Below are 57671 nucleotides of genomic sequence, written 5' to 3'. Positions count from 1 at the left end.
CAACTCTAATACAAGAGGTTGTTGAAGAGATAGAACAAGCTCCAACCCATGTGTTTTTACAAGCCGGAGTAGGGTCTTTTGCAGCAGCAGTCGTTGCCTTTTTAAGACAATACTATGAGCATGAAATTACTATTGTTTTAGTAGAGCCACATGTAGCTAATTGTTATTATGAAAGCTTTAAAGCAGGAACCAATGAATTTATAACTGTTGGTGGCGACATGCAAACGATAATGGCAGGGCTTGCGTGCGGCGAACCGAATCCTCAGGCATGGCAACTGTTAAATGCCTATACGAAAGTAAGCATTAGTTGCGGGGAAGAAGTAGCAGCAACAGGAATGCGTATCCTTGGTAATCCATTGAACACAGATACACGCATTGTAGCAGGAGAATCGGGAGCAGCTCCATTTGGTTGTTTTTATGAAATCATGACAAATAATCGTTATAGACAATTAAAAGATACGTTACAGTTAAATAGCGCTTCGAGAGTATTATTAATTAATACAGAGGGTGACACGGATAAAGAAAATTATCGACAAATAGTGTGGCATGGAAAATATCAATAGTAATTTAGACGAAAGCCATCGAGAAGTTCACTCTCGATGGCTTTCATTGTAAAAAAAGATGATATTAGTGAATTTTAATAGTGGCAATTTTATAAGCACCGTATTCATCTGTGATCACAGTATACGTCTTATACCGATCGTAAAATTGATAATTACCTTGGGCATCATAGAAATCAAAGGTTTCATTCATATCCACATAGTATTGGCCGTTCGAATATTGTACATCAAGTACTTCATTGTTTGTAAAATAGAAGTAGTTGCCTTGATACGCAATCTCATTAATATATTTTTCTAGTTCTTTATAAGCAGAACTACTAGGCGCAAGCATATCGGCAATCCAATAAAAATCCCCCTCATTAAGAGCCATTTCATAGTATAGGCGGAATGCTTGTACGAATTGACCTGCTAACAAATTGTCCGTTTCATTAGTAATATCTGATTTACTAACAGGTTGTTGATTATTTTCGTATAGATTAGCAACAGAAAGAACCTCATTTGCAGAAAGAGGCTGAGCAATCCAACCATCAAATTGATCTACCATACTGTAAAGAGGGATAGAGAAGGCGAAGTGTGTACTTGTTTCGGTTGTGTAAAGTAGTGAGTTAATGCCAATTACATTTCCTGTATTAACATCCACCAATGGCCCCCCACTACTACCTTTATCAATTTGAGCATCGACCTGATATATTTGTTTGTATATAAAATTTTCAAGTTTCATATCACGTTTATTACCTGTTATATAGCCAATGGAAGCTGAATTTTCAAAGCCTTGTGGACTTCCGAAAGCAATGACCTCTAAGCCAATAGGTGATTCTGTTGTTTCAATTCCTAATGGGGGTTTGTCTTGATAGTTAGGAACATGTATTAAAGCTATATCATAACGATTAGATATACCGACTACAGTACCAGGTGATTCTTGACCCACAGAGTTACGAACCATTACTTCGACTGCACCTTGCACAACATGCGCATTAGTAATAACATACCCTCCTTTTTTATAGAGGAAGCCTGAACCTTGCGCATTGTTCGTTAGGATGGTGAATACCTTTTGCTGAATTTCCTTTATAAGAGTAACGCGATCAACCTGCTGTGCATGAGCCTCTTGCTTTTTCGTCAGTTCCTCAGAGGAAACTTGTTGTATCTGTGTCTCTAAATTCTGATTGCCGTTTATTTCTGAGTAAGTGGCTGAATTTTTATTTGAGAAAAAGTCCCAGTACGCATAGCCTAGCCCACCAATTGCAATGAAACAGACGGACAATACAATAATGGCCCATGCTGGGACACCTTGTTTTGATGATGAATTAGTCAATTTAGTACCACAACCTGAGCAAAATTTACTGTCATTTAGATTTTCATGCTGACAATTCGGACATTTCATCCTATTACCCTCCTGTGAAATATTTACTATTTGTATCGGTTAAAAATTATAGATTTATAGGTAGTTATGGAATTGTATGAATGGAGAGGATGATTTTAGGGGGGGGAAATAATTTTAATTTGCCTATTGACCTTAACGTTGCGTCAAAGTTTACAGTAGCATTAATGGAGGTGAAAACATGGAATATACAATTCAAGAGCTTGCCCAATTGTCTGGGGTAAGTACGAGAACTCTGCGCTATTACGATGAAATTGGACTACTGAAGCCAGCAAGAACCAATGAGGCAGGTTATCGATTTTACGGTCAAGTGGAAGTTGATCTGCTACAGCAGATTTTATTTTACCGAGCGTTGGATATGAAGCTAGCAACTATTCAGGATATTATTCAAGCTCCTCATTTTCAACATTTCAAGGCGCTAAAGTCACATAGAGCTGCTCTGCTTAAACGAAAAGAACAGCTTGAGACGATCTTACAGACGGTAGAAAAAACGATACTATCAATTGAGGGGGAAAAACCTATGTCAAATGAAGAAAAATTTAATGGATTTAAAGAAAAGTTAGTTGAGGATAACGAAAATAAGTATGGTCAAGAAATCCGTGCCAAATATGGAGACAAAACAGTAGATGCTTCGAATGCTAAGCTTATGAATATGACAGAGGAACAGTTTCAGGCAATGCAGCAATTGGAGCAGCAAATGTTTGAGCGTTTAACAGAAGCAATAGGGGGGGGAGGCGCAACAAATGAAATTGCGATGGAAGTTGCGGAGCTCCATAAACGATGGCTGAGCTTTACATGGAAAGAATATTCTAAAGAGGCACATGTAGGACTCGCTCAAATGTATATTGCGGATGAACGGTTCACCGCTTATTACGACGAGCGTAGTGTAGTGGGAGCTGCGCAGTATTTACATGATGCAATCGTAGCGTATACGAATAAATAAAAATATAAATAAATAAACCTTCCTTATGCTGATGTTTTAGAAATAATAAATTAGGAAAAAATGAAAGCATAAGGAGGAGATTTTTTTGGATCAACAAGTTATGAAAAAATTAAAAAGGCAATTAGAGCAAGAATTACAAGAAATCGAAAAGCGAATAGATGAATCAGAGCGTCCCCAAGCGACAGAGCTATCTAATTATGATAATCATCCTGCTGATAATGCCAGTGATTTAACGGATCAGCTCACAGAAATGGCTATTGACGAGCATCGTGGTGACAATGCAGAGGAAATAAAAGAAGCTCTTCAAGCAATGGTAGACGGAACATATGGCAAATGTGCTGTCTGTGGTAAAGAGATTCCAATTGGACGTTTAGAGGCTATGCCGCAGGCTTTGACATGTGTCGAACATGCGGAAAAGAAAGAGGATAATTTACGACCAGTGGAAGAGGATGTGCTCTCTTCAACACCAAGATCGGATGATTTTATTGAGCTTGAAGAATTTGGCTCTTCTGATACACCACAGGACAAAAGTCAGTAAGTATTTTGCTTACCAAAGCAGTATAATAGCTGTAGAGGTGAGAAGATGAACATTATTGATTTACATTGTGATGCACTGTTGAAATTAACAACGCTTGAAGCGGCAAGTTTTGCAGAGGATGTACGTATGCATGTCAATCATAAAAGACTGCAATTAGGGCAAATAAAAGCACAGGTATTCGCCATCTTTATTGACCCTGAAATCCCACAAAATCAGCAATTTCTTGAAGTCATACGTCAAATGGAAGCATTTCATACTCATGTTTTACAAACAGAGGGCATGGTGCATATTACAGATTGGGCACAGTTAGAGCTATTAGCTCCCCATGAAATAGGAGCTATCTTAAGCTTAGAAGGCTGTGGTGCTATTGGCGAAGATTTAACAAAGCTAACTGCTGTACTTGATGCAGGCGTCAAATTAGTAGGTTTAACGTGGAATGAAGAAAATGCTGTTGCCCATGGAGCTGAGCAAGAGGCAAGTCTTGGATTGAAGCCATTTGGTAAAGAAGTCATTCAAATATTAAATGACCGTGATATAATAATTGACGTCTCCCATCTAAACGAACAAAGTTTTTGGGATGTGTTGCCATTAGCGAAGCATATTATTGCTAGTCATAGTAATGCACGAGCATTATGTGATCATCCTCGTAATTTAACAGATGCACAAGCGAAGGCTCTTGTAAAACATGGAGGGCATATCCATGTTGTTTATTTTCCACTCTTTATTAGTGAACAAGATGCAACGCTGGAACAATTGGTTGATCATGTGGAGCATTTAGCCCACTTAGTAGGTGTGGAGCATATAGGGTTAGGATCAGATTTTGATGGCATAGGTGTGACCGTAAAAGGATTAGCTCATGCGGGAGAGGCTCAAAATTTATTAGAGGCATTACGAACTCGCTTTTCAGCAGAAGAAGTACAAGGAATCGCTAGTCAGAATTTCAAACGCTATGTAAAAAAAGCAGCAACCCGTTAAGGCTGCCGCACTTTTTAAAAGAAATAATCAATTAATAAACCAATTCCTAATAGGAAGCCGAAGATTGTATTCGTTTGCGCTGTATATTTCATCGCAGGCATCACTTCTTTGGCTTCTTTTTTATCTCTGAATATTTGAATGGCACGTAATGGTTTAGGAATACTTAAGAAAATAATCAAAGCCCAAAAAGTAATGCCATCAATTGCAACAAGGGCGATTACCCATAGGTAGGATACAATAAAAAATCCTGATAGCACGGAGATTGCATTATCACGTCCTACTAAAATAGCCAGTGTTTTGCGTCCACCTTCTGTATCGCCAACAATATCACGAATATTATTGGATAGCATAATAGCACCAACTAAAATCATACTTGGAACGGAAAGTAAAACGGCATCAAGTGTTACTGTAAGCGTTTGAATATAGAAAGCAATCAAAACGATTCCCATTCCCATTACTGCCCCAGAAACTATTTCGCCAAAAGGTGAATAGGCTATTGGGTATGGACCACCTGTATATAAGAAACCAATTAGCATACAAACTAGTCCAACAGCAGCTAACCACCAAGATGTTGAGGCACATATGTAAATGCCAAGTAGCATGGCAATAGCATAGAAGCTTAGCGCAATCATCATGATCGTTTTTGGTTGTACACCATGACGGACAATCGTACCGCCAATTCCGACAGAATGCTCGTTATCTAATCCTAATTTGTAATCATAATATTCATTGAACATATTCGTTGCTGCTTGAATAAGCATACTTGCAATGAGCATAGCAAAAAATAGTCCAAAATCAATTGTTTCTTTTTCAATTGCTAGTGCAATTGCTGTTCCTAGGAATACTGGAACAAATGAAGCGGTTAAAGTATGTGGACGTGTTAAATGCCACCAAACTTTAATACCCCTATCAGCTTCAATGACTTTGGTCATAAGGTCTTTCTCTCCTTCAAATGTTGTCGACTCTTCTTATTTTAAACGAAGATTGAGAAAATGGGTAGGTTCACAGCTTATTACATACTGTAAAATGAAAAAAAGTGATACAATAGAACATGCATTTATGAACTGAAAATAAAAATAGGGTGAATAGCAACAGTACGAATGACACGGTTGCCAGCCCCAAAAATGATGTAATTTTCGCCATCATTGATTATGTACATTGCAACAACGGAGGTAATTTTCATGCAACAGAAGTGGTACCAAGCCACAGAAGTAGAAGTGGACTCTTTGGGCCAAAGCCTTCATTTTTATATGGAAACAATGGAAGTGAGTCACCTGTCTGCATTAGCGTTTTATACAGCAGGTGAAGAGTGCTATAAAGGTGAACGATTTTATTGGCAAAATAGAGAAAAAACAATGACTTTAGTTGGGCTAGGACATGCCCATACCATTCAAAATAATAAAAAAAATGAACGTTTTGATGCTGTAGAAGCTGAATGGAAAAATTTAACGAAAAATTGTCTGAAAGGACAACGTGAGCTCCAACCTATTTTGTTCGGGGGCTTTACATTTGATCCACAGAATAATGTTGCTGGGGAATGGACGGGTTTTCCAGAGGCTTATTTTGCATTAGCAACATTTCAGCTTGTTATACGGGATGAAAAGGCATATGTGAGTATTCATCTTCTGACACAGGATCAGGATGGTGAGGCTCAGTTTGAGGCATTAAGAAAAGAGCGAGATTATTTAGTTCATGCAGCACAGGTTAAAGAAGTGAAAACGTATTCAAAGCCTGAAATATCAAGCTACTTTGAGCCTTATAAAGAGCCTTATTTAGCTTCTATAGACCAAGTGACAGCTTTAATTAAGCAAAAGAAAGCGGATAAGGTTGTTATTGCACGATCACTTGCACTGCAATTTAAAGAGCAAGTAACTGCTCCACAAGTGTTATCACAAATTATCCATGAACAACCAGAAAGTTATTTGTTCGGCTTAGAGCATGAACATCTTTTGTTCTTCGGAGCATCGCCTGAGCGTCTTGTAAAAGTGGAGGATGGTCGAGCCTTTTCTTCATGTGTTGCCGGTTCAATTAAGCGAGGAAAAACAGCAGAAGAAGATGAAGCTTATGGACAAAGCTTGTTACACGATCCAAAAAACGGAGGAGAACACCAATATGTTGTCGATATGATAGCAGACACATTCCGAAAAAATTGTGTGGATATAAACCTTCCTGAAAGTCCTCGTCTATTAAAAATACGAGATATTCAGCATTTATATACACCTATTGAAGGACAACTAAATAAGGATGCTACAATATTACAACTCACTAAAACTTTACATCCCACCCCAGCATTAGGTGGTGTACCACGTATGGAAGCGTTGGCAGCTATACGTAAGTATGAACCGATGAATCGAGGCTTGTATGCTGCGCCAATCGGCTGGTTGGATGCAGAGGGAAACGGTGAATTTGCAGTCGCGATACGGTCAGCGGCATTGCTTCACGATAAAGCTTATTTATATGCTGGTGGTGGTATTGTAGCGGATTCAGAGCCACAATCTGAATATGATGAAACATTAGTGAAATTCCGTCCAATGCTTCGTGCGCTAGGGGGACAATTACATGAGTGAACGAAAAAATTTAACAGATTATGTATATAAAATGGTTGCGTCATTAGTACAAGTAGGAGTAGAAAATGTTGTTGTTAGCCCAGGCTCGCGTTCAACACCTCTTGCCTACGCCGTCGCTTCTACAAAACAAATAAAAATGTATCGTCAAGTAGATGAGCGCTCAGCTGCTTTCTTTGCTTTAGGGCTTGCGAAAGCTACTGCTAAGCCTGTTGTCCTCTTATGTACGTCTGGTACAGCGGCAGCAAACTACTTTCCAGCAATTGTTGAGGCTAGCTATGCCCGTGTGCCACTGATTATCATTACGGCTGATCGACCACATGAATTACGTGAGGTAGGCGCACCACAGACCATTAATCAGCCTCATCTATATGGTTCACATGTGAAATGGAGTGTTGATTTTCCATTAGCAGATGGTGCTGCTCCCACATTGCCTTTTATCGAACGTCATATAGCGCGGGCAGTGGCAATTGCAACAAGTGCACCTTTTGGGCCAGTGCATTTGAATGTTCCATTCCGAGAGCCTTTATTAATTGATTTACAGGATGAATTGCCAACCATGACATTTAAACATAGCAGTATGGGACAATTAATCCCTACAACCTCTGCTATGCAGGAACTTTCCTCTATTTTAAATTCGACTAGAAAAGGCTTTATGATTGTTGGAGAATTAGCTCTTGGTACGGATCTAGCATTTCTCTGGGAATTTGTGCGTCAGTTGAAATGGCCAGTCATAGTGGAAAGCTTGTCAAATATGCGTGCAGCTGTACCAGAGGATTGCTTACCATATCTCGTGACTACCTATGATGCCATTATGAAGAGTGAGGATTTTAAGGCACTTGTTCAGCCAGATACAGTTTTACGAATAGGGGCACAGCCCGTTTCAAAATTCATTATGCAATTTATTACAAAAACACAGCCTAGTGCTTATGTAATTATTGATGAAGATCCTATGTTTAGAGATGCTACGGGCGTATCTACACATTTTATTCATGCAAATATCGATCAATGGTTAACACATCTAACCCTTACTAACACAGCATTTGAGGAATCATACTTAGCCGAATGGCAAAAAGCTAATCAGTTGGCTTCTACCTATATTGAACAGTATTCGGAAATAGAAAAAGATGAGGGAGCGATGGTCAGTCGTTTACTGAAAATGATTCCTGATGGTAGCGATATATTCGTTAGCAGTAGTATGCCAGTGCGTGATATTGATACATTTTTATTAGCAACACCAAAGGATATCCGTTTCTTTGCGAATCGCGGAACGAATGGGATTGATGGCGTAGTATCAACAGCATTAGGCTTCAGTCAAGGAAATGACCGAGAAACTTATTTATTGATTGGTGATTTAGCTTTTCTACATGATGTAAATGGGCTGATTGCTACTAGATACCAAGAATGTAACTTAACTATTCTTGTAATGAATAATGATGGTGGAGGAATTTTTTCTTATTTACCACAATCAACAGTAGAAGCTCATTATGAGGATCTGTTTGGCACACCGACTGCACTTGAATTCCAAGATATTGCCCATATGTATAATATGGATTATGTACGTGTAGATACAATAGCTGAATTATCAGGGAAGTTTTCATCAGTCAAAAAACGTCCTTTACGCTTAGTTGAAATATTTACAGATAGAGCGGAAAACGTTCAGGCTCATCGAGAGCTATGGAATCGTATTAACGCGGAGCTAAAAGCATGACGAGCTTAGTAATCCGAGGACTTGAAACCAATGTGGATATATGGAATGAAAACGGTATCCATACATTAGTTGCTTTGCATGGATTTACAGGGAGTACGGCTACATGGCACAATCTAGCACAAGCACTACCGAATGTCCGGGTTATTGCCATAGATTTAATTGGGCATGGGCAAACAGCTACTCCAGAGCAAATTAAGCGTTTTTCAATGGAGGAACAATTACAGGACTTAGAGGAACTGTTTTGTCAGCTCCATATTGAGAAATTTACATTGCTGGGCTATTCAATGGGGGGAAGAATTGCATTATCTTATGCCATTACGTTTCCAAATCGGATTCAAAAGCTCATTTTAGAAAGTGCTTCTCCTGGTTTACGAACAGTAGAGGAACGACGTGAACGTAGGGAGCGAGATGACATATTGGCACAAAAAATCATCACCAATGGATTAGTCTCTTTTGTGAATGCATGGGAGAATATACCGCTTTTTGCATCACAGCGTCATCTTTCTGAAACTGTGCAAAAGGCCATTCGGGCTGAAAGACTTTCACAAAAGGAAGAAGGTTTATCAGGGAGCTTAAAAGGTATCGGAACAGGAACCCAACCTTCCAATTGGCATCTCTTGGACCAGCTTGAAATACCTGTGCTACTAATTACAGGTTCATTAGATGAGAAATTTTGTAAAATTGCACTAGAAATGAAAGCGCTATTAAAAACTGTTAGGCATATGACAGTAATTGATGCTGGACATGCAATTCATGTGGAAAATCCCGCTGAGTTTGCTACAATAGTAGAGGAGTATATAACGTAATATTATTTTTACGTTAGCGCCTCGATAATAACGAGACGAATTTACAATATAGGAGGCAATTCAATGACACGTCAATGGACTTCATTACATACTTATGAAGATATTAAGTATGAGTTCTATAACGGAATCGCAAAAATTACGATTAATCGTCCAGAAGTGCGTAATGCATTCCGCCCAAAAACGGTTATGGAAATGATTGATGCATTTTCACGTGCACGCGATGATAAAAATATCGGTGTAATTATTTTAACAGGTGAAGGTGAACATGCCTTCTGCTCAGGCGGAGATCAAAAAGTTCGCGGACATGGTGGCTATGTAGGAGACGATGAAATCCCACGTCTAAACGTTCTTGATTTACAACGTTTAATCCGTGTAATCCCAAAACCTGTCGTGGCAATGGTTGCAGGCTATGCAATTGGTGGAGGACACGTATTACATGTTGTTTGTGATTTAACTATTGCTGCTGACAACGCTCGCTTTGGACAAACAGGTCCAAAAGTAGGTTCATTTGATGCTGGTTACGGCTCAGGCTATCTTGCTCGTATTATTGGACATAAAAAAGCTCGTGAAATTTGGTACCTTTGCCGTCAATACGATGCACAGCAAGCACTTGATATGGGCTTAGTTAATACAGTGGTTCCTTATGACCAATTAGAAGATGAAACTGTTCAATGGTGTGAAGAAATGCTACAAATGTCACCAACTGCATTGCGCTTCTTAAAAGCAGCGATGAACGCAGATACAGATGGCTTAGCAGGTCTTCAACAAATGGCTGGTGACGCTACTCTTCTTTACTACACAACAGATGAAGCAAAAGAAGGTCGCGACGCTTTCAAAGAAAAACGTCAACCAGACTTTGGCCAATTCCCAAGATTCCCTTGATTTAGTTAGGGTGTAAGGCTCGTATCTTTTTGGATACGAGCTTTTTTGTATGCCTGGGAAAGAGGATAGAAGCAAAATACTAACGTTTAAAAGCAAATGTAACATGAATAGACAAGCGATAGGGTAAAGCGTTAAGATGTAGGGTGATTGGAGTGACAAATATGTATCCGAATTGGATTATACAGCGAGCCTATTTAACACCGTTACGTAAGGCATTAACTTATAAAGAACAAAGTTGGACTTTTCAAGAGTTGAATGATTTATCTATCAAGCGTGCCCGCCAATTAGTAGGACTAGGTATACAGCAGGGAGATCGGATTGCCATTATGGGTCCAAGTAAACCTGAGCTTGTAATTACCATGTACGCTTGTATGCATCTGCAATGTGAGATGGTTATGCTAAATCGTAGGTTGTCACAGGATGAACTTAGTTACCAAATGACGGACTCTGAGGCAGTTGCCGTATTGATTGCAGATGAGGATGTAAATAAGTTGCCTGCAAATATGGCTCATTATTTATTTTCAACGATTGAAAAGGTTGAGGAAGGTGCATTCGATATAACAAAGGAATGGCCTTTGGAACAAACAACAACGATTATGTATACATCTGGGACAACAGGCTTTCCAAAGGGCGTCCGTCAAACGGTAGGCAACCATCAGGCTAGTGCAACGGCCTCGGTTTTAAATATTGGTCTACAGACTGATGATGTTTGGCTTTGTGCTGTACCATTATTCCATATTAGTGGATTTTCGATATTAGTGCGTTCGCTGTTATATGGCAATCAAGTCTATTTATATGATCATTTTGATGTAGACGCTATTACGCATCATATTATGAAGGGTGAAGTAACACATATGTCAGTTGTAGCTGTGACGTTGGAAAGAATCTTACATACGTTGGAGCAACACAACGCTAAAGCTTCCTCGCGTTTTAAATTAATGCTTGCTGGTGGAGGACCGGTGCCAGCTGATTACTTAGCGAGAGCACATACGTTAAACTTGGCTGTAGCTCAAACGTATGGTATGACAGAAACCTCCTCACAAACAGCTACATTAGCAAGTGAGGATGCGATACGGAAAATTGGCTCTGCCGGGAAGCCTTTATTTTTTAATCAAATCAAAATTGTAGAGCCAAACGCACAAGGAGAAGGAGAAATTTGCATTAGAGGGCCCCATGTTACACCTGGATATATCGGCCGTTTTGCACAAAAAAGCGCCACGCGAGATGGCTGGTTGCATACCGGAGATATTGGTTATCTAGATGAAGAAGGCTATTTATTTGTCATAGATCGCAGAGCAGATTTGATAATTTCTGGTGGAGAAAATATATATCCCGCAGAAATAGAGAATGTTCTGCTTATGCATCCAGCTGTTAAGGAGGCGGGCGTATGTGGTGCCGATGATAAGCAATGGGGACAAGTACCAGTTGCCTTTGTTGTGTTAAATAAACAAGCATCAGTCGAACAATTACAAGCCTTCTGTCGACAGAAGCTGGCTAAATATAAATTGCCAAAAGAAATTATTATTACAAACAGTCTTCCACGAAACGGAGCTAATAAGCTGCTTAGACGTAAATTACTACAATAAAATAAATGTAAAAAGAAGCCCATTGAACGCTAGGCTTCTTTTTATTTTGTAAATTATTGAACTTTTAGCATGAAATTAATCATTCATTAACATAATAAAAAAAGAGAGGCATAAACTATTTAGTAAAGGAGAATGACTCATATGAGGAAATATATATATAATGCTGTCATTATATTATTTGTTCTACAAATGAGTCATGTGCAAGTTTTTGCAAACTATGAAAAAGATGATGTAGCAACTGCTCATTCAATTCAAACACTACAATCTCTCATTAATAAAGAAGTTATGCAGCTATCAACGGAATTCTCTATTTACTATACGGGTGACATATCTGATATTAAAGATGAACTAACAGACATTACGAAAGGTGCGATTCAAAACTCTTATATTTATACTAATATTTCTAGCTTTAAATGGAAGTATGATGGTTATAACCATAAAATTGCGATTGCTTTTACGTTTACCTATCATCTTTCACCAAGTGAAGAAGCATTTGTCGAGCAAACATTGACGGATATTATTGCACCTATGCAAGGATTAAGTGACCTACAAAAATTACAGGCTGCACATGATTTTATTGTTCTAACTGCGGAATATTCCAAGGAAACGGAAGGAAGTCAATATTCCCCTTACACGCTACTGACGGAAAATAAGGGAGTCTGCCAGGCATATGCATTAGTGCTTTATCGAATGCTAGAATTGCTGGGTTTTGAGGTGCAATATGTCCCTGGAAAAGTGGGCGAACAGCTTCATGCCTGGGTATTAGTGAAAGTTGATCATAATTGGTATCACATCGATGTGACATGGGATGATCCGTTACCTGATCGGAAAGGGGAAGTACGTTATCAATATTTCCTAGTGTCGGATCGGCAATTATCACAGGACCATACCTGGGATTATGCAAGCTTCCCGGCTGCAACAAGCGAAAACTATTCAGACTTGCAGGAAGTAACTAAAAGACAAAGTGTAACAACCCCTTTGCATGAAGGTTTCAACCCAAATAAGGGGATGTCTATAATGGGTGAAAATAGGCTGGCTATCAAACCATTCATGGAGATGCCTACAAAACTTGTCTCACAAAATCAAAATGATTCAAACACTATAGTTCCGTTTGACTTTAATGAATGGGCAACGATTTTAGTAGAAAGTATGGTGGCTTTCCTAGTGCCTCATTCAAAAGATTTCCATGTGCCCAAAACAAATAAGCGGTTCTTGTCTATTGAGCGAACAGAAAAACGAATGCCGCAAGAAAAATACGTCATAATAAAGGAGGTGTCCCATCCATTTTCGGGGCACCTCCTTCTTTCAATTATTGATTGCTTAAAGCCTTATCTAAAGTTTGAATATTTTTCTTCATCAATGTGAAGTAAGTTTCTTTATTTTTTTCATCGTCTGTCGTTAATACACTTAAATTATGCAATACAAGTGATTTCGCACCGACTTCTTTTTGAATAACCTCTGCTAATTTAGAGGAAACATTTTGTTCAAATAAAATATGGTGAATATGCAATTCATTGGCTTTATCAACAATCATTGTTAGTTCTTTTTGTGAAGGTTCATTTTGAGAATTTAAGCCAGCAATAGGTATTTGTGTTAGCCCATATTGACCTGCAATATAGCCGAATGCTGCATGAGATACAAAAAATGTTTTATTTTGTGCTTGATCAGCCATTACTTTAAATTCCTGATCTAAATCCTGTAACTCTTTTACCAATGCTTCGTAATTTTGAGTAAAAGTAGCTTCTTGAGCAGGCATTTTTTCTACTAATGCATTTTTAATAGCAAGTGCTAAATCTTCACTAATTGTTGGAGATAGCCAAACATGAGGATCGATATCGCCATGCTCATGGTCGTCATGTCCATGTTCTTCTTCTGCATGATCGTGATCTTCCTCGGTTGCAGCATGATCATGTTCATGATGATCATCTTCAGCATGAACATGGCCTGTGCTAATAGCTAATTTTTCATCTGAAACTTTATCAGCAGTTGCCACCATTGTGACATCTTCATTGGCTAAAGTCTTTTTAGCATTTTCAACAAAGCCCTCAAGCCCTAAGCCAATATAGAAAAAGATATTGGCATCTGCTAATTTCATCATATCCTTTTGTGTTGGTTCAAAGGTATGTTCATTAGCACCAGCCGGATAAATAGAAGAGACATCCACAAAGTCACCCCCAATACGCTGTGCAAAATAGCTTAAAGGATAAACAGTTGTATAAATTGTTAATTTATCTGTCTCATTAGAAGACTTTTGGGAAGTTGATGATTGGTCTCCGCAAGCAGCGGTAAACAGGGCAAGAACTGTGACTAGCAATAATACATAAACTTTTTTCATATAATATAATCCCTTTCTTAAATAGTAACCATTACGATTTATTTTTTAGAACAGTTATTATAATAACGCACAACTTCAAAAAGTACAAGAAAAAATGACCTCCGAAAATTAATTCTTTTTCGAAGGCCATTTTTCTGGCACTGGATCAAAGCCACCAGGATGAAATGGATGGCATTTGGATATACGTGTGATGGTTAAAATAAATCCTTTTAGCGCCCCATGCTTTTGAAAAGCTTCGAGGCCATAAGAAGAACATGTGGGATGGAAACGACAAGTAGGTGGCGTCATAGGTGAAATGTATTTTCTGTAAAACTTAATGAGCCAAATAAAGGGATATTTCATCGTTGTTCTTCCTCTTGTTGCGATGTAATTTGCTCTGGCTTTGCATCAATTGTTTGCGTAAAGATATGATTTTTTTTCTTGATAATGAAAATGACAGAAAGACCAAACATTAACATCATCATAGCAATCATAACGATAATTGGTAATGGCACACCCATTGCTTTCACTCCAAATTCAATTAATAAAATTTATAAATCATGAATGACCTACTAGTTTTCCTTTTGATGATAGCTTTGTTTCGGTTTTTCATCAACGGTATGTTTAAAGGCATAGGCACGGTTGACACTGATAACGGTCGCAATAGTGATAATAATAACGATGATGATTGCGACGATTAAGAGCGTAGTTAAACTCATCATACTCACTCCGTTCTTTGTTCATCATACTTATTATAAGTTATATGGACATTTTAATTGTGAAGGAAGTTTGACATTCCAGGGAATAAAACAACACCTTTCTCTCCATACTATGGGAAAAGGAGTGAATCGTAAAGATGGATCGTCAACGTGTATATTTTTCACTTGCCAATAGAACCTATTATACCAATCCTTATGCAGGACCTTGGAATTTTGAACTCAATGTGGATCGACAAGCATTAGATGTTTTTGAGAAAATTTTTCAGCAAATGCAGTTGTTGGAGATCTCCAATGCATGGCGTGCTCAGTTACCGTACATTCAATATCATTTAGATAGAGAAAATGATGAAATCGATTTAAGATTGATGAAAATTTATGCACTAGTTCATGAGTATGGAGATGAGGAAACCAAGGCGTTTGTAGAGCAGTTACCTTATTTTAACAAGCGTGTCTAACGGGGAAATTTCAGCTTAGGTTGATTTTCACTTTGAGTGTCGCCACTCTCAGTGAAAATCAATCACCTCAGTAGAGGGTATTAACATATTGCCTTTAATATAGTAAAAACAGCTTCACGTGGGACGATTACAGGTATATTTAGCTGATGTTTAATCATATTTTTCATAGGTGTGGAATAGCCCATACAATCAAGAATGAGCAGATCAGCGCCATCGGATTCTAATTGCTGTGCCTTTGCTAATAAATCATGTGCATTAAAGCGGTAGGGTGAACTTGCAGAGTAGTGCACATCAAAATGAGCTTTTTGCCATTTTTCTGCAACCGTTATTTGTTGCTCAGGCTCCGGACCTATTAAACCAATTGCTAATTCCGTATGAAGACCCTTCACTAAGTTAGTCATCATTCTATCCGGAAGCAAAAGATTTTTAACGGATAGTTTATTGGCAAAATCGCCTGTACACATCAGCAAAATCCAAGTAAAGTCTTGGAGATCATGAAGGCATTGCTGAATATAGGGCATGAGCTTCGCTTTACTTAACCGTACCTGCTGACTATTTGCCAGGAGAGTCACTAAAACATCAGTTTCTTCCTGTGAGGGAGAAAGGGCAGCGATTTCAGATGGTGAAAGCGAATCAAGGACACCAAATTCATGAACATGTAGACCCCCATGTCTTAATTGCTGAATATCCTCCGCCATATCCTTGCGAGGGGCTTGACCGATAGTTACAATGGCAATTTTTGAGTTTTCCATGGTGCTTCCTCCGCTTCGAAATATTTTTCTCCGTTTACATAAGTTTGTAGGACCTTCGCTTCGGTTTCAAAAATAGGGTGTGACCAAACAACAAAATCAGCATCCTTACCTTTCTCAAGACTACCAATTCGATGATCAAGCTGTACGAGCTTAGCTGCATGTATAGTAATGCTTTTTAAGGCTGTTTGTTCATCTAATCCATAACGTATTGCTTCAGAGGCACAATACTTTAAGTACTGAATCGGTACAAAGGGATGATCCGTCATGATAGCAAAAGGAATATTATGCTCTTTAAATATGGCAGCAATCGCTGGTGAAGAATGACGTGTTTCATATTTAGATGGGGTTAACATATAGGGACCAAGCGTTGCATGGTATCCACTATTTTTTACTGCATCAACTATCAGATAGCCTTCTGTACAATGCTCTAAATGGAGCTTCACATTAAATTCCTTGGCAATTCGTATAGCGGTCATTATATCATCTGCTCTATGGCAGTGAAGACGAAGCGGCATTTCACCACGGAGTACCTCAATAAATGGACGTAATTCAGAATTTTGTTGTACTTTTTCAGCTTGTTCCTGTTCATTCAGCAGGCTAGCTCGTTGGAAGCCATCACGTAGTAGCTGAGCAATCGCCATACGGGTCATTGGCTTTCGTTTATATTGAATACCAAAGACGTTCTTTGGGTTTTCCCCTAATGCCCCTTTTAATCCACTTCGTTCTACTAAGACGCGAGAAGCAAGGGTAGGACCCGCTGTTTTCAGGATACTCCAAATGCCACCAATAACATTGGCACTTCCCGGACCAGTTTGTACAGTTGTCACACCACCTGCAAGTGCATGCTGGAAGGAGAAATGGCGAATATCAACACTGTCTAAAGCATGCATAAGCGGTGTAAAAGGCTCGCTATATTCATTAGCATCATTAATATCTTCGGTTACTTCAGCCCATGTTCCAACATGTGCATGGATATCTATTAATCCTGGTGTGACATATGCTCCCTGTAGATCGATTAAGTGCGCATGAGGGGGGATATCTTTGGCTGGCCCTACATAAACAATGCGTCCATCTTCAACCCATAGCTGTTCAAAAACATCATTTTGTTCATTAACTGTGAGAAACGTTGCATGATGATAAATGTTCATTTTGACATACCTTCTTCCGTTGCATAAACTTTTTTCCCTTTAATAAAAGTTGCGATAACCTGTGCATCTAAATTTAATGGATGCTTATCCCATATCACAAAATCAGCATAAAGGCCATCACGAATAGCCCCTATTTTATCGTCAATGCCAAGGAAATTAGCAGCTCCTGTTGTTAATGTATAGAGAACATCCGAGCGGGACATACCTTCTCGAACAGCTAAACACCCTTCTAATGTTAGATGGGATGTGCTACTAACAGGGTGATCTGTACAAAAAACAAATGGTATTGTTTGAGTGAATAGCTGAGGATAAAGCTTTGGTGATAGCTCCAGCATCTCATTATGCTCAATATAACGGAATGTCGGGCCAGCAATAACGGTATGGAAACCTGTCTCCTTAAGAAGAGGAATTTCCGTGCCATGAATAATATGAAAGTCAAAATCGTTAGTAAATTCTTGTTGTAGTCGATGAATTAGTTCAATATCGACAGCTTTATGCGCCCGCACAACAATCTTATGGATGGAGGGCTCCTGCTGTTGAATTTGTTGGAGTGTGTCCCTTAAGATTTTAGCGATACCCATGCGAGTCAGTGGCTTTCTCTTTTCAGCAAAAAATGTACTTTTTGCCTGGTGTCCAATAGAAAAGGAATAAGCGACATCTTTTACAATAACCATATCATCTACAGTTGTATGTGAATGATGAATGATTGCCGTTTTGGCCCCAATTAAGCTTTTAGCGGAGGGAACAATATGAGATGCTGTAACCCCATGTGAGACAGACTTTTGAAAGGCTACATCAAACGGGTAAATGCCATCAATAACAGAATATTGTAAGTGTGAATCAAATTCATAGCTATCATCACCTTCCCAACGAATCCCAATTTCAGCTAAACCAATTTGTGAACAACTATCGATTAGGCCAGGCGTAATATAATAGCCATCTAAATTTATTTCATTTTCTGCAGTATGTGTTGCTGGTTTGAAATATTCCCCTTGCACTTGGAACGACTGTTTATCAAAGCTACGAGTGTCAGAGTTAAATACAAGCCCATTGATGTATCGAGTCATCGGATCAAATCTCTCCTTATGAAGAGAAAAGCGGAGACAAGAATCTCCACTTTTCTAGTTAAGTTATTTTGAAATGGATACGTTTGTGCCGTTTGGATGCACAATTTGAACAGAGTTATCAGCAGAAACCTCAAAGCCATGTACATTTTTATTTACGCCTGCAACAGTTTGAGTTGCTTCTAATTCGATACGAGGAACATCCGTTAGTATAAGTTTTAATGCCTCTTGGTATAATTTTGCTCGCTCTTCTTGTACGACTGTTTCGGATACAGCGCGCTCTAATAATTTATCAACCTCTGGATTGCTGTAGCCTTTACCATTACCCAACGCTCCGATTTGATTTGTGTGGAATAATTGATAGAGGAAGAAATATGGATCTGGATACCAAGTCCAACCACCAATATTCATTGGAGCATTTCCTTTTGCAACTGTATCACTGTAAGTACCCCATTCCAGTACTTTAATTTCAACATCTATATTTAAATTTTTCTTCAACTGACTTTGGAAAATCGTTGCATAAGGGACACGCGCCTCTGATACGTAAATCTCAGTTTTAAAGCCATCAGCATAGCCCGCATCTGCTAATAATTTTTTAGCTTCTTCAGGGTTATATTTCGGTACCATATCGACTAAGGATTTATCATAGCCCCAAGAGCCTGGAGGTAATGGTAAATAAGAGACATCACCGCCACCCCATTGGTTAACACCAGAAATGATTTCCTCAACATTTGTTGCCATATAAATGGCTTCACGTACACGTTTATCGGCAGTTGGACCTACCTTATTGTTAAGATCCAGATAAACAATGGATAATCCAGGATTTGTTAAGAGCTCAAGATTACTATCTTGATTGATAATTTCTCGGTTTTGGCCTTTTACGTCCATCGCAATATCAATATCACCTGAACGTAATGCATTGGTCATCATATTTTGATCAGAGATAAATTTCATTGTTAAATGGTCGAGATGTGGCTTGTCTCCCCAGTAATTTTCATGGCGTACCAGTTTTACTTCTTGGTCTTTTTTCCATTCTGTTAACTGGAATGGACCAGTACCGACGAAATGCTCAGAAAATTTATCGCCCCAGCCCTCAATCTCTTCTTTTGGAATAATCATATTACCAGCATCTGTTAGCATAGCAAGTAGGGCAGCATTAGGAGTAGCTAAGTGAATCTCTACTTCATAATTAGACAGTACCTTAACCTCTGTCACACCACTAAGGCGATTCATAGCTGATTCTTTAGCGGAACGTTCTAATGAATATTTCACGTCTTCAGCTGTCATCTCACGACCATCTTGGTATTGCCCCTTTTGGAATTTTACACCTTCACGTAATTTGAAGGTATAGACTAACATATCATCTGATACTTTCCATTCCGTTGCTAAAGATGGAATGATATCTGACAGATCTTTGTTATAAACAACTAAAGTATCACCCATTTGACGCATAACCTGTGATTCATAAACCCCAGTATATTTGATTGGGTCAAACGTTTTGGCATTCGCTGAAAGACCAACATTTAATGAGCCTCCAGAAGTAACTTCTCCATCTTTTCCATCTGATGAATTATTTTTTTCTGTATTCCCACCACAACCAGCTAAAACAGCAATCATTAAAGTTAAAAAGAAAAGTAGGAAAGATTTTTTTACGTTTATTTTCTTCATCCGTGCTAGCCTCCTTTATTTTGTTTCACAATATGAACCGTTGATTCAAAAAAATAGTAGGTTCGAAATAAAAGTAGCACATTTGTAAACAGGAAGTAAATATAAAATTAAAAAAATTCAGAAAAAATATATTTACAAACAATTGTCGCTAGGTGTAGTATTTAGTTATTCACAATATGAACCACTGATTCTAATAATGAAAAGGAGGTCTTTGTAGGATGGGTTCATTTATTTTAAGAAGGTTAGTAAACCTTATTCCCACACTGTTAGTAGTTGGTATCATCGTATTTATTATTACGCGAATGATTCCAGGTGACCCAGCTTCTGTCATGCTTGGTCCCCAGGCTAGTGTGGAAGATGTAGAGAATTTAAGAGAAGAGCTGGGGTTGAATAAGTCAATGCCTTCACAATTTATATCATATGTAGGTGATTTAGCTCGGCTGAATTTGGGCTATTCCTATTCTTATAGCGAGTCTGTTTTGGGGCTTATTATCGAAAGATTCCCAAATACAGTTGTACTGGCACTAGCAGCCTTATTAATAGCTGTTGTAATAGGAATCCCAGCAGGTATATTGGCAGCTAGAAAACAAAATACAATAATTGATTATGTTGTCATGCTTGTGTCACTAGTAGGAGTATCCATGCCAATTTTTTGGTTGGGGATCATGCTTGTTTTATTCTTTAGTGTCAATCTTGGCTGGTTCCCTGCGACTGGGATGGGGAATATGAGTGAAGGTTTCTGGCCTTATTTGAAGCATTTAATTTTGCCTGCCTTTGCTTTAGCAACAATTCCGATGGCCACATTCGCGCGTATTACACGTTCGAGTATGTTAGAGGTCATTTCACAAGATTATATTAAAACAGCACGTTCTAAAGGTATTAAAGAATATTTGGTTATTGGTAAGCATGCCTTTAAAAATGCTTTAACGCCAATCTTAACAGTACTAGGTATGCAAATTTCTAATTTACTAGGTGGTGCCGTTTTAACAGAAACAATTTTTAGCTGGCCTGGGATGGGTCGACTGATTGTAGATGCAATAGATAAACGTGACTTTGTCGTTGTACAAGGTACAGTTATTTTCATTGCCTTTATTTTTGTACTAATTAATTTGATTGTTGATGTGCTGTATAAGGTTGTGAATCCAAAGGTCAATCTTGAATCGAATGGAGGGAAGAAATAACAATGACTCAAGCAGTTGTCAATGAAACTAGAAAAAGAAATACATTGTTGCGAAAGTTGCTTAAAAATAAATTAGCAACAATTGGGTTAGTGATTGTATCCTTGATGGCCATTGTTGCTATCTTCGCTCCGTTAATTGCAACCCACCCACCAAATGAAATGACTGTTGGTAAATCATTTCTACCCATGAATACCGAAGGACATTGGCTTGGAACTGATAACTATGGTCGAGATTTGTTTAGTCGTTTAGTTTATGGAACTCGAATATCTATGATTGTTGGGATTGCAGCAGTGTTATTTGGTGCTATGTTTGGTACATTACTTGGTCTTGTGGCGGGATATTTTGGGGGTCGTAGTGACTCTATTATTATGCGTACGATGGATGGCCTTTTCGCCTTTCCATTCATTTTATTAGCTATTACACTTATGACGGTATTAGGACAAGGGCTTGTCAATGTTATTGTCGCCATTGGTATAGCCAATATCCCAGGGTTTGCTAGGCTTGTTCGTGGTCAGGTTTTAAGTGTTAAAGAAGAAGAGTTTATTGAGGTGACGCATTCCTTAGGGGCTACACATTCACGAATTATTTTTAGTCATATACTACCCAACTGTTTAGCTCCATTGATTGTCTATGGAACGATGAGTACAGCAGGAGCTATTATTTCGGAGGCTGCGCTTAGCTTTTTAGGGTTAGGGGTACAACCTCCAACAGCTTCATGGGGGAGCATTTTAAAGGATGGTAAAGACTTTTTAGTATTAAATCCTCAAATGGCGACATTCTCAGGTATCTGTATTTTATTAACAGTCCTTGGAATAAACCTTTTAGGGGATGGGTTACGTGATGCATTAGATCCGAAAATGAAAGTTTAATGAAAGGGGGTGGCGTCATGACTGAACGTTTACTAGATGTAGAAAACTTGACAGTAGAATTTAAAAGTGGCGGCTCTACAATGAAAGCTGTTAATGGAGTTAATTTACAATTGAATAAGAAGGAAACACTAGGAATAGTTGGCGAGTCTGGATCAGGGAAAAGTGTTACTGCCACTGCTCTCATGCGTTTGATTCCCTCTCCGCCAGGAAAAATAACGAACGGAGCCATCCATTTTAATGGACGCGATTTAATGGGGGTTTCAGAAAAGGAAATGCGAAATGTCCGAGGCAATGAAATGTCGATGATTTTTCAAGACCCTATTACCAGTTTGAATCCCGTTTTAACAGTGGGCAATCAAATTTTAGAAGTGATCCAAGCTCATGAACGCTTATCCAAGAAGGATGCAGCAATAAAAGCTGTTGATATGCTGAAAATGGTTGGTATTCCAGAGCCAGAAAAGCGTTTGAAAATGTACCCTCATGAATTTTCAGGTGGGATGCGTCAACGTGTCATGATTGCTATTGCGCTTGCTTGTAATCCACAGTTACTTATTGCTGATGAACCAACTACAGCATTGGATGTAACTGTGCAGGCTCAAATTCTTGATTTGATGAAAAAATTACAGCTAGAACATGATACGGCCATTATTATGATTACGCATGATTTAGGTGTAGTTTGGGAGCTTTGTGACAAAGTGAATGTCATGTATGCAGGTCGTACTGTGGAGTCAACTACGACAAGACAGCTCTATGAAAAGCCTTTACACCCCTATACTTGGGGATTATTAGAGTCGCAGATTACGATGGGGACACATGGACAGCAAAGGTTGCCGGCCATCCCAGGAAGTCCACCCGATTTAACAATGCCGCATAGTGGTTGTCATTTTGCAGCTCGCTGCCCATTAGCAACGGATATATGCCGTAGTACAATACCCGATTTAGTGGAAGTCCAGGACAATCATTTTGTAGCCTGCCATTTGCAATCAAAAGGTCAAATTGTCGCAAGGAAGGTGGGGGTTTTTCATGCAACAGCCCAATGAATTGATCTTAAAGGTAAATAATTTAAAAAAGCATTTTCCTATTAAAAGCTCAATTCCTTTTAAAAAGTCCACCCAATTTGTGAAAGCAGTAGATGGGGTAAGCTTTGAATTATTTAAAGGAGAAACACTTGGGATTGTGGGTGAATCAGGCTGTGGGAAATCGACGGTTGCTCGTTTAATCAACCAGTTAATATCACCAACCGAGGGCATTGTTGAGTTTAAGGGAACCGATTTAGCAAGCTTAAATACGAAGGATATCCGCTCTGCACGAAAATCTATACAAATGGTTTTCCAAAATCCCTATGCATCATTAGATCCTCGTAAAACGATTGAATATTTAATTGCTGAACCATTAGTGATACATGGTATAGGCGATGAATCATCACGTAAAAAGCGTGTCATGGAACTACTTGAAACAGTAGGATTGAGTGCTTATCATGCAAAGCGCTATCCCCATGAGTTTTCAGGTGGACAAAGACAGCGCATCAATATTGCACGGGCGCTTGCTCTCCAACCAGATATTGTTGTGTGTGATGAACCTGTATCCGCCTTAGATGTATCTGTACAGGCACAGGTAATCAATCTATTAAAAGATTTACAGAAGGATTTTGGTTTAACCTATATTTTTATTTCACATGATCTCAATGTTGTAAATTATATGTGTGATCGCATTGCTGTGATGTATTTAGGCAAAATTGTTGAAATGGGCACATATAAGGAAATTTATGATAATCCTCAACACCCATATACACAGGCTTTGTTATCGGCCATTCCTAAGGAAAATCCTTTTGATACAAAGGAAAGAATTATTTTAACAGGGGATGTTCCTAGTCCTGTGAATCCTCCGAGTGGCTGTGCTTTCCATAAACGTTGTCGTTTTGCCACAGACAAATGTGCAAAAGAGCAACCCATACTCGATACGGTGACAGTAACCCATCAAGTATCATGCCATTTATGGAAAGCTATTCAGCAAGAAGAATCTACAATATAGATGAATAACTTACGAATCGTAATGAATAAAATTTTTAGATAGAAAAAGGAGCGGACTAATTATGTCATTGAAGTATGTTATGGAGTTATACGAGGTAATGGATAGTATGTATGTAAATGGTGAGGTGATTAAAGAATATTTACACACTATTAATCCAACAGCAGATGTAGTAGTAAAAACCATTAAAGGTGAAAGTGGATCAACCGATTTTGTCCGCGTTCTAGTGCAAGGAAAAAGTGGAAAATCCTCAGGTGGCCATGCACCTACATTAGGTATCATCGGTCGCTTAGGAGGTATTGGGGCACGCCCTGAAATGACGGGCTTTGTATCGGATGGAGATGGTGCACTAGCCTGTATGGCCGGCGCAGCAAAAGCAATTGATATGGCATTAAAGGGTGACCAGTTAGAGGGAGATGTAATTTTCTCCACTCATATTTGTCCAACTGCACCCACTTTACCACATGAGCCAGTGCCATTTATGAATTCTCCCGTCGATATTAGCGTCATGAACGAGAATGAAGTGGAAGAATCAATGGATGCTATTCTTTCGATTGATACAACAAAAGGTAATCAAGTATGTAACCATAAAGGATTTGCCATTACACCGACAGTTAAAGAAGGTTACATATTAAAAATTAGTGATGATTTGCTGCAAATCTACACGCAATCAGCCGGTATTGCACCTGTTGTACTGCCATTGACAATGCAAGACATTACCCCATATGGGAATGGCCTATTCCATATCAATAGTATTTTACAACCCGCTGTGGCAACATCAAGTCCCGTTGTAGGTGTAGCGATTACAACTGAATCTATTGTGGCAGGCTGTGCAACAGGTGCAACACATGTTACAGACGTAGAGAGTGTTGTTCGATTTGTCTTAGAAGTAGCGAAAACGTATGGTGCTCATAAATGTTCGTTCTTTGATGAAAAGCAGTTTACACATATGAAGAATTTATACGGTAGCATGAAGCATTTACAAACTAAAGGAAATGAGGTGCAAGCACATGAATGACTTACATGCTCTAAAAATGAAATTAGTAGATGAAGTAGAAAATCATCAAGCAGAGTTAATTGATTTTTGTTCGAAACTCATTCAAATTCCAAGTGTTAATCCCCCAGGAGATACGACTGAGATAACAGCCTTTATCGAGCGCTATCTAAATGATGTAGGCATTGTTTACCAAAAATATGAAGCTACTGATAAAATGTTTAACTTAGTAGCTTCTATTGGAAAGGATGAAGGCAAAGAACTAATTTATTGTGGGCATACAGATGTCGTGCCTGTTGGAGATTTATCTAAATGGGATTTTAATCCTTTCTCTGGAGAAGTGAAGGATGGTTGGATGCTTGGTCGTGGTGCAAGCGATATGAAGGCGGGTTTAGCAGGTATTATTTTTGCAACAAAATTACTCAAGAAATTGAATATTGAATTGCCAGGAAAATTAACATTAGCAATTGTACCTGATGAAGAAACTGGTGGAGAATATGGTGTTCCTTGGTTGTTGGAGCGTGGTTTAATAAAAGGCGATGGATGTTTAATTGCAGAGCCTTCATCTCCATTAAATCCGACAATAGGGCAAAAAGGGTCCTTCTGGTTTGAATTAGAGGTGCATGGGGAACCAGGACATGGAAGCTTATCCCCTTTAGCAGGTCGTAATGCAATTAATGATGCAATCCGTGCTATTCAAGAAATTCGCACACTATGGGACATGAATATTGTCATTCCTGAGGAAGTACAGTCACTAATAGAAGTATCGAAAAAATACATGCGTGAAGTGGAGAAAGACCGCCTGAAATATCAAGAAGTACTAGAGAAAATTACTGTAAATATTGGTACAATTGAGGGGGGGACGAAATCCAACGTTATCCCAGATTATTGTAAGGTACAGGTCGATTGTCGCTTACCATTCGGTATTACACAAGAAGAAGTAACAGAAATCTTGAAGAATAAATTAGATGCCTTAGACATTGAGTATTCGATCAGACGTTTTGGTTTCAAAAGTGTAGCCAATTATACCCCAGCTGAAAATCCTGTTTGCCAATCGATTGTGGAAAATATTTCATTTGTAACAGGGTTAGAAGCTTATGGTGTCATGCAATGGGCAAGCAGTGATGCTCGACATTTCAGACAGTATGATATTCCGGTTTTACAATATGGGCCAGCCTATTTACCAAGTATTCACGGGTATAATGAAAAAGTGCGTGTTGAGGATATCGTACGCTGTGCAAAAGTATATATTACTGCTGCTATTGATTTCCTCTATCAAAAGTAAGAGATTAGCTACTCTCTTACTTTTGCTAAAGTGATGTCAGGTGCTTATGGCTGTTAAATCTTTCAATTAATTCCCCCTTAAGAGAGAGATTTACAGCCGTTTGTACAGATAAATAGATCAAAAGGATGAGAGATATGCTAAAGACGTTAAATTTATCAATTGAGGTTTTAAAAATGTTTACAAAGGAAAAGCCGGTGTGGGGTGGTCGAGAGTTAGCGATGGCGATGAATATGAATCATACAAATTTATATCGCATTCTTGAAACATTTGAGAATAATGGGTTTATTACAAAAGATCCTGTAACCAAAAAGTACTCCTTGGGTATTGCATTATGGGAAATTGGTATGAATATGTATGATTCATTAAACATAGATCAGCTATGTATGCCTATTCTTGATAACTTAAAGGATGTTACTGGTGAAACCGCTATATTTACAGTTTTGAATGGGTTGGAAGCTTTAACTTTATTAAAAGCAGAGCCTGTGAATAAGGTGAAATTTACTGTTTCAAGAGGAAGTAGATCTCCGCTTTATGTAGGTGCTTCCTACCGTTCGATGCTTGCTTTCCTAAGTGAAGAGCAAATTTCTAAGGTTATTGATGAACCACTAACTGCCTATACAACGAATACGATGACGAATGCAAATGACATACGATTAGAGCTTGAAAAAATTCGTAGTTGTGGCTATGCGATAAGTAACAGTGAATATTCCGTCGATGTATTGGCACTTGCTATGCCTATTTTTAATAGTGACAAAAAGGTCGTAGCTTCTATTACTGTTTCTGGTCCCATCTACCGATTTACAGAACAACGGGTACCAGAATTTTTAGGGCCTTTAACAGAGGCTAGAAATGAAATAGAAGGAATCATTCGTAGATATCATTTAAATTTTAATTAAGGAGTACTATTATGCAGCATTTACATGATATTGCACTGAAGGTATTAAAAGATCATTTAAATGTTCAATCGTCAGAAACGCTTTTAATTTTGACAGATGTTCAAAAGCAAGACTTAGCAACCATCTTTTATAAGGCTGGGCTAACAATAACAGCTAATACAATGTTTATGGTTATGCCGTTATTAGAAAAATCAGGGCAGGAGCCTATTCAAGCAGTTTCATCGCTTATGGCAAATGCTGATGTCTCACTTTGTTTGACCGCTCACTCCTTAACACATACAGTAGCATGCAAAAATGCCTGTGAAAAAGGTGGACGTGTAGCGACAATGCCCGGTATTTCATGGGAAATGCTTGAACAAGGTGCGCTTCATGCGGATGCGCAAGAGATTGAGGAAATGGTAGAAAAGTATGTCCAGCTGCTCGATATGGCGGCAGAAACTCGAATTGTCAAAGATGGTCATGAGCTAATATTTAGTATTGCAAACCGTTTAGGCATTCGTTCAACTGGCGTTATTCGCCAAGCAGGAGAGCATGGTAATATACCCTCGGGTGAATCCTATATTGCGCCGATAGAAACATCTGCAAATGGGGAAATTTTAGTGGATGGTTCGATTGCTAATATTGGTGTCTTAAAGGAACCATTATTATTGAAAATTTCAAACGGACGATTAATAGAAGCTATTGGTCCGGATGGTCCTCGATTGCTGGAGTTACTTGGGGAAGGGAATGGTCGAATCATTGCAGAGTTCGGCATTGGAGCTAATAAAAGTGCCATTTTATGTGGAAATGTACTGGAAGATGAAAAAGTCTATGGGACAATCCATATCGCATTTGGTAGCAATACGCCATTTGGTGGAGCAAATGCAGCGGATGTCCATATTGATTGTGTAGTAAAAAATCCGATTGTTTATTTCGATGGTGAACGAGTAATGTAATGAAAAGCGTGACTTCATAAGAAGCACGCTTTTTTGCTTGCTTGACCTATATTTAGAGTTGCTTGTTTCTGTATGATTACACTATAGTTAAATTAGATAAGCTAGAGGAAATTGAATGATTTGCACCTAGTGGAAATGCATGGCTAGCAAAGCAGAAATGATAAATTCAATACGCCTATAAGTGTAGGCAATGAAAAAATAACTTCTGTTATTCAGCATGAAAGAACGTGAGGTTGAAGATATGTTAACATTTACAGATTTACATGGCCTGCGCGTAGATTTGAGTTTTACGAGAGGTGAGTTTGACGTAGAACCCAAACACGTCCTTGTTTTTTTAAAGCACCAAAATAAGTGGCTATGTACTATTCATAAAAGACGTGGTGTCGAGGTGCCAGGGGGCAAACTGGAGAAAGGTGAAACGCTAGAGGATGCAGCCATAAGGGAAGTGTATGAAGAAACGGGTGTCCGTGTGAAAAATCTTCAATGGTTTGCAGAATATGCGGTTCATGACGCCAGCTTATTTTGTAAAACGGTTTTTACAGCACAATTTGCTGGGCAGGAGGACATTGAATTTGATTTAGAAACATCCGGTATGCTGTGGTTAACTGATGAGGAATTTGCCCATCATCCAAACTTAAGCTTTCATATGAAGGATGAGGGAATGGAGAAAATGCTGGAGGAGCTGAAAAGACGTGACAAATAATGGTGATATCGTTGAAAAGCGTGCATATCCTTCACCCAATCCAGCAATACGGTTAACAGAAATCACTTATATATCACAGGGCTTGCGAATAAAAGGACTTTTAGCAGAGCCGAAGACTGAAGGTACATATGATGGCTTTTTATATTTAAGAGGGGGTATGCAAAGTATTGGCATGGTAAGGCCCTCGCGTATTGCCCAATTTGCCGCTCAAGGTTTTATCGTCTTTGCACCTTATTATCGTGGGAATAGAGGTGGCGAAGGCAAGGATGAGTTTGCAGGGGCAGACCGTTATGATGCTGTTTATGCTGTCGATGTACTGAAGCAATTTTGCAACGACAATATACATGTTTTTGGCTTTTCGCGTGGAGGTATCATGGCTCTATGGACAGCTATTTTACGAAGGGATATTACTTCCGTTGTGACATGGGCTGGAGTCTCTGATGCAACGGCCACTTACTGGGAACGTACAGATATGCGACGGATGATGAAGCGCGTTATCGGAGGAACACCCAACCGTGTACCGGAAGCCTATGATGCTCGTACACCTTTATTCGAAGTTGAGCATATAACAGCCCCAGTGTTAATTATTCATGGCTATCAGGATGAGAATGTGGATATAGAGCATGCTAGACAGCTGGCATTTTTTTTAGAGGATGCTCATAAAACATACGAAACATGGTATGACCTTCATTATGCACATCAATACCCACCAGCTAAAAATCGTGAAACCGTTCGTGCTCTTTGTGAATGGATGAAGCAACATTAGAAAATGAAAAAATTAATGCCCCTTCCTTTACATAGCTATCATCTGGAGATGAATAGTATTCTAAAGGAAGGGGCGTTTAATTATTTTGTATAAGTTTCCAAGAATTGTTGAATCGTTTCCCAATAGAGCTCGCCTGCTAAGCTTTCCGCACCACCGTGACCAGCCCCTTCGACCATTAACTTTTGTTTCGGTACATTTGCTGCTTCATATACGTCATCCAACATGGTCGAAGGAACAAAAGTATCGTTGTCTCCATGAATAAACAGCATAGGGGTTTTCGATTTTGCCACTTGATCAACAGCACTAGCTTCTGCTAGTGTATAGCCTGCTTTTAGTTTAGTTACGACCGAAGAGAATTGCATAATTGGGAAAGAAGGTAAGTGAAAGATGGCTTGTAACTGATAGGAAAATTCATCCCATACGGAAGAATACCCGCAATCCTCAATAATTGCCTTTACATTTGAGGGCAAATCCTCGCCTGAAGCCATCATGACAGTGGCTCCTCCCATCGAAACCCCAAATAGAACGATTTCAGCATCTTCATTCATATTTACAATGTCGTCAATCCATGAAATTACATCAAAACGATCATGCCACCCCATGCCGATATAATCACCTTCACTTTGACCATGTCCTCTTGCATCGGGAATGAGTACATGATAGCCCATATCATAAAATTGTTTAGCATACTTAGTCATTTGTGTACCATCACTTGAATAGCCATGAAAGATAATTGCCCATTTGTCTGTGGGATGGCTGTTTTGGATAGAGTATGCATGTAGCTTAAGGGAATCAAAGGATGGAATTGACTTCTCCTCAGAATGCTTGTTAAACCACTGCTCACGTGCCTCTTTCTCTCGAGCTTCATCTGAATTGCTATCGATTAGATTGTGGGGGGCATCTAGAACTGCTGTTTTATCAGTATCAGGATTTAATGCCAGATTATAAAAGTAGTTGCCTGCAAAAAAACCAGCACCAATAATTAATGCCAATAATATAGTAATTAATGCTACTAGTAATTTGTATTTTCTTTTCATATGTATCTCCTATATTAGCTTCTGTTTATGTATGGGAAAGAAAAAGAGAACGAATCATATCGTTCCCTTTTCTTGTTCTAGTTGTTATTTTAATGGACCACCAAGTGTAGTAATGGCTTCCGAAACGTTTGCAAATTTCTTGAAGTTTTCGTTGAATAAGCCTGCAAGTTCAGCAGCTTTAGCATCGTATGCAGCTTTATCTGCCCATGCTTCACGAGGATTTAACACTTGCGAAGGTACACCTTCAACTGCTGTTGGGATGTGTAAGCCAAACACAGCATCTTGTGTCGTTTCAACATTTGTTAATTTACCATCGATAGCTGCACGTACCATTGTACGTGTATAAGAAAGCTTCATACGGCTACCAGTACCATATTCGCCACCAGTCCAACCAGTGTTCACTAGGTATACTTGTGCGCCATGTTCATCAATTTTTTGACCTAACATTTCTGCATACACTGTTGCAGGAAGTGGAAGGAATGGAGAACCGAAGCAAGTAGAGAATACTGGTTCTGGCTCTGTTACACCACGTTCAGTTCCAGCAAGTTTTGAAGTGAAACCACTTAAGAAGTGATACATAGCTTGCTCTTTTGTTAATTTGCTGATAGGAGGTAATACGCCAAACGCATCAGCTGTTAGGAAGATGATTGTTTTTGGATGACCTGCTACAGATGGATCAACAATATTTTCGATGTATTGGATTGGATAAGCTACACGTGTATTTTCTGTTAATGAGCCATCATCATAGTCACAAATACGAGTTTCTGGATCAACAGCTACGTTTTCTAAAACAGAACCGAAGCGGATTGCATTGTAGATTTCTGGTTCTTTCTCAGCAGAAAGGTTGATCGTTTTTGCATAGCAACCCCCCTCAATGTTGAATACTCCATTATCAGACCAACCATGTTCATCGTCACCGATTAGCTTACGGTCTGGATCAGCGGATAATGTCGTTTTACCAGTACCAGATAAACCGAAGAATAATGCTACATCGCCAGCTTCACCAACGTTTGCTGAACAGTGCATAGAAAGGATTCCTTGTTGTGGTAATAAGTAGTTCATAATTCCGAAAATAGATTTTTTCATTTCACCAGCATATTCAGTACCACCAATTAAGATAATTTTCTTTTCAAGTGATACAATGATGAATGTTTCAGAAGCAGTACCGTCAACCGCAGGATCTGCTTTAAAGTTAGGAGCTGAGATGACAGTGAAGTCTGCAACATGCGAAGCTAATTCTTCTTTAGTCGGACGGATAAATAATTGATGAGCGAAAAGGTTGTGCCAAGCGTATTCATTAATCACTTGGATGCTTAATTGTGAATCTTTGTCAGCACCAGCAAAACCTTTGAATACGAATAATTCATCACGTTCTTTTAAATATTTTATTACTTTTACATACAGATTATCGAACACTTCAGAGGAAATTGGTTGATTGACTTTACCCCAGTCAATTTGATCTTTTGTGCTTTCTTCTTCTACTGTATATTTATCTTTAGGTGAACGACCAGTGTATTTGCCAGTTTCTGCACGAACTGCGCCATCTACTGTTAACATTGCCTCACCACGAGAAGTAGCTTTTTCTGCTAATTGTGGTACTGAAAGTTGAACATTAATGTTACCGCCGTTTAATAATTCCTTCAGTTCGTTTGCAATTTCTACTGAATTCATCGATTAAATACCATCCTTTTTTATAGTATTCCCTTGGTTTAGAGGGATTTTTTCTTAATTTCAAAAATAGTATAACACAATGGGTTAAATAATCTATACTAATTAAGAAATTATTTTAGAGTTTTTATTACTTTTCAATAAACTGACAAAAAATAATGTTTTTCGAGTAGAAAACATTCAATGCTACAGTAAATTGTCTAAAATTTGAGCCACACATATGTTACCACAAGAAGCTAGGTATGTTGTAGGGATTAAATTTCTTCTATTTACATCATCACCCAAGTATGAAAATTTTATGGTGATAATTTTGTTCTTCCTTTCTATACAGTAATACATAAGAAAATATTTGACAACGATTGACCTTTTCAGTAACATGAAAATTGAACGGATACTCTTATCCCGAGCTGGTGGAGGGTCAGGCCCTGTGAAACCCGGCAACCTGCATGTATTATTTCACAACATGCGTTGGTGCCAACCTGATGCAAGGGAAAATCCCTTGAACGATAAGAGTGAAAGGTAACGAAGTCATTATTCCTTTCCTCATGTATAGTAACGTGAGAAAAGGATTTTTTTATTGTTAAAAATTAATGTAAAGGTAAGTATATGTAGTTCTTTCCTTATTATAATGACGGGTCTTTCGAAATCCTCGTGTTTTTAAGTAGCAGTTATTTTTTCTCGTAAAGTGAAATGACAACAACAGCGGCTTGAGAGAGTTCAATCCTTAGGAGCGGACTTGACATGGGTAATGAGTACCGTACAAATACTTTTTGTAAGAGTAATAGGAGGAAAACTAAATGACAAACCGTCGACTGTTTACATCAGAAAGTGTAACAGAAGGGCATCCAGATAAAATCTGTGACCAGATTTCGGATGCCATTTTAGATGCTATTTTAGCAGAAGATCCAAATGCACGTGTAGCGTGCGAGACAACTGTAACAACAGGATTAGTATTAGTAGCAGGAGAAATCACTACTTCTACTTATGTAGATATTAAAGGCATTGTACGTGATACTGTGGCGGAAATTGGATACACACGTGGTAAATATGGCTTTGATGCTGAAAACTTAGCAGTACTTGTAGCAATTGGTGAGCAATCTCCAGATATTGCCCAAGGCGTTGACCAAGCTTTAGAGGCCCGTGAGGGTTCTATGACAGATGCAGATATTGAAGCGATTGGTGCAGGAGACCAAGGCTTAATGTTTGGCTATGCATGTAATGAAACACCCGAGTTAATGCCATTACCAATTAGCTTAGCTCATAAATTAGCACGTCGTTTAACAGAAGTTCGTAAATCTGGGGAGTTAGCTTATTTACGCCCAGATGGTAAAACACAAGTAACAATTGAGTATGATGACAATAACGTACCTGTTCGTGTCGATACAATTGTTATTTCAACTCAGCATGATGAAGAAGCAACACTTGAACAAATTCAGGCCGATCTAAAACAATTCGTGATTGCTCCTGTAGTGCCAAGCGAATTATTAGATACAAACACAAAATACTTTATCAATCCAACTGGCCGTTTCGTAATTGGCGGACCAAAAGGAGATGCTGGTTTAACGGGCCGTAAAATCATTGTTGATACATACGGTGGTTATGCACGACATGGTGGTGGTGCATTCTCAGGTAAGGATGCAACAAAAGTAGACCGTTCAGCTGCCTATGCGGCACGTTATGTAGCTAAAAATATTGTAGCAGCTGGTTTAGCAGAACGCGCTGAAGTACAGTTGGCTTATGCAATTGGCGTTGCACAGCCTGTTTCCATTGCTGTAGATACATTTGGTACAGGAAAAGTGACGGAAAGCAAAATTGTAGAATGGGTTCGTGAACTATTTGATTTACGCCCAGCAGGTATCATTAAAATGCTTGATCTTCGTCGTCCAATTTATAAACAAACTGCAGCTTATGGACACTTTGGTCGTACAGATGTAAACGTCCCATGGGAACAAACTGATAAAGCTGACGCATTACGCATAAAAGCACAGCTGTAAACTATTGTGCTAAAGTGCTGAAGTCTTTAGAAAATTATTCTAATGTATTATGAACAAAAGGGGCTTTTCTGCCCCTTTTGTTTTTTTGCAAAAATACCTCGCCCTTATTCCTTGAACAAATAGTGTCATGGAAAGCGAGGAATTTTTTATGAAGGTACAATTTCTTTGTAGGTTTTTATTTTTGTAGAGATTTATAATACTGACCCTTTTCAGCGTATTCACGTACGATACGTTCCATATCCTCTTTATCCTCAGCATTTAATTCTCGTACAACTTTGGCTGGACGTCCTAATGCTAAGCTATTTGGAGGAATGACTTTACCAGGAGGCACTAAACTTCCGGCTCCAATAAATGCACCCTCTCCAATCTCCGCACCGTCTAAAATAATGGAGCCCATTCCGATTAAGGCTTTTTTTCGAATGGTACAGCTATGTAAAGTTACTTGGTGTCCTACTGTGACCTCATCTTCAATAATGAGTGGAAACTTAGGACTTTGATGTAAGCAGCAAAGATCTTGTATACTTACTCGTTTACCTATTATTGTTGGGGAAACATCGCCGCGGATCACGGTATTGAACCAAATAGTTGTTTCAGCTCCAATAGTTACGTCTCCAGTAATGGTTGCGTAATCGGCAATAAAAACAGATGGATCGATCGTTGGTGTTTTATCTTTGAATGGATAAATCATGAGAATCGCCTCTTTTCTTTTTGTAGATATAGTATTATCGTATCAAATACGCAACTTTAAGGAAATATAAAATTAAAATGAGCTGTTATTTCGATATAATCAAAGTGTAATTATTTTTTAGGAGGACTATGTAAATGTGGAAATGGGAAGCTGATGGACAAGCAAAGGCTGTGATTGCTATTCTTCATGGTGCTTATGAAAACCACCGTTGGTATGCATGGCTGATAGAAAAATTAAGATTGGAAGGCTTCCACATAGTCATGGGAGATTTACCGAATCATGGTGTCAATGCAAGATTTGCCCGTGTCCATGATGAGGACTTCAAATTGTACAATAAATATACAAGAAATTTGATTGAGAATGCATTTTCATATAATTTACCAACCTTTGTAATAGGACATGGACTAGGCGCTACTTTAGTTCTTCATACAATGCAAAAGAAAAAGTATGAGTGTGCAGGTATTATTTTGACATCACCATGGCTGCAATTGAAGCTATTACCAGGTAAATTATCAAATGCTTTAACAAGCCTGAGTGCATTAACAGCAAATGTAAAATTGACACATGACCTGACATTTGAAAAATTGACGCGTAGCGTAGAGGGTAGAGAAGAAATGAAGGATGATATACCATTTATGTCTGTAGTTTCGGTGAAATGGTATCGTGAGCTTCAGCAGATGATGAGAAATTTAGTTATGCTACCTAAGGACGAATTTCCTAATATGCCTATGTTAATTATGACAGCTGAAAAAGATAAAATTACGGAAACTCGACAAATGCGTAATTGGCTTCATCAACAAGAGTTAACGGAATTTCAATTTAAAGAATGGGCAAATTGTTATCACAATTTATTTCATGAAGTAGAGCGTGAAGAGATTTTTATGTACATTCGAGATTTTATCAATAATGCTCTTAGACGAATTGGATATATAATAAAATAGTTTCGATCCCTTCTAAATAGTAGGATACTTACTTAATTATTATTACTTGAATATAATATTGTAATTTTCTGAAAAGTGTAATAATATAGTGACTTAAAGTAAGGTAATTCAAATTGGAGGGGTAAGATGGATGTAGTTGTTGGTAAAATGAATGACATATTATGGGGACCTTGGTTTATTTATGGTATTTTATTGATTGGGCTTTTTTTCTCAGTCATTACAAGGTTCCTGCAAGTAAGGCATATTAAAGATATGTTCGTGCTAATGTTTAAAGGGGAGAAATCAGAAAAGGGGATTTCCTCCTTCCAAGCAATGTCTATCGCTCTATCGGGTCGTGTAGGTACAGGGAATATCGCCGGTACTGCAACAGCTATTGGGATGGGGGGACCTGGTGCTGTCTTTTGGATGTGGGCAATTGCTTTCATTGGTGCGGCAACCGCATATGTAGAGTCTACTTTAGCGCAAATCTATAAAGAAGAGAAGGATACTGAATACCGTGGTGGACCGGCCTATTACATAGAAAAAGGAATGGGTCAAAAATGGTTTGCAGTGATTTTCGCTGTAGCTGCTTTAATTGCTATGCTTATACTTATGCCAGGTGTGCAATCTAATGCCATTGCAGGAGCTGTTGAAAATGCCTTCGGTATTGAAACTTGGATTACAGGACTAATTATTGTTGTTTTACTCGGTGCCATCATTATTGGAGGCGTTAAATCGATTGCCAACGCCGCACAAATTATTGTACCGTTCATGGCATTAGCTTACATTATTATGGCTATTATTATTATCGCTATGAATATTTCAGAGGTACCATCTGTCTTTGCTTTAATTTTCTCAAGTGCATTTGGAGCACAAGAAATATTTGGAGGTATTATTGGCTCCGCGATTGCTTGGGGTGTGAAACGAGGAATCTATTCAAACGAGGCTGGTCAAGGGACTGGTGCGCACCCTGCTGCTGCAGCAGAAGTATCTCACCCTGCTAAACAAGGGATTGTCCAAGCAGCGTCTGTATACATTGATACATTATTAATTTGTTCAGCTACAGCCTTTATGATTTTATTTACAGGTATGTATAATGTACAAGATGAAAAGGCAGTTGAAGGAACAGATTCATTTATTCACGTTGGGGAATTCAATAAAGGTGGCTTAACGGGTGACGAGCAAATGACATTTGCTAAAAGTATTAAGGAAGGTGCTGCCTATACGCAATATGCAGTAGAATCATCCTTACCTGGATTTGGCGCACCATTCGTAGCTATCGCACTATTCTTCTTTGCCTTTACTACGATTATGGCTTACTACTATATCGCCGAAACAAATGTCGCTTATTTATTTAGAGGTAGTACCGAAAAGGTTTTCATTTGGATTGCGAAAATCGCTATTTTAGTCGCAGCATTCTATGGCACGGTTCGTACGTCTGAACTGGCTTGGGCTATGGGGGATGTTGGCCTTGGTTTAATGGTATGGATTAACGTTCTAGCTATTTTAATTATTATGAAACCAGCCATTGTTGCATTAAAAGATTACGAGAAGCAGAAAAAAGAAGGAAAAGACCCTGTCTTTGATCCTCGTAAACTAGGCATTAAAGGTGCAGATTTCTGGGTTGACTATAATGAAGAACGTAAAAATAAATAGGTAAAGAGAAAGGCTAACTAATAGTTACAACTATACTATTAGTTAGCCTTTTAAATTGTCTATAAAGTAGGATAATCCTTCATCTTTTCTAACGCAATGATGAATGGAGGATCATTTTGCTGATTGAGAAATTCGTATTTTAAAACATGTACATATTTTTGTGGAAGCTGGCTGACATAGTCAGTCACGGTATCTCGCTCTTCTTTGCCGCCAGGGTGGCCGTGATAAATAACAAGAATGATTAGACCGCCAACTTTTAAAAGCTTAAGCAAGTCTTCAATAGCTTGTATGGTTGTAGTAGGCTTGGTAATAATATCATGATTGCTACCAGGCAAATAGCCGAGATTAAAGATGGCTGCAGCTACTGGCTTGTGTATAAAATTGGCTACTTCTTCATGCCCTTTATTTAACACAAGAGCCCGATGCTCCAAACTTTGATCTAGTAGACGATGTAGCGTTGCATCCACTGCTTTTTTTTGAACATCAAAGGCATAAACTTGCCCTTCATCCCCGACTAGCTGTGCTAAAAATAGCGTATCGTGGCCATTTCCAGCAGTGGCATCAACAACCGTATCTCCTTCCTCCACACTATCTTTTAGTAGCTGCTGAGCATATTGTAAAACTCGTTGTAGTTTCATTTTCCAACCTCAGCTTTATAAAATTTCCCTTGCCAACTACCACGACGCTCCAATTCGGCATCGATGCCATTTAATACTTCCCATTTATTAACGCTCCACATTGGGCCAATCATTAAATCTATAGGTCCATCACCTGTAATGCGATGAATGACCATATCAGGTGGTAAAATTTCTAGCTGATCAGCGACTAGTTTTGTATAAACATCCTGATCTAAAAATTCAAGCATCCCTTTTTCATATTGCTTCACCATTGGGGTCCCTTTTAATAAATGAAGTAAGTGGATTTTAATACCTTGAACATCTAGCTTGGCCACTGCACGAGCTGTTTCCATCATCATGTCATAATCTTCAAGCGGTAGACCATTTATAATATGTGAGCAAACACGAATACCATGCTTCCGAAGCTTTTCAACGCCCTCCACATAGGTTGCATAATCATGCGCACGATTAATAAGATTTGCTGTTTTTTCATGAACAGTTTGAAGACCAAGCTCAATCCATAAATACGTACGTTCGTTTAATTCTGCTAAATATTCTACAACATCATCTGGTAAACAATCAGGGCGAGTAGCGATAGAAAGGCCTATAACACCTTCCTGCGCCAAAGCAGCTTCGAATTTTTCCTTTAAAACAGGGAGCGGGGCATGTGTATTTGTATAGGCTTGAAAATAGGCCATATACTTGCCATCTTTCCATTTTTGATGCATTTTGTCTCGAATTTCAGCAAATTGAACATCGATCGGATCAACTTTATTACCTGCGAAGTCACCAGAGCCTGCTGCACTGCAAAATGTACAGCCACCAAAGGCAACCGTACCATCACGGTTTGGACAATCAAAGCCAGCATCTAATGCTACTTTAAATACTTTGTGACCAAATTGATCGCGTAAATAGCGGTTCCATGTATAGTATCTTTTCCCTTCTGAAGGAAAAGGAAAATTTATTTCTGTCATTTATTTCACTCCTCTAACGCCTTATTTTATCATGAGCACCTCGTTCCGTCATGGGGTAAGGGTTTATCCTGCAAGATGCTACTCTAACTTTTAATTGTATCTAGTAAATTATAGCTATTTATAGTATTTAATAAAATGTAAAAAGGGTAAATTTATTTTCCTTGTACTTTCAAGTATTTCAGCATAAACTAGCTATTTAGAGAAGCGAAATAATGGAGGTCATCAAATGCCAAAACGTGTTTGGTTTTTAATTATCGGAATGCTTGTGAACACAACAGGTAACTCATTTTTATGGCCTTTAAATGCCATATATATGCATGATTATTTAGGGAAATCCTTAGCGATGGCTGGCTTTGTGCTGATGCTGAATTCTGCTGCAGGTGTTTTAGGTAATCTATTAGGTGGTTACCTATTTGATAGAATTGGTGGCTATAAAGCCATCATGCTTGGAATCCTTTTAACAATTGCTTCATTAATTGGTTTAACGCTCTGGCACGGTTGGCCACATTATGTATGGTTTTTAACAATACTAGGCTTTAGTGGGGGGATTGTTTTTCCTAGCATGTTCGCATTGGCCGGAGCTGCCTGGCCAGAGGGTGGACGAAAAGCCTTTAATGCCATTTATTTGGCTCAAAATGTCGGTGTTGCTGTAGGTCCTGCACTTGCAGGTGTGGTGGCCGATTATCAATTTGACTATGTGTTTAAGGTCAATTTAGGGATGTATATAGTATTCTTTTTCATTGCTTTACTTACATTTAAACGTTTAGAGGTAGGGAGTATTGCACCAAAGAATGTGGTCGGTGAAAGTAAGCGAATTATTAACAAGGCACCATTCTATGCCTTATTAATCATTAGTTCGTCCTCCGTTTTATGTTGGTTAGCCTATTCGCAATGGAGTGCAACGATTTCATCTTATACGCAAGATTTAGGTTTAGGATTAAAGCAATATAGTTTACTATGGACGATAAATGGTCTGCTAATTGTTATAGGGCAGCCGCTCATTGCGCCGCTTGTAAAACGTTGGGAACATCAGTTAAAACGACAGTTGGTTTTTGGTGTCATCTTAATCGCTATATCCTTTGGTATTATCGCCTTTGCGAGTGATTTTAAAATGTTTGGTGCAGCCATGCTTGTCTTAACTTTTGGAGAAATGTTTTATACACCAGCATTACCAACTATTGCTAATCAACTTGCGCCAAAAGGCCGACAAGGATTCTATCAGGGAATTATCAACAGTGCTGCGACCGGTGGACGTATGATTGGTCCTTTATTCGGTGGAATTATGGTGGATCAATTTGGCATGATTCCTCTCGTTTTAACATTAGTAGTAATTGTACTGTTCGCGATTATACCATGTCTTATTTATGATTATCCTCTAAAGAAGAACAACATAGTAGTAGATTAATAGTGAAAAATGTAAAGAGCAAATCAAGTATTCCACACTTGGTTTGCTCTTTTTTAAATAGTAGATATTGAAAAATTATCGATTGAGGCGTACAATCATACATATTCAAATATTTGAATATGTAGTTGTATGGAGGGATTTATTTAATGGAAGAAGGATTGCAGCAGTTTAAGGCAGATTTTTTTAAAGCGTTAGCACATCCATTACGTATAAGAATATTGGAACTTCTTGTAGATGGTCAGAGGAGTGTTAATGAGATTCAAGATTGCTTAGAGAAAGAGGGCTCCGCCGTTTCTCAGCAGCTAAGTGTATTACGAGCTAAAAATATTGTTTATGGAGTGAAAGAAGGCAAAAAGGTTTACTATTCTTTAAGCGACCCAATGATTGGTGAATTACTTGGCGTGGCCAAGGATATTTTTAATAACCATTTAGTTCATACCATTTCAAGATTAGAGGAAATGACGAGTAATGATAGTGACGAAGAAAATAAGTAACCTCCATAATGTGGAAAAGTTATGCTTTGCTTATTATTGGGAAGGGAAGATTTATCTATGAAGTCGCTGTTTACAGGACGTTTTGAAGGGTATTCAGTCCATCATGCTAAAAAGGATTTATTGTCTGGAATCATTGTTGGAATTGTTGCTATTCCACTTGCTATGTCCTTTGCTATTGCATCAGGAGTAAAGCCCGAATATGGCATTTATACGGCTTGTATTGCAGGTATTCTGATTTCAATTTTTGGTGGATCAAAGTATCAAATTGGAGGGCCCACAGGAGCTTTTGTGCCAATTCTTTTAGGAATTGTCCTAACGTATGGCTATGAGGATTTATTACTGGCTGGTTTAATGGCAGGGGTATTGCTTTGCTTAATGGGTATTTTTAAGCTAGGGACTTTAATCAAATTTATCCCTCGCCCTGTAACCATCGGTTTTACAGCGGGTATAGCGGTGATTATTTTTACAGGTCAAATTGCCAATTTTTTAGGTTTAAGCAATATGACAAGACATGAGTATTTTATAGCGAATATTCAAGAGATAGGAAAGCAAATTGGTACTACTAATATTTACAGTATTTTAACGGCAGTCATTTGTTTAATCACCATAATAATGACACCTAAATTTTTTCCAAAGGTTCCCGGGGCATTGGTAGGGATTGTTGTCTCCACTCTTGTGGCGACTTTCTTTTTTTCAGGACAAGTGGCTACGATTGCCACAGCCTATGGTCAAATACCTAATACATTACCCAATTTTGCACTACCTACTATGACATTTGAGCGTCTACAGCAGCTCATTGGACCAGCATTTGTCATCGCAATGCTTGGAGGTATAGAGTCTTTGTTATCTGCAGTCGTGGCAGATGGAATGACTAATAGCAAGCATAATAGTAATCGAGAGCTAATCGGACAAGGAATTGCCAATATCGTAACGCCTATGTTTGGAGGAATACCCGCGACAGGTGCGATTGCTCGTACAGCAACTAATATTAAAACTGGGGCAGTATCCCCAATGTCTGGTATCATCCATGGTGTGTTTGTATTACTTACATTATTGTTATTAGCGCCATATGCTTCACATATACCTTTAGCAAGTATGGCACCAGTATTAATGGTAGTTGCTTGGAATATGAGTGAACGGAAGCATTTTTCTCATATTATAAAGTTGAAATCTGGAGATTCGCTTGTTTTATTAATTACCTTTTTATTAACCGTATTTACTAGCCTTACATTAGCTGTTGAAGTGGGGCTTGTGTTAGCCGTGCTATTATTTGCGAAGCGAATGAGTGAAAAGCTTGTTGTGACAAAGGTACTGCCAGATCATTCGAATAAAAGTGAGAAGGTACAGCCTCATGTCGTTCATCAACAGCATGATTGTCCACAAATAAGCATGTATACCATCGAAGGTCCGCTGTTCTTTGGTGCAGCACAAAGATTTGAACAAATGATTGAAGGCACCTTACAACAGCGACCAAGAGTTTTGATATTACGCATGGGGAAAGTGCCCTTTATGGACTCTACAGGGGAAGCATATTTTAGCAATATTATAGACAACTTTACAGCACAGGGAGGTAATATTTTGGTAACAGGGGTGCAGGATGACCTAAAGGTTGCCCTTCAGCAAAATGGTCTTTACGCTAAAATAGGAGCACATCATTTTTATCAGCATACAGGAGAAGCGATTTCAAGAGCCCTCAACTATTTGGACAGAACTCAATGTATCGGATGTCAGCATTTTGCTTTTCATGAATGCAAAGATTTATCAAAATCTGAGGAAAAAAAGGATTTAATTGTTCAGTAATGGGTAACCTGTAAACAAAGGCTTGTGCTTTTCAATACTTTCCATTAGAATAAATGCAATATCATGTAAAGACTGTGATGAGGAATAGTAGATTTGTGGTTCTTTTTAGAGAGCTAGCGGCTGGTGAGAGCTAGTAGGAAAGCAAATCGAACTCGCCTACTGAGTCTGCCCGCGTGAAATAGCGCGTGTCGTTTCTTCCGCGTTAAGGAAGCTTAAGCCGAGTGTAATCACTAATTTGGGTGGTACCGCGGGAGTGCTAATTCTCTCGTCCCTTCTATAAGGAAGGGGCGAGTTTTTTTATTTTTTAAATATTTTGTCAATTCTAACGGAGAACAGCAGATTCATTGAAGGAGGAAAAAAAATGAGTTTTAATCATCAACAAATTGAAAAAAAGTGGCAGCAATATTGGGCTGATAACAAAACATTTAAAACTGAAAATGAAACAGAAAAGCCTAAATTCTTTGCACTAGATATGTTCCCATATCCATCTGGCGCAGGCTTGCACGTAGGACATCCAGAAGGATATACGGCGACAGATATTCTATCTCGCTTTAAACGTATGCAAGGCTACAATGTATTACATCCAATGGGCTGGGATGCATTTGGTTTACCAGCGGAGCAATATGCACTTGATACAGGAAATGATCCCGCAGAATTTACAGCGAAAAATATTGCGACCTTTAAACGCCAAATTCAAGAGCTAGGCTTTAGTTATGATTGGGATCGTGAAATTAACACGACTGATCCAGCGTATTATAAATGGACACAATGGATTTTTATTCAGCTATATAAAAAAGGTTTAGCTTATGTGGATGAAGTAGCTGTTAACTGGTGTCCAGCACTTGGTACGGTATTGGCGAATGAAGAAGTAATTGATGGCAAATCAGAGCGTGGTGGGCATCCAGTAGAACGTCGACCAATGAAGCAATGGATGCTTAAAATTACTGCATATGCAGATCGTTTAATTGATGACTTAGAGGAAGTTGATTGGCCAGAGTCTATTAAAGATATGCAGCGTAACTGGATTGGTCGTTCGGAAGGTGCAGAAGTAACATTTGGTATTGATGGCACAGATGAAAACTTCACGGTATTTACAACACGTCCTGATACATTATTTGGTGCTACATATTGCGTGCTTGCACCTGAACATAAATTAGTAGAACAAATTACTACAGTTGAACAACGCCAAGCAGTCGAGGATTATTTAGAAAAGGTTAAAATGAAATCTGATCTTGAGCGTACAGATTTAGCGAAAGAAAAAACAGGCGTATTTACAGGTGCCTATGCAGTAAATCCGATTAACGGTAAAAAAGTACCGATTTGGATTGCAGACTATGTGTTAGTGTCTTATGGAACAGGTGCTATTATGGCAGTTCCTGCACATGATGAACGAGACTATGAATTTGCATCAGCATTTAGCTTAGACATTGTTCCTGTACTTGAAGGTGGGGACATCAGTAAAGAAGCGTTTACAGGTGATGGGCAACATATTAACTCTGATTTCCTAAATGGCTTAAATAAAGTAGAGGGTATTGCTAAAGCAATTGAATGGTTAGAGGAAAAAGGCGTAGGAGAGAAGAAAATTTCCTATCGTCTACGTGACTGGTTATTCTCTCGTCAACGTTACTGGGGTGAACCGATTCCAATGATTCATTGGGAAGATGGTACCATCACTCCTGTTCCAGAAGAGGAGCTACCATTAATGCTTCCGAAAACAGATAATATTCGTCCATCGGGTACTGGTGAGTCACCATTAGCAAATATTGCTGAATGGGTAAACGTTGTAGATCCAGCGACAGGTAAAAAAGGCCGTCGTGAAACAAATACAATGCCGCAATGGGCAGGTTCTAGCTGGTACTTCCTACGCTATATCGATCCTACTAATACAGAAGCAATTGCAGATCCAGAATTGCTAAAACGATGGCTACCAGTTGATATTTATATTGGTGGGGCTGAGCACGCTGTACTACATTTACTATACGCTCGCTTCTGGCATAAAGTTCTATATGATTTAGGTGTTGTTCACACGAAAGAGCCTTTCCAAAAATTATTTAACCAAGGTATGATTCTTGGTGAAGGTAATGAAAAAATGTCTAAATCTAAGGGCAATGTCGTGAATCCAGATGAAATCATTGAGTCACATGGTTCAGATACATTGCGTCTATATGAAATGTTTATGGGACCACTTGAGGCTTCTGTAGCTTGGTCTACAAATGGTTTAGATGGGGCACGTCGCTTCTTAGACCGTATTTGGCGTCTACTTGTCAATGAAGAGGATGGAACGATCTCAGCGAAAATTCAAGTGTCTGACGATAAAACACTAGAAAAATCATATCATCAAACAGTGAAAAAAGTGACAGAGGATTATGAAGGTATCCGCTTTAACACGGCTATTTCACAAATGATGGTATTTATCAATGATTGTTATAAAGCTGAAGTCATCCCAACAGCTTATGCGGAAGGCTTTGTTAAAATGCTAGCACCAATTGCGCCGCATATCGCAGAAGAGCTATGGAACTTATTAGGTCATGAAGGAACACTTTCTTATGAGCAATGGCCAACATATGATGAGTCGAAACTTGTAGATGATGAAGTAGAAGTAGCAGTGCAGGTTGCTGGTAAAGTTCGTGCAAAAATTGTCGTAGCTAAAGATGCTTCAAAAGAAGACATTGAAAAAGTAGCACTTGCTGATGAAAAAGTACAAGAATATATGGCAGGAAAGGACTTAGTAAAAGTCATCGTTATTCCAGGCAAACTTGTCAATATTGTCGTTAAATAAATTGATATAACTAATAAAGATGTACATGACTAAATTAAATTTTAGTGATGTACATTTTTTATGTTAGAGAAAGTCCTAATGTTATAAAAAACTGCACCAACAGATAGATGTAGGTGCAGTTTAAATAACAAAATGACTTTCAACTTAAATAATCAAGCCAACAATTATTGCCGTTAAAATACTTACAAGTGTTGCTCCGTAAAGCAATTTTAAGCCAAATCGTGCAACAACATTTCCTTGTCTTTCATTTAACCCTTTAACTGCTCCAGAAATAATACCAATGGATGAAAAGTTGGCAAAGGATACAAGGAATACCGAAATAATGCCTAGTGTACGTTCACTCATGGTCTCTGAGACATCGCCAAGGTTGATCATAGCAACAAATTCATTCGTTACTAATTTAGTGGCCATTATTCCTCCAGCTGAAACAGCGTCTGCCCATGGGATACCCATTAAGAAAGCTATTGGTGCAAAAATATAGCCTAATATTTCTTGGAAAGAAACACCGATAATCATATCAAACAATGAATTGATTAAATCCATTAATGCTACGAAACCGATAAGCATCGCTCCAACAATGATGGCTACCTTAAAGCCATCCATAATATATTCACCAAGCATTTGGAAGAAAGCTTGCTTTTGTTCGTCTTCAATGGTTAATATATCTTCCTCTTCTTTGACAGTATAAGGATTAATGATGGAAACAATTATAAAACCACCAAATAAGTTTAAAACAATCGCCGTTACGACATACTTAGGCTCAATCATTGTCATATACGCGCCAACAACTGACATAGAGACGGTCGACATCGCTGATGCACATAATGTATACATACGCTGAGGAGTAACCTTGTCTAGTTGTTTTTTAACTGTAATGAAAACCTCAGATTGACCTACCATTGCCGAAGCAACAGCATTATAGGACTCTAATTTTCCCATGCCACTTACTTTACTTAAAAAATAGCCGATCCATCTCATAAGGAAAGGAAGGATTTTGAAATGCTGTAAAATCCCAATTAACACAGATATAAAAACAATTGGTAATAAGACACCTAAGAAGAATGGGGATTCTCCTTCATTCGCTATACCACCAAAAACAAATGATATACCTGTATTTGCGTAGGATAATAAATGATCAAATACATTTGTTATTCCTTTAATTAGTACATAACCAAACGTTGTATTTAATAGTAAAGCTGCTAATATAAATTGGATGATTAACATAATCAATATATATTTATATTTTATTTCTTTTTTGTTTTTACTCATTAACAGAGCTAAGCCAAAAACAAGTAACAATCCACAAAGGGATATTAAGTATTTCATAAATTCCTCCATAAGTATAATTTAGGGCGTTTGATTCCAAGACAACAAATGCTCTTTCGCTCATTATGTTTTTCTAAAAAATTTCAGAGCAGCCAAAGATTTTAATTTGTCAGACGTCAGACAAACAATCTCACTATAACAGTTTTTTAACTAGCTATTCAAGAGCTAAAAGAAAAAAAGTATGCGACTCGGCATACAAGAAGGAAAAATCCAGTATCAAAACAACTAAATCATATTTTTTTTAGACTTTCTTAAATGATGATTTCCCTGAATGGATGAATACAAAACTTTGTCTTGCTTAAAGTTGTTAACATAAATTTAATAGTGGGAATCTCCTACAAACGTCGATTCCCATTTTATTGTGTGATGTTTTTGAAATATTATGTCCATCGTTTGAATTAAAAGTATACTTTGAAATGATATTTCTTTTAAGGGAACCACCAATAAGGAGGTGTTAGGGTGGAAGCATTTAGAGGAAGAGGAGCATAAAGAAAATTATTTACGAGTATGTAAAGGACTGAACGATTAGCTACAGAAATTGTTCAAAATATAGATTTCACCTACTATGTCAACTGGGATTACATCGAGCAAAGATTCTCTTTAAAAGACGTATATAAATGTAAAACAAATGCCTGAACCCGCTATTTTGGGAGTTCAGGCGTTTTTATCTTCCGTTTCAGTCTGAAGCATTAATAGATAAATACTAGAAATCATCATGCTAGTTGCTAATCCGTAAAGAGCATTGAAGATTAAACCAACACCGATTCCTATAATGATGGATAACAGTATGACAAGCCAGGTATATTTATGGATATGACGATTTGTAAATAAAAGAATGAACATAAATGGTAGCATGGTAATATGTAGAAATGCGAAAGAATAAATAACTCCTAAAATCGTTAAATCTACAGATAAGAAAAAGGTAAATAAGATGCCTAGTAGACCTATTAAATAAAAGTAGTAGGGTCTTTTCTTCACAAAAAATCGTTTGGTTGCTCGCAAATCTACAAGGAGGGTTGTAACAACGGCCAACAGTGCAATAACAAGGAAAGCAAATGTCAAAAACCCTGGCTGTACTTCATATAAAAACGTAAAAATTAGAACTTGGAACTGACCAAATGAGCCACTATATAAAGCAATCATTAAAATAGCTGTAAAGGATAGCGTTAATAAAGCTAAAATCACACCTGATGAAAATAGGCTACGACGTACCTTTTTAGGTTTAATAAAAGCGATTAAATACCATGTTGATTTATCAAAAAGAACTTGTCCTAAGACGGCTAGTTGAATGATGACATAGAACAGCAGGATTTCGCTATTTTTAAAGTAAAATAAATAAGGGTGATATAAGCGAATACCTTCATAAACGGTGCTAGCCCCATTTTGGACAAAATAATAAATGGGTATAAAAATAAGTAAAGAAAATAGAGAGATAATAAATAAAATCTCTAGCCACAATATACTTTTCACAGACATAATGCGGTCCAGCAGTAACATCCCCATCAAAAATAAAAATAGTGTAATGGGGACCGGTATCGTTAACATAATTTCTGAAAGCACACTAATACTTATTAATTGAATTAACCAGAGTTCGATGCCTGTCAGAAGGTAAAAAAATCGTATGACTTTTAAATTCATTCCACTCAATTTTTTTTGTATCGTAAAGAGTAAAAAGCTTTGTGTATGCTGATTTTGTGTGTAATCACTCTTTTTTAATAATGAACCCAGTACCATAAAAGATATAGCTGTTGCGAATGTATAACAAATGCCCGCCATAAAGCCATAAGAAATAAGGGCAGAAGGAGAGGACAATAATAAATTACCATTAATCCATCTAGCTAAAAGTATGATGACACCTGCTGCTGTGCTTAAACTAGCAAATGGTACAAGCAATGAAAATTTTTTTAACATACCTTCAATTACCTTTACTCGTTTTAGATGTTTTGTATTGACGAGGTGATTGATTATATTTTTTCTTAAAAGCTACACTAAAATAGTGCTGGCTATTAAAACCACAGCTCTCAGCAATTGCTGACATACTAGCATCCAGATTTTCACCTATTTTCTTCACGGCCATCTCTAGGCGATAATTATTAATATATTCATTAATGCCGATGGATTGCTCCTCCAAAAACTTACGGCTTAAATAACTAGGATTCAAATGGATTTTTTCGGCAATAATATTTAAACTCAGTTTTTCATGATAGTTTTCATGAATATAGGAAAGAGCACTTTGTATCGCATCGTGATTAGAGCTCCATACTTTATATTTCTCCACAATGGCATTTAATTCACTTGCAATAACAGGTTTTGTTAGATAGTCCTTCACCCCGATACGTAATGCTTGCTGGGCATATTCGAAGGTCTGATAAGCAGTTACCATAATAATGTCTACATCATAAAGTCCTTTTAATTCTTTACTTAAGGTGATTCCATCTTTCCCAGGCATTTGAATATCCAAAAAGGCGATAGTCATACGGTGCTTTTTAGCTAATTGCAGTGCTTGTGAGGCATCCTGAGCAGTATGGAATGTCCAATTAGGGAAATGTGGCTTTAATAAATAAATCATTTGCTCAAGCTCTAAAGGTTCATCATCTGCGATTAAAATATTCATGTTGAGATTCTCCTTTCGCATTCAAATTAGTAGAAAGCCTAAGCGGGAACATGGATCGTTACAGTGTAAAAATGTTGATCGTTTTGAATTGAAAATAAAATACTTTCGAGTCCATAAATAAGCTCGAGTCGTTTTCTTATATTTTCTAGACCATAACCTTGCTGCAATTCATCTTCTACTTGCTCAATAGCCGTTTCTATCTTTTCTGATGGCTGTGTATTTTTAATTTCAATTAATAAAAACTTGTCCATTTTCTTTATATAAATGAAAAGTTCTGCCGGTCCTATATGCTTTTCAAAGCCATGTTTATATGCATTTTCAATAATGGTCTGGAGAATAAATGGTGGTATTTGTACAGATAAGGCTGCATCATCAACATACTTATGGATCGTCAAACGATGTCCAAAGCGTAGCTGTTGAATATTTAAATAGCTATCGACAAATAGCACCTCGTTTTTTAAAGCAATTAACACCTCATGATTATTATATTTAAATTTAAAAAACGTTGCTAAGGCTTCAATGCCCGCCACCAAATCTTCCTTTCGATTGATGCGGGCTAGGCTCAGTAATGAATTTAATGCGTTAAAAAAGAAATGAGGCTGTATTTGCTGATTTAGCTGAAGAATATTAGCTCTTTGTAAATCTTGCTTCAGCTCTAAATTTCTTTTTTCTTCCTCTAGGCTATCAATTTGTTTTTCGAAAATAAATATAAAAGTAAGCAGAAAAGCTCCAATAATTGGAGCGATTACACATAGGAGAATATATATGTTGAAGGTTTCTAGTTGTAACATAATGACCTCTCCATTGAATTTATAAGTGTAAGTTACATTAAACTAAATTTTCTGCAAAATGGCAAGCTACCTTATGTGTTGTGGTAATTTCCCGTAATGCGGGCACCTCTGATTTACATTTATCTGTAGCGAACGGACAACGTGTATGGAAGCTACAGCCTGTCGGGGGATTTAACGGTGACGGTAGATCTCCCTTTAATATAATCCGTTCCTTACGATGCTCCTTATCGATGACTGGAATAGATGAAAATAGTGCTTTTGTATAAGGGTGATGCGGCTGGGTGAAAAGGGATTGCTTATCAGCAATTTCCACGACTTTTCCAAGATACATAACCATTATCCGGTCTGATATATGGCGCACTACACTTAAATCATGTGAGATAAATAAAAAGGTTAAATCTAAATCTTTTTGTAGCTGTTTCAATAAATTTAAAATTTGTGCTTGGATAGATACGTCCAGGGCAGAAACCGATTCATCACAAATAATAATTTTGGGATTGACGGCAAGTGCTCTTGCGATCCCAATACGTTGACGTTGCCCACCAGAAAATTCATGTGGATAACGCTCCAAATATTCTGGTCGCAGTCCGACAAGTGACATTAATTCGATCATGCGTGCCTCTTGCTGCTCTGGAGGAACTATTTTTTGAATAGACATGGCCTCTGTTAACATTTTGCGAATAGTGCGTCTTGGGTTCAGAGATGCATACGGATCTTGGAAAATTATTTGAATGTCCTTGCGCGCTACTCGCAGCTCTTTTTTATTCATCGTTACTAAATTTTTGCCGAATAATAACACTTCTCCAGATGTAGGTTCGTCTAATCTTAAAATAGAGCGACCTGTCGTTGATTTACCACAGCCAGATTCTCCAACAATACTAAGTGTTTCACCGGGCATAATCTCAAAAGAAACACCGTCCACCGCTTTAACCACCTGCTGTGGACCGAAGAGTTTTTCTTTTTTTAAGGAAAAATGTTGTTTTAAATTATTTACTTGTAATAGTGGCTGTGCTTGCTGCTCTTTTATCATACGGTCATCTCCTCCATAAGTGTTGCTCCCTGCCATTCCTTACTGTACATCCAGCATCTTACCTTTTTCTCTGGCTCAATCGTAAGAAGTTCAGGCTGTTTTTCACGACATAATTCTGTAGCAAATGGACAGCGTTCTGCATAGCGGCAGCCACTTGGATAATGATAAGGACTTGGGACGGTTCCTTGAATAGTAGATAATTCCTCTTGGTCCTCATATAGCTTTGGTAAGGATTGAATTAAACCATTAGTATAAGGATGTAATGGTTTTTCAAAAAGACTATCAGTTGTGCCTTCCTCTACAACCTGCCCGGCATACATAACAGCAATTTTATCGCAAACCTCAGCCACAACACCAAGATCATGGGTAATGAAGAGAATGCTCATTCCTAACTGCTTTTGCAAATTTTGAATAATATCAATAATTTGAGCTTGAATGGTTACATCGAGGGCAGTCGTCGGCTCATCAGCAATTAAAACATCTGGCGTACAAGCAAGTGCCATGGCGATCATAATACGTTGACGCATTCCACCACTTAGCTGATAAGGTTCTTGTTTTGCTCTTTTTTCAGGTGCTGGAATGCCAACTAGGCGAATCATATCCACCGCTTTTTGCCATGCCTCTTTACGTGATAAACCTTGGTGTAAACGAATGGATTCAGCGATTTGCTCGCCAACGGATAGCACAGGATTTAAGCTTGTCATTGGCTCTTGGAAAATCATTGATATTTTATTGCCTCGAATTTTACGTAATTCTTCATCCGACAATTTCAAGATGTCTGTATTGTTTAAAAGAATTTCACCATTAATAATTTTGCCAGGGGGTGAAGGGACTAATCGAAGTAATGATAGGGAAGTCATGGATTTCCCACAACCAGATTCTCCGACAATGCCAAGTGTTTCTCCTTTTTGAAGTGTAAAAGAAACACCGTCCACAGCTTTAGCGACTCCCTCACTCGAATAAAAATAAGTTTGTAAATTTTTTACTTCTAACACTGTATCTTGTTTCATCTGTTTTATCCCTCCTAGTTTAAATCCATCCGTTTATTAAAGATTCGATACAAAATATCGACGAAAAGATTGATGAAAACGAATATTAATGAGGCGACCAGCACGCCGCCTTGAACGATTGGTATATCTCGTGTGCGAATCGCATCGACAATCATTCGACCTAATCCGTTCACGGCGAAAACAGATTCTACTAATACTGTGCCGCCAAGTAAACTACCAAACTGTAAACCTACTACTGTAATAACTGGAATTAAGGCATTTCGTAATGCATGCTTTAAAATGATAATGTAACCTTTTAAGCCTTTAGCTTTAGCTGTTCGAATATAATCTTGGTGGACAACTTCTAACATACTTGAACGCGTCATACGTGCAACGATGGCAGCACCACCTGCGCCGAGTGTAACCGCAGGGAGAATGATATGTTTAGCACTTTCCCAGCCTGCAACAGGTAGCCAATGTAACTGTACGGAGAAAACATACATTAATAAAATACCTAACCAGAAACTAGGGAGGGAGATTCCTAATAATGCCACAATCATTAAACCAACATCCATGAAGGAATAAGGGCGGATTGCTGAGATGATGCCGGCAATAAGCCCAAGAACAATGGTGATTAAAATACTATAAAAGGCCAGCTCAATTGTAATTGGTAAACGAGCCGTAATTTCTTCAAATACAGGTTGATTATTTTTTAAAGAATGACCCATGTCTCCTTGTAAAAGATTTTTGATGTAATCTGTATATTGAATGGCTAAAGGCTTATTCAGTCCTAAATTTTCACGTAATTCATTAACGGTTTCTTGTGAAGCGCCTTCACCTGCTAAAATAATGGCTGGATCGCCTGGAATCATTTGCATAATTAGAAAAACAACAAGCGTTACACCGAGTGTCACGGGAATAATTTGAGCAAGTCGTTTTAAGATAAATAATGTCATATAACTTCTCTCCTTTAATTTTTCATTCTTGGATCTAAAGCATCCCGTAAACCATCTCCGAATAGGTTAAATCCTAGAACAAGGATGGAAATCATAATACCAGGGAAAAGGGCCATATATGGGGCGGTAAAAAGAAAATCCCGACCATTGGATAGCATAGCACCCCATTCTGGCGATGGCGGTTGTGCACCTAATCCTAAGAATGACAGACCTGCTGCAGATAAAATGGCTGTTGCTAAACGCATAGATGCTTGGACAATAATAGGTGATAAAATATTCGGGAAGATATGCTTGAGTAATATGGTCATATCATTTGCACCAAGAGTTTTCACAGCATCGATATATTCTAATTTTTTTACTTCCATTGTCGATCCACGTACAATACGGGCAAACATAGGGATCGAGAAGAATCCAACAGCAATAGTTACATTAATAAGACTTGGTCCCAATGCGCTGACAATTGCTAAAGCAAGTAATATACCAGGAAAGGCAAGCATGATATCTAAAATACGACTAATAATCGAATCAATCCATTTTCCATAGTAGCCTGAGATAAGGCCGAGGATTGTCCCGATTGTCCCGCCAAACAACACGGCTGAAATACCAACACCAATCGATAAACGGGAGCCATATAATATTCGACTTAAAATATCTCGTCCTTTGTCATCTGTACCCATTAAATGATCTAAACTTGGTCCTTGTAATTTTTGATCTAACTGAACATCGAATGGATCATAAGGAGCTATAATTGGCCCGATAAGAAACATCAATATATATAGAAGAATGATGATACCCCCTGCGGCGGCAGCCTTATTTTTTTTGATTTTGTTTAGGAATGAGACAAGATTTTTTTTTCTAGAAGCTTTACGTGCATTCACTAAAACAGCATGGTCGATAGTAGTAGTTACTTTATCCATAATGAAACTCCTTTTCTATTTGATTTGTTTTCAATTTAGTGAAAAGCGTAAAGAATGTAAATATTATAGGAAGTATTAGTCAGAAAATTTAAAAAACAAGTAAAAATTTTAAAAAACAAGTGAATTTTATTTCTTTATAATTCGAAATGTAAGGACCACAACATAAAAGGAGGAAATGTCTATGAAGAAAATGAAGCTTGTTTTATTCATGACACTCATTACTGTTCTAGTTTTGCAGGCGTGCTCAACTGCTAGTAATAAGAGTGTAGAGGGTTCCAATGAGGGGGCTAAAAGTGTAGGAGGGGAATTAGTTGTTTTAAGAGCATCAGATGCAACAAGCCTTGATCCTCACTTTATTACAGATATTCCGTCAGCGAATATTATTCATGGCAAAGTATATGAAACACTTGTTGCTTTTGATAGAGATCGTAAAATTGCGCCATTACTTGCAAAAGAGTGGGAACAGAAAGATGATGTCACTTGGACGTTTATTTTAAATGAAGGTATTAAATTCCATGATGGAGCAGATTTTAATGCTGAGGCTGTAAAAGCTACATTCGATCGCATTTTAGATCCTGAGACTGGGTCACCTCAGCGTGATAAATTATCAATGATTAGTGAAGTAGTAGTAGACGATACGTTTGTTGTTACGTTGAAATTAAAAGAGCCTTATGCACCACTTTTATCAATTTTAGCAAGTCAGGAAGGTAGTATGATTAGCCCGAAAGCTATTGCAGAAGAGGGAGATCAATTAGCAACACATCCAGTAGGGACAGGTCCATTTGTATTTGATTCTTGGAAAACGGGTCAAGAAATTACATTAAGTTCAAATAAGGACTACTGGGGTACGGTACCAAAAGTAGATAAAGTAACATTTAAAGTAGTACCTGAGGACTCTACACGTTTAGCAATGATTGAAAGTGGAGAAGCGCATATCGCTGAGCAAGTACCAGTAACTGAAATTGATCGTATTGAAAATTCGTCAACTATGAATCTATTCCGAGCAGAAGGACTGGCAGTAGAATTTATCGGTTTCAATGTAAAAGATGCACTGTTATCTGATGTCAAAGTACGTCAAGCAGTTAGTTATGCAGTAGACCGTGAAGCAATTATTAGTGGTATTTATGATAATGTTGGCACACTTGCAAATTCCGCAATGAGTCCAAAAATTATCGGTTACTCTAGTGAGACAAAGCCATATGATTACGATGTAGTCAAAGCAAAAGAACTATTAAAGGAAGCGGGTGTTAAAGAAGGAACAAAAGTAAAACTACTAACGAGCGACCGTAAAGAGCGTATTAATATGGCAGAGGTTATTCAATCTCAATTGAAGGGCATTGGTCTTGACGTTGAAATTCAAGTTATGGAATACGGCGCATTTATTTCTGAAATTACGAAAGAACAACACCAAATATTTATTAGTGGCTGGGGGAATGCAACTGGAGATGCTGATTATAACCAATTTAATCTATTCCATACTGCTTCTATGGGGCCTCCTGGAAACCATTTCTACTATTCAAATCCAGAAATAGACAAGCTAATTGAGCAAGGACGTTCTGAATCAAATCAAGAGGCACGTAATGAAATCTACAAAAAAGCAATGCAAATGGAGTTAGATGATGCTGTTTATATTCCGGTTCGAAACTACGAGCACTTAGCTGTTTACAGTAATGCTGTCAAAGGGTTCTGGTTAGATGCGTCAAACTATACGATGATTAGTGGCGTTGAAATTGTAGAATAATCAAACTTGGTGAAACCTAAAAATACCAATGAGGAGGAAACTATGAATAAATTACTGCTGAAAAATGTGAGATTAGAAGAGGCATTTGAGCATGAAAATGAATGCATTGTTGCAACTCGTACTGCTATTTATGATGTTCTAATTGTAGATGGATATGTTCAACAAGTAGATAAAAATATAGTAGTTGATGGCAATGTTGAAATAGTAGATGCTCAGAAGCAATTATTAGTCCCTTCTTTCCGAGAAATGCATATTCATATTGATAAAACTTATTTTGGTGGGGAGTGGCAAGCGCCAAGACCTATTACAAAAGGGATATTAACGCGCATTGAGGAAGAAAAAACACTGCTTCCTAAACAATTACCAACCGCGGCTTATCGGGCTGAGGAAATGGTCAAGTGGTTAATTTCACAAGGGCATACACATATACGGTCGCATTGTAATGTGGACCCACAAATTGGAACCAAGCATATTGAAATTACAAAGCAAGTACTAGAAAAATATCAAAATCAAATTACTTATGATATTGTGGCTTTCCCACAGCATGGTTTACTGCGCTCTAATGTGGAGGGACTTATCCGTGAGGCGATGGCAATGGGTGCAACGCTTGTTGGAGGAGTTGACCCATCCATTGTAGATAGAAATATTGAGAAGTCATTGCAAACAACGATGGCCATTGCCCAAGACTACCATACAGGGATAGATATTCATATTCATACAGCTAATACTTTAGGTGAATTTGAATTTTATAAACTAATAGAATTAACAAAACAGGCGAAAAAAGAAGGACAAGTTACGATTAGTCATGCAATGGCGCTTGCGGATTTAGAGCAAGCGCGATTAGAGAACTTAGTTCAGGCAATGGCTGCTGTTCAAATGGATGTTACAACAACGGTACCAACGGATATTAATCGCTCGACGATACCGATTCCATACCTTTATAACAATGGTGTAAACGTTTCTGTTGGACATGACAGTTTAACAGATCATTGGTCTCCTTATGGTACAGGAAACACTATTATGAAATTAAATGTAATGGCGGAGAGATTCCGTTTTATCGATGAATATTCATTAAGTCGCGCTTGGAAATATGCTTCGGGTGGCATTACACCATTGAATGATGCAGGAGAACGAGTTTGGCCACAGGTTGGTGATAAAGCCAATATGCTTTTAGTAGATGGAATTAGTACTGCACATGTTGTAGCAAGAAGATGCCCTATTTCTACAGTTATTTCACAAGGATATATTATTCACCAACAGGAAATTGGAGAGTTGAAAGGAGAATACAGATGAAGCACTGGCTTACAAATGTTCTACTTGAAACAGGAGAATATCTAAAAGAAAATGGTACTGTCGGTACAAAGGTGGAGCTTTTTCACCTTGAAATTACAGATGGCTTTATTTCTCAAATGGTACCAGCAACAGAAACCATTGATTCTCTAGATGAAGTAACAGATATGAAAGGGAAGCTGCTATTACCAGCCTTTAAAGAAATGCATAATCACTTAGATAAGACATACTTGTCCTTACCGTGGAAAGCATGCGTGCCTGTGAA

General features: G+C 38.1%; 54 protein-coding genes, 1 riboswitch and 1 other annotated feature (2 of these 56 cut by a window edge). Of the genes, 31 read left to right on the top strand and 23 right to left on the bottom strand.

The window, feature by feature from the left end:
• Positions 1-563: the final stretch of a diaminopropionate ammonia-lyase gene (locus tag A2J09_RS13710; protein WP_012295773.1), read on the top strand. It extends 646 nt beyond the left edge of the window; 563 of the gene's 1209 nt are visible here — the last part of the coding sequence; its start codon lies off the left edge, out of view; the stop codon is at positions 561-563.
• A 64-nt stretch (positions 564-627) separates the two neighbouring features.
• Here A2J09_RS13710 and A2J09_RS13705 read toward each other — a convergent pair whose 3' ends face one another.
• Positions 628-1941, bottom strand: coding sequence for a trypsin-like peptidase domain-containing protein (locus tag A2J09_RS13705; RefSeq protein WP_012295772.1), 1314 nt, complete (start codon positions 1939-1941; stop codon positions 628-630).
• A 178-nt stretch (positions 1942-2119) separates the two neighbouring features.
• Between A2J09_RS13705 and A2J09_RS13700 the strand changes: the two genes are divergently transcribed.
• The 3 genes from A2J09_RS13700 (at position 2120) to A2J09_RS13690 (ending at position 4394) form a co-directional block, all read left to right on the top strand.
• A complete protein-coding gene (locus tag A2J09_RS13700; RefSeq protein WP_012295771.1) occupies positions 2120-2881 on the top strand; it encodes a MerR family transcriptional regulator in 762 nt (253 codons plus the stop codon).
• Positions 2882-2966: 85 nt separating this feature from the next.
• A complete protein-coding gene (locus tag A2J09_RS13695) occupies positions 2967-3419 on the top strand; it encodes a TraR/DksA C4-type zinc finger protein (protein WP_012295770.1) in 453 nt (150 codons plus the stop codon).
• A gap of 45 nt (positions 3420-3464) precedes the next feature.
• Complete coding sequence (locus tag A2J09_RS13690) at positions 3465-4394, top strand: dipeptidase (protein WP_012295769.1); 930 nt, start codon at positions 3465-3467, stop codon at positions 4392-4394.
• A 14-nt stretch (positions 4395-4408) separates the two neighbouring features.
• On the opposite strand, the gene A2J09_RS13685 is transcribed toward A2J09_RS13690, so the two are convergent.
• Positions 4409-5326 (bottom strand): 1,4-dihydroxy-2-naphthoate polyprenyltransferase, encoded by a 918-nt coding sequence (locus A2J09_RS13685; protein ID WP_012295768.1) that lies wholly within the window; start codon positions 5324-5326, stop codon positions 4409-4411.
• A 249-nt stretch (positions 5327-5575) separates the two neighbouring features.
• Between A2J09_RS13685 and A2J09_RS13680 the strand changes: the two genes are divergently transcribed.
• The 6 genes from A2J09_RS13680 to A2J09_RS13655 all read left to right on the top strand — a co-directional run bounded on the left by A2J09_RS13680 (position 5576) and on the right by A2J09_RS13655 (position 13308).
• The gene (locus tag A2J09_RS13680; protein WP_031416459.1) at positions 5576-6961 is read left to right on the top strand and encodes an isochorismate synthase; all 1386 of its coding nucleotides are present in this window, start codon (positions 5576-5578) and stop codon (positions 6959-6961) included.
• Positions 6954-8669 carry a 2-succinyl-5-enolpyruvyl-6-hydroxy-3-cyclohexene-1-carboxylic-acid synthase gene (gene menD / locus A2J09_RS13675; protein WP_012295764.1) on the top strand — a complete coding sequence of 572 codons (1716 nt, stop codon included), beginning with the start codon at positions 6954-6956 and terminating at the stop codon, positions 8667-8669. The genes A2J09_RS13680 and menD overlap by 8 nt, the downstream gene beginning before the upstream one ends.
• Positions 8666-9475, top strand: coding sequence for a 2-succinyl-6-hydroxy-2,4-cyclohexadiene-1-carboxylate synthase (menH, locus tag A2J09_RS13670; protein WP_012295763.1), 810 nt, complete (start codon positions 8666-8668; stop codon positions 9473-9475). The genes menD and menH overlap by 4 nt, the downstream gene beginning before the upstream one ends.
• A 63-nt stretch (positions 9476-9538) precedes the next feature.
• The gene (gene menB / locus A2J09_RS13665; protein WP_008180343.1) at positions 9539-10357 is read left to right on the top strand and encodes a 1,4-dihydroxy-2-naphthoyl-CoA synthase; all 819 of its coding nucleotides are present in this window, start codon (positions 9539-9541) and stop codon (positions 10355-10357) included.
• A gap of 161 nt (positions 10358-10518) precedes the next feature.
• The gene (locus tag A2J09_RS13660; RefSeq protein ID WP_036162348.1) at positions 10519-11943 is read left to right on the top strand and encodes an o-succinylbenzoate--CoA ligase; all 1425 of its coding nucleotides are present in this window, start codon (positions 10519-10521) and stop codon (positions 11941-11943) included.
• Positions 11944-12084: 141 nt separating this feature from the next.
• Positions 12085-13308 (top strand): transglutaminase domain-containing protein, encoded by a 1224-nt coding sequence (locus A2J09_RS13655; protein ID WP_051563301.1) that lies wholly within the window; start codon positions 12085-12087, stop codon positions 13306-13308.
• Here A2J09_RS13655 and A2J09_RS13650 read toward each other — a convergent pair.
• The 4 genes from A2J09_RS13650 to ytzI all read right to left on the bottom strand — a co-directional run bounded on the left by A2J09_RS13650 (position 13253) and on the right by ytzI (position 14976).
• Positions 13253-14278, bottom strand: a complete 1026-nt coding sequence (locus A2J09_RS13650; protein ID WP_031416453.1) for a metal ABC transporter solute-binding protein, Zn/Mn family — start codon at positions 14276-14278, stop codon at positions 13253-13255. The two genes, A2J09_RS13655 and A2J09_RS13650, sit on opposite strands and share 56 nt — an antisense overlap.
• Positions 14279-14386: 108 nt before the next feature.
• The gene (yidD, locus tag A2J09_RS13645; RefSeq protein WP_008180348.1) at positions 14387-14620 is read right to left on the bottom strand and encodes a membrane protein insertion efficiency factor YidD; all 234 of its coding nucleotides are present in this window, start codon (positions 14618-14620) and stop codon (positions 14387-14389) included.
• Positions 14617-14778: a hypothetical protein gene (locus A2J09_RS23980; protein WP_171821096.1), complete on the bottom strand. Its 162-nt coding sequence runs from the start codon at positions 14776-14778 to the stop codon at positions 14617-14619. Before A2J09_RS23980 ends, yidD begins: the two co-directional genes overlap by 4 nt.
• Before the next feature lie 51 nt (positions 14779-14829).
• Positions 14830-14976, bottom strand: a complete 147-nt coding sequence (gene ytzI, locus A2J09_RS23495; RefSeq protein ID WP_099805798.1) for a YtzI protein — start codon at positions 14974-14976, stop codon at positions 14830-14832.
• Between the two features lie 137 nt (positions 14977-15113).
• On the opposite strand from ytzI, the gene A2J09_RS13640 reads away from it, so the two are divergent.
• A complete protein-coding gene (locus A2J09_RS13640; RefSeq protein WP_012295756.1) occupies positions 15114-15431 on the top strand; it encodes a hypothetical protein in 318 nt (105 codons plus the stop codon).
• 80 nt (positions 15432-15511) lie between these two features.
• Here the strand turns inward: A2J09_RS13640 and A2J09_RS13635 are convergent, their stop codons facing one another.
• From A2J09_RS13635 to A2J09_RS13620, 4 genes are all read right to left on the bottom strand, one after another.
• Entirely contained in the window at positions 15512-16183 is a 672-nt protein-coding gene (locus A2J09_RS13635; protein ID WP_036162346.1) for an AroM family protein, read from the bottom strand.
• The gene (locus tag A2J09_RS13630; RefSeq protein ID WP_012295754.1) at positions 16156-17331 is read right to left on the bottom strand and encodes an amidohydrolase; all 1176 of its coding nucleotides are present in this window, start codon (positions 17329-17331) and stop codon (positions 16156-16158) included. Before A2J09_RS13630 ends, A2J09_RS13635 begins: the two co-directional genes overlap by 28 nt.
• Positions 17328-18398 carry an amidohydrolase family protein gene (locus tag A2J09_RS13625; protein ID WP_036162343.1) on the bottom strand — a complete coding sequence of 357 codons (1071 nt, stop codon included), beginning with the start codon at positions 18396-18398 and terminating at the stop codon, positions 17328-17330. Before A2J09_RS13625 ends, A2J09_RS13630 begins: the two co-directional genes overlap by 4 nt.
• Before the next feature lie 63 nt (positions 18399-18461).
• Positions 18462-20063 (bottom strand): ABC transporter substrate-binding protein, encoded by a 1602-nt coding sequence (locus A2J09_RS13620; RefSeq protein WP_012295752.1) that lies wholly within the window; start codon positions 20061-20063, stop codon positions 18462-18464.
• 218 nt (positions 20064-20281) lie between these two features.
• On the opposite strand from A2J09_RS13620, the gene A2J09_RS13615 reads away from it, so the two are divergent.
• From A2J09_RS13615 to A2J09_RS13570, 10 genes are all read left to right on the top strand, one after another.
• The gene (locus tag A2J09_RS13615) at positions 20282-21244 is read left to right on the top strand and encodes an ABC transporter permease (protein WP_012295751.1); all 963 of its coding nucleotides are present in this window, start codon (positions 20282-20284) and stop codon (positions 21242-21244) included.
• 2 nt (positions 21245-21246) lie between these two features.
• Positions 21247-22113, top strand: coding sequence for an ABC transporter permease (locus tag A2J09_RS13610; protein WP_012295750.1), 867 nt, complete (start codon positions 21247-21249; stop codon positions 22111-22113).
• Between the two features lie 17 nt (positions 22114-22130).
• On the top strand, positions 22131-23153 hold the full coding sequence (locus A2J09_RS13605; protein WP_031416448.1) for an ABC transporter ATP-binding protein: 1023 nt from the start codon (positions 22131-22133) through the stop codon (positions 23151-23153).
• Positions 23137-24144 carry an ABC transporter ATP-binding protein gene (locus A2J09_RS13600; RefSeq protein WP_036162342.1) on the top strand — a complete coding sequence of 336 codons (1008 nt, stop codon included), beginning with the start codon at positions 23137-23139 and terminating at the stop codon, positions 24142-24144. Before A2J09_RS13605 ends, A2J09_RS13600 begins: the two co-directional genes overlap by 17 nt.
• Before the next feature lie 61 nt (positions 24145-24205).
• The gene (locus A2J09_RS13595) at positions 24206-25159 is read left to right on the top strand and encodes a DUF1177 domain-containing protein (RefSeq protein WP_036162340.1); all 954 of its coding nucleotides are present in this window, start codon (positions 24206-24208) and stop codon (positions 25157-25159) included.
• Entirely contained in the window at positions 25152-26420 is a 1269-nt protein-coding gene (locus tag A2J09_RS13590) for a M20 family metallopeptidase (RefSeq protein WP_012295746.1), read from the top strand. Before A2J09_RS13595 ends, A2J09_RS13590 begins: the two co-directional genes overlap by 8 nt.
• Positions 26421-26554: 134 nt before the next feature.
• Complete coding sequence (locus tag A2J09_RS13585; protein WP_031416445.1) at positions 26555-27316, top strand: IclR family transcriptional regulator; 762 nt, start codon at positions 26555-26557, stop codon at positions 27314-27316.
• An 11-nt stretch (positions 27317-27327) separates the two neighbouring features.
• Positions 27328-28251, top strand: a complete 924-nt coding sequence (locus tag A2J09_RS13580) for an aminopeptidase (protein WP_012295744.1) — start codon at positions 27328-27330, stop codon at positions 28249-28251.
• Between the two features lie 241 nt (positions 28252-28492).
• A complete protein-coding gene (locus A2J09_RS13575; protein ID WP_036162914.1) occupies positions 28493-28954 on the top strand; it encodes an NUDIX domain-containing protein in 462 nt (153 codons plus the stop codon).
• Positions 28944-29720 carry an alpha/beta hydrolase family protein gene (locus tag A2J09_RS13570; protein ID WP_012295742.1) on the top strand — a complete coding sequence of 259 codons (777 nt, stop codon included), beginning with the start codon at positions 28944-28946 and terminating at the stop codon, positions 29718-29720. Before A2J09_RS13575 ends, A2J09_RS13570 begins: the two co-directional genes overlap by 11 nt.
• Positions 29721-29800: 80 nt before the next feature.
• Here the strand turns inward: A2J09_RS13570 and A2J09_RS13565 are convergent, their stop codons facing one another.
• Together A2J09_RS13565 and pckA are read right to left on the bottom strand one after the other, a co-directional pair.
• A complete protein-coding gene (locus A2J09_RS13565; RefSeq protein ID WP_012295741.1) occupies positions 29801-30757 on the bottom strand; it encodes an alpha/beta hydrolase in 957 nt (318 codons plus the stop codon).
• A gap of 84 nt (positions 30758-30841) precedes the next feature.
• Complete coding sequence (gene pckA, locus A2J09_RS13560; protein ID WP_012295740.1) at positions 30842-32428, bottom strand: phosphoenolpyruvate carboxykinase (ATP); 1587 nt, start codon at positions 32426-32428, stop codon at positions 30842-30844.
• Between the two features lie 391 nt (positions 32429-32819).
• Positions 32820-32938, top strand: a riboswitch (SAM riboswitch).
• A 284-nt stretch (positions 32939-33222) separates the two neighbouring features.
• Here pckA and metK point away from each other — a divergent pair.
• Positions 33223-34419, top strand: a complete 1197-nt coding sequence (gene metK / locus A2J09_RS13555) for a methionine adenosyltransferase (RefSeq protein ID WP_012295739.1) — start codon at positions 33223-33225, stop codon at positions 34417-34419.
• Between the two features lie 175 nt (positions 34420-34594).
• Here the strand turns inward: metK and A2J09_RS13550 are convergent, their stop codons facing one another.
• Complete coding sequence (locus tag A2J09_RS13550; RefSeq protein ID WP_012295738.1) at positions 34595-35107, bottom strand: gamma carbonic anhydrase; 513 nt, start codon at positions 35105-35107, stop codon at positions 34595-34597.
• 134 nt (positions 35108-35241) lie between these two features.
• Between A2J09_RS13550 and A2J09_RS13545 the strand changes: the two genes are divergently transcribed.
• Together A2J09_RS13545 and A2J09_RS13540 are read left to right on the top strand one after the other, a co-directional pair.
• On the top strand, positions 35242-36048 hold the full coding sequence (locus tag A2J09_RS13545; protein WP_012295737.1) for an alpha/beta hydrolase: 807 nt from the start codon (positions 35242-35244) through the stop codon (positions 36046-36048).
• Between the two features lie 126 nt (positions 36049-36174).
• Positions 36175-37683, top strand: a complete 1509-nt coding sequence (locus A2J09_RS13540) for an alanine/glycine:cation symporter family protein (RefSeq protein ID WP_036162337.1) — start codon at positions 36175-36177, stop codon at positions 37681-37683.
• Between the two features lie 59 nt (positions 37684-37742).
• Here A2J09_RS13540 and A2J09_RS13535 read toward each other — a convergent pair whose 3' ends face one another.
• On the bottom strand, positions 37743-38321 hold the full coding sequence (locus A2J09_RS13535) for a tRNA 5-(aminomethyl)-2-thiouridylate-methyltransferase MnmM (RefSeq protein ID WP_012295735.1): 579 nt from the start codon (positions 38319-38321) through the stop codon (positions 37743-37745).
• The gene (locus tag A2J09_RS13530; protein WP_031416441.1) at positions 38318-39274 is read right to left on the bottom strand and encodes a tRNA modification radical SAM protein MnmL/YtqA; all 957 of its coding nucleotides are present in this window, start codon (positions 39272-39274) and stop codon (positions 38318-38320) included. Before A2J09_RS13530 ends, A2J09_RS13535 begins: the two co-directional genes overlap by 4 nt.
• A 226-nt stretch (positions 39275-39500) precedes the next feature.
• Here A2J09_RS13530 and A2J09_RS13525 point away from each other — a divergent pair, with 226 nt between their 5' ends.
• From A2J09_RS13525 to leuS, 4 genes are all read left to right on the top strand, one after another.
• Positions 39501-40679 carry an MDR family MFS transporter gene (locus A2J09_RS13525; protein WP_036162335.1) on the top strand — a complete coding sequence of 393 codons (1179 nt, stop codon included), beginning with the start codon at positions 39501-39503 and terminating at the stop codon, positions 40677-40679.
• 146 nt (positions 40680-40825) lie between these two features.
• Complete coding sequence (locus A2J09_RS13520; protein ID WP_012295733.1) at positions 40826-41173, top strand: ArsR/SmtB family transcription factor; 348 nt, start codon at positions 40826-40828, stop codon at positions 41171-41173.
• Between the two features lie 57 nt (positions 41174-41230).
• Entirely contained in the window at positions 41231-42973 is a 1743-nt protein-coding gene (locus tag A2J09_RS13515; RefSeq protein ID WP_031416439.1) for a SulP family inorganic anion transporter, read from the top strand.
• 65 nt (positions 42974-43038) lie between these two features.
• Positions 43039-43249, top strand: a binding site (T-box leader).
• An 85-nt stretch (positions 43250-43334) separates the two neighbouring features.
• Positions 43335-45752, top strand: a complete 2418-nt coding sequence (leuS, locus tag A2J09_RS13510) for a leucine--tRNA ligase (RefSeq protein WP_012295731.1) — start codon at positions 43335-43337, stop codon at positions 45750-45752.
• 144 nt (positions 45753-45896) lie between these two features.
• Here the strand turns inward: leuS and A2J09_RS13505 are convergent, their stop codons facing one another.
• The 8 genes from A2J09_RS13505 to A2J09_RS13470 all read right to left on the bottom strand — a co-directional run bounded on the left by A2J09_RS13505 (position 45897) and on the right by A2J09_RS13470 (position 54375).
• Positions 45897-47078 carry a NupC/NupG family nucleoside CNT transporter gene (locus A2J09_RS13505; RefSeq protein ID WP_036162332.1) on the bottom strand — a complete coding sequence of 394 codons (1182 nt, stop codon included), beginning with the start codon at positions 47076-47078 and terminating at the stop codon, positions 45897-45899.
• Positions 47079-47732: 654 nt separating this feature from the next.
• Positions 47733-48989 (bottom strand): hypothetical protein, encoded by a 1257-nt coding sequence (locus A2J09_RS13500; protein WP_012295729.1) that lies wholly within the window; start codon positions 48987-48989, stop codon positions 47733-47735.
• Between the two features lie 4 nt (positions 48990-48993).
• Entirely contained in the window at positions 48994-49692 is a 699-nt protein-coding gene (locus tag A2J09_RS13495) for a response regulator transcription factor (RefSeq protein ID WP_012295728.1), read from the bottom strand.
• Positions 49693-49730: 38 nt separating this feature from the next.
• Positions 49731-50483: a sensor histidine kinase gene (locus A2J09_RS13490; protein WP_012295727.1), complete on the bottom strand. Its 753-nt coding sequence runs from the start codon at positions 50481-50483 to the stop codon at positions 49731-49733.
• 37 nt (positions 50484-50520) lie between these two features.
• Positions 50521-51513, bottom strand: coding sequence for an ABC transporter ATP-binding protein (locus A2J09_RS13485; protein WP_012295726.1), 993 nt, complete (start codon positions 51511-51513; stop codon positions 50521-50523).
• A complete protein-coding gene (locus tag A2J09_RS13480; protein ID WP_012295725.1) occupies positions 51510-52523 on the bottom strand; it encodes an ABC transporter ATP-binding protein in 1014 nt (337 codons plus the stop codon). The genes A2J09_RS13485 and A2J09_RS13480 overlap by 4 nt, the downstream gene beginning before the upstream one ends.
• Before the next feature lie 14 nt (positions 52524-52537).
• A complete protein-coding gene (nikB, locus tag A2J09_RS13475; RefSeq protein WP_012295724.1) occupies positions 52538-53458 on the bottom strand; it encodes a nickel ABC transporter permease in 921 nt (306 codons plus the stop codon).
• Positions 53459-53472: 14 nt separating this feature from the next.
• Positions 53473-54375, bottom strand: coding sequence for an ABC transporter permease (locus A2J09_RS13470; protein WP_012295723.1), 903 nt, complete (start codon positions 54373-54375; stop codon positions 53473-53475).
• A 181-nt stretch (positions 54376-54556) separates the two neighbouring features.
• Here A2J09_RS13470 and A2J09_RS13465 point away from each other — a divergent pair, with 181 nt between their 5' ends.
• The 3 genes in view from A2J09_RS13465 to A2J09_RS13455 are tightly spaced (at most 42 nt apart) and all read left to right on the top strand, a layout consistent with a single transcriptional unit that may run on beyond the window.
• Positions 54557-56116, top strand: coding sequence for a glutathione ABC transporter substrate-binding protein (locus A2J09_RS13465; RefSeq protein WP_036162330.1), 1560 nt, complete (start codon positions 54557-54559; stop codon positions 56114-56116).
• Positions 56117-56158: 42 nt separating this feature from the next.
• On the top strand, positions 56159-57409 hold the full coding sequence (locus A2J09_RS13460) for an amidohydrolase family protein (protein WP_012295721.1): 1251 nt from the start codon (positions 56159-56161) through the stop codon (positions 57407-57409).
• A protein-coding gene (locus A2J09_RS13455; RefSeq protein ID WP_012295720.1) for an amidohydrolase crosses the window boundary here: on the top strand, positions 57406-57671 show its beginning. 946 nt of this gene lie beyond the right edge of the window; the window shows 266 of its 1212 coding nt (coding positions 1-266); its start codon is at positions 57406-57408; the stop codon falls past the right edge of the window. The genes A2J09_RS13460 and A2J09_RS13455 overlap by 4 nt, the downstream gene beginning before the upstream one ends.

This window comes from Lysinibacillus sphaericus, from assembly GCF_001629735.1.
In the GTDB taxonomy this organism is placed as follows: domain Bacteria; phylum Bacillota; class Bacilli; order Bacillales_A; family Planococcaceae; genus Lysinibacillus; species Lysinibacillus pinottii.
The sequence above is the reverse complement of the archived record's forward strand: the minus strand, read 5'-3'. Positions and strand labels throughout refer to the sequence as shown.

Coding starts and splice junctions, on each gene's coding strand:
- A2J09_RS13705 (WP_012295772.1), bottom strand. CDS start 1,941: ATGAAATGTCCGAATTGTCAGCATGAAAATCTAAATGACAGTAAATTT.
- A2J09_RS13700 (WP_012295771.1), top strand. CDS start 2,120: ATGGAATATACAATTCAAGAGCTTGCCCAATTGTCTGGGGTAAGTACG.
- A2J09_RS13690 (WP_012295769.1), top strand. CDS start 3,465: ATGAACATTATTGATTTACATTGTGATGCACTGTTGAAATTAACAACG.
- A2J09_RS13685 (WP_012295768.1), bottom strand. CDS start 5,326: ATGACCAAAGTCATTGAAGCTGATAGGGGTATTAAAGTTTGGTGGCAT.
- A2J09_RS13680 (WP_031416459.1), top strand. CDS start 5,576: ATGCAACAGAAGTGGTACCAAGCCACAGAAGTAGAAGTGGACTCTTTG.
- menD (WP_012295764.1), top strand. CDS start 6,954: ATGAGTGAACGAAAAAATTTAACAGATTATGTATATAAAATGGTTGCG.
- menH (WP_012295763.1), top strand. CDS start 8,666: ATGACGAGCTTAGTAATCCGAGGACTTGAAACCAATGTGGATATATGG.
- menB (WP_008180343.1), top strand. CDS start 9,539: ATGACACGTCAATGGACTTCATTACATACTTATGAAGATATTAAGTAT.
- A2J09_RS13660 (WP_036162348.1), top strand. CDS start 10,519: ATGTATCCGAATTGGATTATACAGCGAGCCTATTTAACACCGTTACGT.
- A2J09_RS13655 (WP_051563301.1), top strand. CDS start 12,085: ATGAGGAAATATATATATAATGCTGTCATTATATTATTTGTTCTACAA.
- A2J09_RS13650 (WP_031416453.1), bottom strand. CDS start 14,278: ATGAAAAAAGTTTATGTATTATTGCTAGTCACAGTTCTTGCCCTGTTT.
- yidD (WP_008180348.1), bottom strand. CDS start 14,620: ATGAAATATCCCTTTATTTGGCTCATTAAGTTTTACAGAAAATACATT.
- A2J09_RS23980 (WP_171821096.1), bottom strand. CDS start 14,778: ATGGGTGTGCCATTACCAATTATCGTTATGATTGCTATGATGATGTTA.
- ytzI (WP_099805798.1), bottom strand. CDS start 14,976: ATGAGTTTAACTACGCTCTTAATCGTCGCAATCATCATCGTTATTATT.
- A2J09_RS13640 (WP_012295756.1), top strand. CDS start 15,114: ATGGATCGTCAACGTGTATATTTTTCACTTGCCAATAGAACCTATTAT.
- A2J09_RS13635 (WP_036162346.1), bottom strand. CDS start 16,183: ATGGAAAACTCAAAAATTGCCATTGTAACTATCGGTCAAGCCCCTCGC.
- A2J09_RS13630 (WP_012295754.1), bottom strand. CDS start 17,331: ATGAACATTTATCATCATGCAACGTTTCTCACAGTTAATGAACAAAAT.
- A2J09_RS13625 (WP_036162343.1), bottom strand. CDS start 18,398: ATGACTCGATACATCAATGGGCTTGTATTTAACTCTGACACTCGTAGC.
- A2J09_RS13620 (WP_012295752.1), bottom strand. CDS start 20,063: ATGAAGAAAATAAACGTAAAAAAATCTTTCCTACTTTTCTTTTTAACT.
- A2J09_RS13615 (WP_012295751.1), top strand. CDS start 20,282: ATGGGTTCATTTATTTTAAGAAGGTTAGTAAACCTTATTCCCACACTG.
- A2J09_RS13610 (WP_012295750.1), top strand. CDS start 21,247: ATGACTCAAGCAGTTGTCAATGAAACTAGAAAAAGAAATACATTGTTG.
- A2J09_RS13605 (WP_031416448.1), top strand. CDS start 22,131: ATGACTGAACGTTTACTAGATGTAGAAAACTTGACAGTAGAATTTAAA.
- A2J09_RS13600 (WP_036162342.1), top strand. CDS start 23,137: ATGCAACAGCCCAATGAATTGATCTTAAAGGTAAATAATTTAAAAAAG.
- A2J09_RS13595 (WP_036162340.1), top strand. CDS start 24,206: ATGTCATTGAAGTATGTTATGGAGTTATACGAGGTAATGGATAGTATG.
- A2J09_RS13590 (WP_012295746.1), top strand. CDS start 25,152: ATGAATGACTTACATGCTCTAAAAATGAAATTAGTAGATGAAGTAGAA.
- A2J09_RS13585 (WP_031416445.1), top strand. CDS start 26,555: ATGCTAAAGACGTTAAATTTATCAATTGAGGTTTTAAAAATGTTTACA.
- A2J09_RS13580 (WP_012295744.1), top strand. CDS start 27,328: ATGCAGCATTTACATGATATTGCACTGAAGGTATTAAAAGATCATTTA.
- A2J09_RS13575 (WP_036162914.1), top strand. CDS start 28,493: ATGTTAACATTTACAGATTTACATGGCCTGCGCGTAGATTTGAGTTTT.
- A2J09_RS13565 (WP_012295741.1), bottom strand. CDS start 30,757: ATGAAAAGAAAATACAAATTACTAGTAGCATTAATTACTATATTATTG.
- pckA (WP_012295740.1), bottom strand. CDS start 32,428: ATGAATTCAGTAGAAATTGCAAACGAACTGAAGGAATTATTAAACGGC.
- metK (WP_012295739.1), top strand. CDS start 33,223: ATGACAAACCGTCGACTGTTTACATCAGAAAGTGTAACAGAAGGGCAT.
- A2J09_RS13550 (WP_012295738.1), bottom strand. CDS start 35,107: ATGATTTATCCATTCAAAGATAAAACACCAACGATCGATCCATCTGTT.
- A2J09_RS13545 (WP_012295737.1), top strand. CDS start 35,242: ATGTGGAAATGGGAAGCTGATGGACAAGCAAAGGCTGTGATTGCTATT.
- A2J09_RS13540 (WP_036162337.1), top strand. CDS start 36,175: ATGGATGTAGTTGTTGGTAAAATGAATGACATATTATGGGGACCTTGG.
- A2J09_RS13535 (WP_012295735.1), bottom strand. CDS start 38,321: ATGAAACTACAACGAGTTTTACAATATGCTCAGCAGCTACTAAAAGAT.
- A2J09_RS13530 (WP_031416441.1), bottom strand. CDS start 39,274: ATGACAGAAATAAATTTTCCTTTTCCTTCAGAAGGGAAAAGATACTAT.
- A2J09_RS13525 (WP_036162335.1), top strand. CDS start 39,501: ATGCCAAAACGTGTTTGGTTTTTAATTATCGGAATGCTTGTGAACACA.
- A2J09_RS13520 (WP_012295733.1), top strand. CDS start 40,826: ATGGAAGAAGGATTGCAGCAGTTTAAGGCAGATTTTTTTAAAGCGTTA.
- A2J09_RS13515 (WP_031416439.1), top strand. CDS start 41,231: ATGAAGTCGCTGTTTACAGGACGTTTTGAAGGGTATTCAGTCCATCAT.
- leuS (WP_012295731.1), top strand. CDS start 43,335: ATGAGTTTTAATCATCAACAAATTGAAAAAAAGTGGCAGCAATATTGG.
- A2J09_RS13505 (WP_036162332.1), bottom strand. CDS start 47,078: ATGAAATACTTAATATCCCTTTGTGGATTGTTACTTGTTTTTGGCTTA.
- A2J09_RS13500 (WP_012295729.1), bottom strand. CDS start 48,989: ATGTTAAAAAAATTTTCATTGCTTGTACCATTTGCTAGTTTAAGCACA.
- A2J09_RS13495 (WP_012295728.1), bottom strand. CDS start 49,692: ATGAATATTTTAATCGCAGATGATGAACCTTTAGAGCTTGAGCAAATG.
- A2J09_RS13490 (WP_012295727.1), bottom strand. CDS start 50,483: ATGTTACAACTAGAAACCTTCAACATATATATTCTCCTATGTGTAATC.
- A2J09_RS13485 (WP_012295726.1), bottom strand. CDS start 51,513: ATGATAAAAGAGCAGCAAGCACAGCCACTATTACAAGTAAATAATTTA.
- A2J09_RS13480 (WP_012295725.1), bottom strand. CDS start 52,523: ATGAAACAAGATACAGTGTTAGAAGTAAAAAATTTACAAACTTATTTT.
- nikB (WP_012295724.1), bottom strand. CDS start 53,458: ATGACATTATTTATCTTAAAACGACTTGCTCAAATTATTCCCGTGACA.
- A2J09_RS13470 (WP_012295723.1), bottom strand. CDS start 54,375: ATGGATAAAGTAACTACTACTATCGACCATGCTGTTTTAGTGAATGCA.
- A2J09_RS13465 (WP_036162330.1), top strand. CDS start 54,557: ATGAAGAAAATGAAGCTTGTTTTATTCATGACACTCATTACTGTTCTA.
- A2J09_RS13460 (WP_012295721.1), top strand. CDS start 56,159: ATGAATAAATTACTGCTGAAAAATGTGAGATTAGAAGAGGCATTTGAG.